55 protein-coding genes and 1 tRNA gene (2 of these 56 running past the window's edge) are annotated in these 55,842 nt (G+C 65.6%); 27 read left to right on the top strand and 29 right to left on the bottom strand.

Annotated elements, in window-relative coordinates:
- Both ABDW61_RS01785 and ABDW61_RS01780 read right to left on the bottom strand, forming a co-directional pair.
- Positions 1–639: the 5' portion of a D-amino acid dehydrogenase gene (locus ABDW61_RS01785; RefSeq protein WP_343635599.1), read on the bottom strand. The gene continues 612 nt to the left of window position 1, outside the view; only the first 639 of its 1,251 coding nucleotides appear in the window; the start codon lies at positions 637–639; its stop codon lies beyond the left edge, outside the window.
- A gap of 398 nt (positions 640–1,037) precedes the next feature.
- The gene (locus ABDW61_RS01780; RefSeq protein ID WP_343635597.1) at positions 1,038–2,231 is read right to left on the bottom strand and encodes an amino acid aminotransferase; all 1,194 of its coding nucleotides are present in this window, start codon (positions 2,229–2,231) and stop codon (positions 1,038–1,040) included.
- Between the two features lie 144 nt (positions 2,232–2,375).
- Between ABDW61_RS01780 and ABDW61_RS01775 the strand changes: the two genes are divergently transcribed.
- On the top strand, positions 2,376–2,777 hold the full coding sequence (locus tag ABDW61_RS01775) for a PaaI family thioesterase (protein ID WP_343635595.1): 402 nt from the start codon (positions 2,376–2,378) through the stop codon (positions 2,775–2,777).
- 79 nt (positions 2,778–2,856) lie between these two features.
- Here the strand turns inward: ABDW61_RS01775 and ABDW61_RS01770 are convergent, their stop codons facing one another.
- Positions 2,857–4,182: a glutamate carboxypeptidase gene (locus tag ABDW61_RS01770; RefSeq protein WP_343635593.1), complete on the bottom strand. Its 1,326-nt coding sequence runs from the start codon at positions 4,180–4,182 to the stop codon at positions 2,857–2,859.
- A gap of 183 nt (positions 4,183–4,365) precedes the next feature.
- On the opposite strand from ABDW61_RS01770, the gene ABDW61_RS01765 reads away from it, so the two are divergent.
- Both ABDW61_RS01765 and ABDW61_RS01760 read left to right on the top strand, forming a co-directional pair.
- A complete protein-coding gene (locus ABDW61_RS01765; RefSeq protein WP_343635591.1) occupies positions 4,366–4,704 on the top strand; it encodes a putative quinol monooxygenase in 339 nt (112 codons plus the stop codon).
- A gap of 62 nt (positions 4,705–4,766) precedes the next feature.
- Positions 4,767–5,354, top strand: a complete 588-nt coding sequence (locus tag ABDW61_RS01760) for a BON domain-containing protein (protein WP_343635589.1) — start codon at positions 4,767–4,769, stop codon at positions 5,352–5,354.
- 1 nt (position 5,355) lies between these two features.
- Here the strand turns inward: ABDW61_RS01760 and ABDW61_RS01755 are convergent, their stop codons facing one another.
- A complete protein-coding gene (locus ABDW61_RS01755; RefSeq protein WP_343635587.1) occupies positions 5,356–5,853 on the bottom strand; it encodes a glutathione peroxidase in 498 nt (165 codons plus the stop codon).
- 68 nt (positions 5,854–5,921) lie between these two features.
- Positions 5,922–6,782, bottom strand: a complete 861-nt coding sequence (locus ABDW61_RS01750) for a DMT family transporter (protein WP_343635585.1) — start codon at positions 6,780–6,782, stop codon at positions 5,922–5,924.
- 252 nt (positions 6,783–7,034) lie between these two features.
- Here ABDW61_RS01750 and ABDW61_RS01745 point away from each other — a divergent pair, with 252 nt between their 5' ends.
- A complete protein-coding gene (locus ABDW61_RS01745; protein WP_343635583.1) occupies positions 7,035–7,976 on the top strand; it encodes a hypothetical protein in 942 nt (313 codons plus the stop codon).
- A 60-nt stretch (positions 7,977–8,036) separates the two neighbouring features.
- Here the strand turns inward: ABDW61_RS01745 and lplT are convergent, their stop codons facing one another.
- Positions 8,037–9,314 carry a lysophospholipid transporter LplT gene (gene lplT / locus ABDW61_RS01740; RefSeq protein WP_343635581.1) on the bottom strand — a complete coding sequence of 426 codons (1,278 nt, stop codon included), beginning with the start codon at positions 9,312–9,314 and terminating at the stop codon, positions 8,037–8,039.
- A 174-nt stretch (positions 9,315–9,488) separates the two neighbouring features.
- On the opposite strand from lplT, the gene alr reads away from it, so the two are divergent.
- From alr to ABDW61_RS01725, 3 genes are read left to right on the top strand one after another with little or no spacing between them, the layout of a single operon-like run.
- The gene (gene alr / locus ABDW61_RS01735) at positions 9,489–10,592 is read left to right on the top strand and encodes an alanine racemase (protein ID WP_343635579.1); all 1,104 of its coding nucleotides are present in this window, start codon (positions 9,489–9,491) and stop codon (positions 10,590–10,592) included.
- Between the two features lie 21 nt (positions 10,593–10,613).
- Positions 10,614–11,021 carry an alternative ribosome rescue aminoacyl-tRNA hydrolase ArfB gene (arfB, locus tag ABDW61_RS01730; protein WP_343635577.1) on the top strand — a complete coding sequence of 136 codons (408 nt, stop codon included), beginning with the start codon at positions 10,614–10,616 and terminating at the stop codon, positions 11,019–11,021.
- A 10-nt stretch (positions 11,022–11,031) separates the two neighbouring features.
- Entirely contained in the window at positions 11,032–11,799 is a 768-nt protein-coding gene (locus ABDW61_RS01725; protein ID WP_343635575.1) for a hypothetical protein, read from the top strand.
- An 87-nt stretch (positions 11,800–11,886) separates the two neighbouring features.
- Here the strand turns inward: ABDW61_RS01725 and ABDW61_RS01720 are convergent, their stop codons facing one another.
- A complete protein-coding gene (locus ABDW61_RS01720; protein ID WP_343635573.1) occupies positions 11,887–12,771 on the bottom strand; it encodes a DMT family transporter in 885 nt (294 codons plus the stop codon).
- 111 nt (positions 12,772–12,882) lie between these two features.
- A complete protein-coding gene (locus ABDW61_RS01715; RefSeq protein ID WP_343635571.1) occupies positions 12,883–13,515 on the bottom strand; it encodes a LysE family transporter in 633 nt (210 codons plus the stop codon).
- A gap of 132 nt (positions 13,516–13,647) precedes the next feature.
- Here ABDW61_RS01715 and ABDW61_RS01710 point away from each other — a divergent pair, with 132 nt between their 5' ends.
- The 8 genes from ABDW61_RS01710 (at position 13,648) to ABDW61_RS01675 (ending at position 20,397) form a co-directional block, all read left to right on the top strand.
- Positions 13,648–15,090: a sodium:solute symporter gene (locus ABDW61_RS01710; protein WP_343635569.1), complete on the top strand. Its 1,443-nt coding sequence runs from the start codon at positions 13,648–13,650 to the stop codon at positions 15,088–15,090.
- Between the two features lie 102 nt (positions 15,091–15,192).
- Entirely contained in the window at positions 15,193–16,551 is a 1,359-nt protein-coding gene (radA, locus tag ABDW61_RS01705; RefSeq protein WP_343635567.1) for a DNA repair protein RadA, read from the top strand.
- Positions 16,552–16,642: 91 nt separating this feature from the next.
- Positions 16,643–17,050, top strand: a complete 408-nt coding sequence (locus ABDW61_RS01700) for a hypothetical protein (protein WP_343635565.1) — start codon at positions 16,643–16,645, stop codon at positions 17,048–17,050.
- A gap of 61 nt (positions 17,051–17,111) precedes the next feature.
- Entirely contained in the window at positions 17,112–18,035 is a 924-nt protein-coding gene (locus tag ABDW61_RS01695; RefSeq protein WP_343635563.1) for a branched-chain amino acid transaminase, read from the top strand.
- A gap of 53 nt (positions 18,036–18,088) precedes the next feature.
- Positions 18,089–18,307: a zinc-finger domain-containing protein gene (locus ABDW61_RS01690; RefSeq protein WP_343635561.1), complete on the top strand. Its 219-nt coding sequence runs from the start codon at positions 18,089–18,091 to the stop codon at positions 18,305–18,307.
- 37 nt (positions 18,308–18,344) lie between these two features.
- Positions 18,345–18,806: a nuclear transport factor 2 family protein gene (locus ABDW61_RS01685; protein WP_343635559.1), complete on the top strand. Its 462-nt coding sequence runs from the start codon at positions 18,345–18,347 to the stop codon at positions 18,804–18,806.
- 11 nt (positions 18,807–18,817) lie between these two features.
- The gene (locus tag ABDW61_RS01680; protein ID WP_343635557.1) at positions 18,818–19,807 is read left to right on the top strand and encodes an alpha/beta fold hydrolase; all 990 of its coding nucleotides are present in this window, start codon (positions 18,818–18,820) and stop codon (positions 19,805–19,807) included.
- A 29-nt stretch (positions 19,808–19,836) separates the two neighbouring features.
- Positions 19,837–20,397, top strand: coding sequence for a DUF2946 family protein (locus ABDW61_RS01675; RefSeq protein WP_343635555.1), 561 nt, complete (start codon positions 19,837–19,839; stop codon positions 20,395–20,397).
- Between the two features lie 84 nt (positions 20,398–20,481).
- On the opposite strand, the gene ABDW61_RS01670 is transcribed toward ABDW61_RS01675, so the two are convergent.
- A complete protein-coding gene (locus ABDW61_RS01670) occupies positions 20,482–21,069 on the bottom strand; it encodes a c-type cytochrome (RefSeq protein ID WP_343635553.1) in 588 nt (195 codons plus the stop codon).
- Positions 21,070–21,340: 271 nt separating this feature from the next.
- Here ABDW61_RS01670 and ABDW61_RS01665 point away from each other — a divergent pair.
- Both ABDW61_RS01665 and ABDW61_RS01660 read left to right on the top strand, forming a co-directional pair.
- A tRNA-Arg gene (locus ABDW61_RS01665) sits at positions 21,341–21,415 on the top strand.
- Positions 21,416–22,120: 705 nt separating this feature from the next.
- On the top strand, positions 22,121–22,459 hold the full coding sequence (locus tag ABDW61_RS01660) for a hypothetical protein (protein WP_343635551.1): 339 nt from the start codon (positions 22,121–22,123) through the stop codon (positions 22,457–22,459).
- A 501-nt stretch (positions 22,460–22,960) separates the two neighbouring features.
- Here ABDW61_RS01660 and ABDW61_RS01655 read toward each other — a convergent pair.
- The 4 genes from ABDW61_RS01655 to repC all read right to left on the bottom strand — a co-directional run bounded on the left by ABDW61_RS01655 (position 22,961) and on the right by repC (position 29,051).
- Complete coding sequence (locus ABDW61_RS01655; protein WP_343635549.1) at positions 22,961–24,187, bottom strand: ATP-binding protein; 1,227 nt, start codon at positions 24,185–24,187, stop codon at positions 22,961–22,963.
- Between the two features lie 83 nt (positions 24,188–24,270).
- Entirely contained in the window at positions 24,271–27,039 is a 2,769-nt protein-coding gene (locus tag ABDW61_RS01650) for a transposase family protein (protein WP_343635547.1), read from the bottom strand.
- Positions 27,033–27,473 (bottom strand): hypothetical protein, encoded by a 441-nt coding sequence (locus tag ABDW61_RS01645; RefSeq protein WP_343635545.1) that lies wholly within the window; start codon positions 27,471–27,473, stop codon positions 27,033–27,035. The genes ABDW61_RS01650 and ABDW61_RS01645 overlap by 7 nt, the downstream gene beginning before the upstream one ends.
- Before the next feature lie 753 nt (positions 27,474–28,226).
- Positions 28,227–29,051, bottom strand: coding sequence for a replication protein C, IncQ-type (gene repC / locus ABDW61_RS01640; RefSeq protein WP_343635543.1), 825 nt, complete (start codon positions 29,049–29,051; stop codon positions 28,227–28,229).
- Between the two features lie 656 nt (positions 29,052–29,707).
- On the opposite strand from repC, the gene ABDW61_RS01635 reads away from it, so the two are divergent.
- Entirely contained in the window at positions 29,708–30,280 is a 573-nt protein-coding gene (locus ABDW61_RS01635; RefSeq protein WP_343635541.1) for an HAD domain-containing protein, read from the top strand.
- A gap of 53 nt (positions 30,281–30,333) precedes the next feature.
- Here the strand turns inward: ABDW61_RS01635 and ABDW61_RS01630 are convergent, their stop codons facing one another.
- From ABDW61_RS01630 to ABDW61_RS01615, 4 genes are all read right to left on the bottom strand, one after another.
- On the bottom strand, positions 30,334–31,851 hold the full coding sequence (locus ABDW61_RS01630; protein ID WP_343635539.1) for a hypothetical protein: 1,518 nt from the start codon (positions 31,849–31,851) through the stop codon (positions 30,334–30,336).
- Between the two features lie 136 nt (positions 31,852–31,987).
- The gene (locus ABDW61_RS01625; RefSeq protein ID WP_343635537.1) at positions 31,988–33,427 is read right to left on the bottom strand and encodes an HNH endonuclease signature motif containing protein; all 1,440 of its coding nucleotides are present in this window, start codon (positions 33,425–33,427) and stop codon (positions 31,988–31,990) included.
- Positions 33,428–33,474: 47 nt separating this feature from the next.
- On the bottom strand, positions 33,475–33,942 hold the full coding sequence (locus ABDW61_RS01620) for a hypothetical protein (protein ID WP_343635535.1): 468 nt from the start codon (positions 33,940–33,942) through the stop codon (positions 33,475–33,477).
- Positions 33,939–34,376 (bottom strand): hypothetical protein, encoded by a 438-nt coding sequence (locus ABDW61_RS01615; RefSeq protein WP_343635533.1) that lies wholly within the window; start codon positions 34,374–34,376, stop codon positions 33,939–33,941. Before ABDW61_RS01615 ends, ABDW61_RS01620 begins: the two co-directional genes overlap by 4 nt.
- A gap of 416 nt (positions 34,377–34,792) precedes the next feature.
- On the opposite strand from ABDW61_RS01615, the gene ABDW61_RS01610 reads away from it, so the two are divergent.
- The 4 genes from ABDW61_RS01610 (at position 34,793) to ABDW61_RS01595 (ending at position 37,470) form a co-directional block, all read left to right on the top strand.
- Positions 34,793–35,206 carry a hypothetical protein gene (locus ABDW61_RS01610; RefSeq protein ID WP_343635531.1) on the top strand — a complete coding sequence of 138 codons (414 nt, stop codon included), beginning with the start codon at positions 34,793–34,795 and terminating at the stop codon, positions 35,204–35,206.
- Positions 35,207–35,301: 95 nt separating this feature from the next.
- Positions 35,302–35,988, top strand: a complete 687-nt coding sequence (locus ABDW61_RS01605) for a helix-turn-helix transcriptional regulator (RefSeq protein WP_343635529.1) — start codon at positions 35,302–35,304, stop codon at positions 35,986–35,988.
- Positions 35,989–36,121: 133 nt separating this feature from the next.
- Positions 36,122–36,982, top strand: a complete 861-nt coding sequence (locus ABDW61_RS01600; RefSeq protein ID WP_343635527.1) for a hypothetical protein — start codon at positions 36,122–36,124, stop codon at positions 36,980–36,982.
- 8 nt (positions 36,983–36,990) lie between these two features.
- Entirely contained in the window at positions 36,991–37,470 is a 480-nt protein-coding gene (locus tag ABDW61_RS01595) for a hypothetical protein (RefSeq protein WP_343635525.1), read from the top strand.
- A 116-nt stretch (positions 37,471–37,586) separates the two neighbouring features.
- On the opposite strand, the gene ABDW61_RS01590 is transcribed toward ABDW61_RS01595, so the two are convergent.
- A complete protein-coding gene (locus ABDW61_RS01590; RefSeq protein ID WP_343635523.1) occupies positions 37,587–39,230 on the bottom strand; it encodes a hypothetical protein in 1,644 nt (547 codons plus the stop codon).
- A 427-nt stretch (positions 39,231–39,657) separates the two neighbouring features.
- Here ABDW61_RS01590 and ABDW61_RS01585 point away from each other — a divergent pair, with 427 nt between their 5' ends.
- Both ABDW61_RS01585 and ABDW61_RS01580 read left to right on the top strand, forming a co-directional pair.
- Positions 39,658–40,068 carry a hypothetical protein gene (locus ABDW61_RS01585; protein ID WP_343635521.1) on the top strand — a complete coding sequence of 137 codons (411 nt, stop codon included), beginning with the start codon at positions 39,658–39,660 and terminating at the stop codon, positions 40,066–40,068.
- Entirely contained in the window at positions 40,065–41,801 is a 1,737-nt protein-coding gene (locus ABDW61_RS01580) for an SIR2 family protein (protein WP_343635519.1), read from the top strand. The genes ABDW61_RS01585 and ABDW61_RS01580 overlap by 4 nt, the downstream gene beginning before the upstream one ends.
- Positions 41,802–41,895: 94 nt before the next feature.
- Here ABDW61_RS01580 and ABDW61_RS01575 read toward each other — a convergent pair whose 3' ends face one another.
- Entirely contained in the window at positions 41,896–42,252 is a 357-nt protein-coding gene (locus ABDW61_RS01575) for an H-NS histone family protein (protein ID WP_343635517.1), read from the bottom strand.
- A 681-nt stretch (positions 42,253–42,933) separates the two neighbouring features.
- On the opposite strand from ABDW61_RS01575, the gene ABDW61_RS01570 reads away from it, so the two are divergent.
- Positions 42,934–43,341 (top strand): hypothetical protein, encoded by a 408-nt coding sequence (locus ABDW61_RS01570; protein ID WP_343635515.1) that lies wholly within the window; start codon positions 42,934–42,936, stop codon positions 43,339–43,341.
- 61 nt (positions 43,342–43,402) lie between these two features.
- Here the strand turns inward: ABDW61_RS01570 and ABDW61_RS01565 are convergent, their stop codons facing one another.
- From ABDW61_RS01565 to ABDW61_RS01535, 7 genes are all read right to left on the bottom strand, one after another.
- Entirely contained in the window at positions 43,403–45,319 is a 1,917-nt protein-coding gene (locus tag ABDW61_RS01565; protein ID WP_343635513.1) for an AAA family ATPase, read from the bottom strand.
- Positions 45,306–45,806 (bottom strand): ABC-three component system middle component 5, encoded by a 501-nt coding sequence (locus ABDW61_RS01560; protein WP_343635511.1) that lies wholly within the window; start codon positions 45,804–45,806, stop codon positions 45,306–45,308. Before ABDW61_RS01560 ends, ABDW61_RS01565 begins: the two co-directional genes overlap by 14 nt.
- Before the next feature lie 3 nt (positions 45,807–45,809).
- Positions 45,810–46,370, bottom strand: coding sequence for an ABC-three component system protein (locus tag ABDW61_RS01555; RefSeq protein ID WP_343635509.1), 561 nt, complete (start codon positions 46,368–46,370; stop codon positions 45,810–45,812).
- Between the two features lie 6 nt (positions 46,371–46,376).
- On the bottom strand, positions 46,377–46,532 hold the full coding sequence (locus ABDW61_RS01550; RefSeq protein ID WP_343635507.1) for a hypothetical protein: 156 nt from the start codon (positions 46,530–46,532) through the stop codon (positions 46,377–46,379).
- An 878-nt stretch (positions 46,533–47,410) separates the two neighbouring features.
- On the bottom strand, positions 47,411–47,929 hold the full coding sequence (locus tag ABDW61_RS01545) for an SgcJ/EcaC family oxidoreductase (RefSeq protein WP_343635505.1): 519 nt from the start codon (positions 47,927–47,929) through the stop codon (positions 47,411–47,413).
- Between the two features lie 178 nt (positions 47,930–48,107).
- Positions 48,108–48,797: a response regulator transcription factor gene (locus ABDW61_RS01540; RefSeq protein WP_343635503.1), complete on the bottom strand. Its 690-nt coding sequence runs from the start codon at positions 48,795–48,797 to the stop codon at positions 48,108–48,110.
- A gap of 42 nt (positions 48,798–48,839) precedes the next feature.
- On the bottom strand, positions 48,840–50,441 hold the full coding sequence (locus tag ABDW61_RS01535) for an ATP-binding protein (RefSeq protein WP_343635501.1): 1,602 nt from the start codon (positions 50,439–50,441) through the stop codon (positions 48,840–48,842).
- Between the two features lie 251 nt (positions 50,442–50,692).
- On the opposite strand from ABDW61_RS01535, the gene ABDW61_RS01530 reads away from it, so the two are divergent.
- Both ABDW61_RS01530 and ABDW61_RS01525 read left to right on the top strand, forming a co-directional pair.
- Positions 50,693–51,271: a hypothetical protein gene (locus ABDW61_RS01530; protein ID WP_343635499.1), complete on the top strand. Its 579-nt coding sequence runs from the start codon at positions 50,693–50,695 to the stop codon at positions 51,269–51,271.
- Between the two features lie 16 nt (positions 51,272–51,287).
- Entirely contained in the window at positions 51,288–51,572 is a 285-nt protein-coding gene (locus ABDW61_RS01525) for a hypothetical protein (RefSeq protein WP_343635497.1), read from the top strand.
- Positions 51,573–51,606: 34 nt separating this feature from the next.
- Here ABDW61_RS01525 and ABDW61_RS01520 read toward each other — a convergent pair whose 3' ends face one another.
- From ABDW61_RS01520 to ABDW61_RS01510, 3 genes are all read right to left on the bottom strand, one after another.
- Positions 51,607–53,160 carry a methyl-accepting chemotaxis protein gene (locus ABDW61_RS01520; protein WP_343635495.1) on the bottom strand — a complete coding sequence of 518 codons (1,554 nt, stop codon included), beginning with the start codon at positions 53,158–53,160 and terminating at the stop codon, positions 51,607–51,609.
- Positions 53,161–53,285: 125 nt separating this feature from the next.
- Entirely contained in the window at positions 53,286–54,854 is a 1,569-nt protein-coding gene (locus ABDW61_RS01515) for a hypothetical protein (protein ID WP_343635493.1), read from the bottom strand.
- A gap of 170 nt (positions 54,855–55,024) precedes the next feature.
- On the bottom strand, positions 55,025–55,842 hold the 3' end of the coding sequence (locus ABDW61_RS01510) for a hypothetical protein (protein WP_343635491.1). Its footprint extends 1,168 nt past the window's final position; the window shows 818 of its 1,986 coding nt (coding positions 1,169–1,986); the start codon falls outside the window, past its right edge; the stop codon is at positions 55,025–55,027.

The following is a 55,842-nucleotide window of genomic DNA, read 5'->3' as shown; positions in this document are numbered from 1 at the left end:
ATGCTGCGCCAGACGCTCGCCGAGCTGGACGCTCAGCGCGTGGCAGTCCGCCACCGACTCGCCCGCGGTGAAGATGCCGCCGGCCAGCCAGTCCGCCCCGCCATCGGCCAGCGACGGCTCCAGCGCCACGCATGCGTCGCGGTCGAGCGCCCGCTCCGGGCCACCGGCCGCCGTGCGCGACGCGACGCGGGCGAACTCGCCGGGCTTGCGGTAGACGACCAGCTTGCCGGGCGTGCGCAGCTCGATGGCATCGAGCCGCGCCTGCCGCTGCAGCTCGCCGAAGCACTGCTGGCTGAAGGCGCCCAGCTCGAGCAGGCGCTCGGTGGTGCGGCGGTTCACCGGTCCCCGGCAATGCGCCAGGAAGGCCGCCAGCCAGCGCCACTGCGCCGCGGTTCCGTCAGGCTTGAAGCGCAGTGGACCCTGCGGATCCAGCAGCCAGCGCAGCGCCTTCAGCGGCACGCCGGCATCGGCGAGCGGCGACACGTAGCGATAGCTGAGCTGGCCGCCATTGGCGCGGCTCGCGCCGGTCGCGAGCTCGGCTTCGCGCTCCACCAGGGTCACCCGATGCCCCGCCTCCGCCAGGGCCCAGGCAGTGGTCACACCCACCACGCCACCCCCGATCACGACAAGCTGCTTCATCCGGACAAATTCATTCTTGAATGGTCCGGCAGGGTACGGATTCGCGGCAGCCTCAGCCAATGAAAGCGAGGCCGCCACCCATAACCCTGTTGAATGCACGCAAACGCGGTGCCAGCGAGACGACCGCGCGCCGCTCCCACAACTCCCTCGCCCCGCTTTGCGGGGAGAGGGTGGGGGTGAGGGGTCGTTCGATGTGCGGCAGCGCGGGGGGGAGACCCCTCTCCCTAACCCTCTCCCCAAAGGGGCGAGGGGATGGCGCGAAGCGGGGGGATGGCGCGGTGGGGCGAGGGATGCCGCGAAGCGAGGGGATGGCGCGAAGCGAGGGGATGGCGCGAAGCGAGGGGATGGCCAGAGGATGGCGCGGAGCGTGCGGGAACTCCGTGCGAAGCCGCGGTCCGTCAGGCCAGCACGGCCGCCATCGCGTTCGCGGTGGCCTCGACGTTGCGGGTGTTCAGGCCCGCGACGCACATCCGGCCCGAGCGCAGGATGTACACGCCGAATTCCTCGCGCAGCCGGTCCACCTGTTCCGGCGTCAGTCCCGTGTAGCTGAACATCCCGCGCTGCGTCAGGAAGTAGTCGAAGTTGCGGCCCGGCACCTTCGCCGTGATCACCTCGAACAGCGCGTTGCGCATCGCCAGGATGCGCTCGCGCATCTCCTCGACCTCGCCCTCCCACAGCGCGCGCAGCGCCGGGTCGCCCAGCACCTTGGCCACGACCTGGCCGCCATGCATCGGCGGGTTCGAGTAGTTGCGGCGGATCGTGAACTTCAGCTGCCCCAGCACGTTGGCCGCCTGCGCCGCGTCCGGACACACCACGGACAGCGCGCCGCAGCGCTCGCCATACAGGCTCATGTTCTTGGAGAAACTGTTCGCGACGAAGAAGCTCAACCCCGCCGCCGCCAGCGCGCGGATCGCGAAGGTGTCCTGCTCCAGGCCGTCGCCGTAGCCCTGGTACGCCAGGTCCAGGAAGGCGATCAGCTCACGCTCCTTCAGCACCGGGATCAGCGCGTCCCACTGCGACTGCGTCAGGTCCACGCCCGTCGGGTTGTGGCAGCAAGCGTGCAGCAGCACCACGCTGCGCGCCGGCGCCTCGGACAGCGCCTGCAGCATCGCGTCGAAGCGCAGGCCGCCGGTCTTCGCGTCGTAGTACGGATAGCTCCGGCACTCCAGCCCGGAACCCTCGAAGACCGCGCGGTGGTTGTCCCAGGTCGGATCGCTCAGGTAGATCGCGCTCTCGGGGAAGTAGCGCTTGATGAAGTCGGCGCCGACCTTCAGGCCGCCCGATGAGCCCACGCCCTGGATGGTCGCGACCCGGCCGCTCTTGAGCGCCTCGCTGTCGGCGCCGAACAGCAGCTTCTGCACCTCGGCGCGGAAGTTGGCGGCGCCCTCCATCGGCAGATAGGGCCGCGCGCCCGCCTGCTCCACCACGGCCAGCTCGGCCTTGCGCACCGAATCCAGCATCGGGATGCGACCGTCGTCGTCGAAGTAGATGCCGATCGACAGGTTGATCTTCTGCGTGCGCGGATCCTTCTGGAAGGCTTCGTTCAGGCTGAGGATGGGATCGCCCGGATAGGCATCGACGTGCTGGAACATGTTGGAACTCCACGGAGGACAGTCAATCGGCTGGCGGCCATTATCGTCAGCCGGCCCCGCCGCCACCGGAACAGCGCCCGCGCCGGCGCACCGGTACAGGCGCGTGGACAATGCGGGCTTCGCATTACCGCCCCACAGAATCACATGATCACCGACTTCAACGCGCGCGGCGCCGCCTGCCTGCCCGGCCACATGGGCATCGAGATCGTCGAGGTGGAGAAGGGCCGCGTCTTCGCGCGGCTGCCGGTGCGCCAGCAGGTGATGGCCCCCAACGGCTACCTGCACGCCGGCAGCGTGGTGACGCTGGCCGACACCTGCTGCGGCTACGGCTGCATCGCCTCGCTGCCCGAGGGCGCCAGCAACTTCACCACCGTCGAGCTCAAGTCCAACCACCTGGGCACCGCGCGTGACGGCGTCATCGAATGCACCGCCGTCGCCGTCCACATGGGCCGCACGACGCAGGTCTGGGACGCCACCGTCACCCACGGCGGCAAGACGATCGCGCTGTTCCGCTGCACGCAGATGGTCCTGTATCCGAAGGCCTGAGCGGTCCCGCGCCACGGACACGGCCTCAACGAAGCAGGCGGCCCGCGAGGCCGCCTGTTTCATGGCGCGGCGCGTCCGCTCAGAGCGCCTTGCCGCTGCCGATCGCCATCAGCAGCCGCGTGACCAGCACCAGCTTGGGCGCGATCGCGTCGACGACGACGTACTCGCTGTCGCTGCTGTGGGCGCCGTAGCCGCGCACGCCCAGGCCCTCGATCACCGGCGCCTTGCCCGACTGCGCCGCATAGGCCGCGTCGGTGCCGCCACCGGTGGGCCGGTCGCGCACGACCAGCTCCAGCTTCTGTTCCTCGGCCAGCGCCTTGACCTTGGCGCCGAGCGCGCGCGACGCGTCGCTCGCTTGCAGCGGCGGGCGGCCGCGGTGGAAGCTCAGCGTCACCTCGGACTCGGGCAGCAGCTTCTTCTGGATGCGCTGGCGCAACTCGGCCTCCATGCCGTCGAAGTCGGCCATGCGATCGGCGCGGGCATCGCCCTGGGCCACCGCGTCGGCCGGAATCGCGTTGCGCACCGAGCCCGCCTTGGCCATCGTCCAGTGCAGCTGCTTGCCGTGCTTCGGATCGGACAGATCGCGCAGCTGCAGGATCTGGAAGGACATCTCCTCCAGCGCGTTGACGCCCTTCTCCGGCGCCGCCCCCGCGTGGGACGAGCGCCCCTTGACCTTCAGGTCCACCGACGCGATCCCGCTGGTGGCTAGCCGCAGCGTGTCCGGCACGGTGGGACCGCCACCGCCTTCGAAGGACAGCACCGCGTCATGCTCGCCGCCCAGCTGCGCGATGGTCGCGTGCGAGCCGGGCGAGCCGATCTCCTCGTCGCCGTTGATCAGCACGGTGATGCCGGCGTAGTCCTTGAAGCCCGTCGCCTGGAGCATCGCCAGCGCGTGCAGGATCGTGGCGACTCCCTGCTTGTCATCGGCGATGCCCAGGCCGTAGGCGCGGTTGCCGTCGACGCGGAACGGCTGCTGCTTCAGACCGCCGCGCTGGTAGACCGTGTCCATGTGCGCGATCAGCAGCAGCCGCTTGCCGCTGGCCGAGCCGCCCTTGAAGCTGGCCTTGACCATCTGGCCGACCTTGGCCGGGCCGTCGCCCGCGTCCGAGGACGGGGCCGAGATCGTCTTGTCGGGATCGATCAGCTGGACCTCGCCGCCCAGGTCGCGCAGCCGCTGCGCGATCACGGCGGCGATGCGGTCCAGGCCCTGGCGGTCGGAGCTGCCCGACTCGATCTCCACCAGTTGCTGCAGCGTCTTCATCAGCGCGGGCTGCTCCTTGGCGGCGAGCGCCTGCAGCTCGGGCAGCGTCTGCGCCTGCGCGCCGAGCGCCGTCATCGCGGCCAGCGCGAGGGCCGCGCGGCGCAGCCGGGGAAAGGAGGCGGTCATGGCCATCGAAGCGGGCATCGTCGAATCTCCAGGTGTTCTTGTCGAAGGGCAGGTCGCTCCGTCCAGGAGCGAAGCGCGCGTCGATCGTATCCACAGCGCGGTTCTCGCGTCCGCGTTGAAAGTGTTTCGCGTGCGAGGGCCTGTCGGGGCAGACCCTGACTGCCTAGCATCTGGACCCTCCCCTTCACCGATGGATCTCCGATGACCCCCGCTTCCTCCGCCACCCCGGCTTCGGCCTCGGCCTCTTCCTCTTTGCTGACGATGACCGCCGTGCTCGTCGCCGCGCCCGGCCAGGGCGACCGCCTGCGCGAGGCGCTCCGCGGCCTGCTCGCGCCGACGCGCCAGGAGCCTGGCTGCCGCGACTACCGGCTGTTCGAGCGGATCGACGAGCCCGGCACCTTCGAAATGCATGAGGCCTTCGACGACGAGGCGGCCTTGGAGGCGCACCGCGCCACGCCGCATTTCCGCGCTTTCGAGGCGCAGGCGCCGACGCTGCTCGGCGCGCCGCTGCGGCTGGTCAAGCTGACCGCCGTGGGCTGAGCGCCGCAGCCTCTCGGGGGTGCCCCTGGCGGACGGACGCGCGTTGAGGCACGCTCGCGCTCATGCGATCGACACTCGCCCCCGTCCTGCCCGCCACGCATGCCCGGCGCCCGGCAGCGGCCTGGCGCCGCAGGCCCGGGAGCATCGCGCTGGTCCTGGGCCTGGGCCTGACAAGCGTCCCGGCGCTCGGCGACGACACCCGCCGCAACGTCTTCGACGATCCCTTCGTCCAGTTGACCTCGGCGATCCCGCCGTCGGTGTGTCCGGCGCCTCCGGGTCCGCTGCTCACCGAGGCGCAAGCCAAGGCCCAGGCGCACGGCCGCATCGAGCGCGGCACCAGTTGCTTCCAGAGCGGCCGTTGCCGTCTGCCCAACGCCTATCTGTACGACAAGGAAATCATGCCGCGCGTGCAGAAGGCCGTCGCCGCCGACGGCCGCTTCGACGCGACGACCAGCGTCTGGGCGCTCGGTCAGCGGCGCTGGATCTGGCTGCAGGGCTGCGTGCGCAGCGCCCAGGACGCGGCGGCTCTGGAAGCGCTGGTGAAGCAGCTCGACGATGTCGAGGCCGTCTTCAATGAGCTGCAGGTCGTGCCGGGCGGTCCGTCTTCCACGGACGGCGGCTCCGCGCCCGCCAGTTCGGTCAAGCCTTGAATCAGGGCGCCAGGGCGGCTTCGATCTCGCCGCGGATCGCCTCCGGGGAGTCGTTCGGCGCGAAGCGCTTGAGCACCTGTCCGTCGCGGCCGACCAGGAACTTGGTGAAGTTCCACTTGATCGCCTGCGTGCCCAGGATGCCGGGCTTCTCGCCCTTGAGCCACTGCCACAGCGGATGCGCCTCGCCGCCGTTGACCTTGACCTTGCCCATCATCGGAAAGCTGACGCCATAGTTGAGCTGGCAGAACGAGGCGATCTCGTCGTTGCTGCCGGGATCCTGGCCGCCGAATTCATTGCTCGGAAAGCCGACGACCACCAGCCCCCGCGCCTGGTAGTCGCGCCACAGCTCCTCCAGGCCCTTGAACTGCGGCGTGAAGCCGCATTCGCTGGCGGTGTTGACGATCAGCAGCACGCGGCCGCGGTACTGGGACAGCGCGACGGGCTCGCCAGCGATGCTGACGGCGTCGAAGTCGAAGGCAGTCTTGCCATTGGCGCTCATGGGGGACCTCCTCGGGGTGTGGGGCGGCATCATGGCCGGACCGGTGCATCCTAGCGCGGCGGGCCCCGTCAGGCGCGGTGGCGCTCCAGGGCCGCGAGCATCGCCGCGGCCAGGATGGCCGCGCCGCCGGCCGCGGTCTTGCCGTCCAAGGCCCCGCCGCCCAGCAGCAGCGCCGAGATGGCCGCCACCGGCACCTCGGTCAGCATGACCACCGCCGTCACGTTGGCCGGCAGCCGCGCCGCCCCGTATTGCAGCGACAGGTTGGAGACGAAAAACAGCAGCGCCATCCCCGCCAGCGGCAGCAGCCACAGCGCGCCCGGCAGCGAAGGCCAAGGGGCCAGGCCGCCGCCGGCCATGGCCGTCGCGGACAGGCTGGCCACCAGCACGCCGCCGCTGAACATCGCCAGCGCCCGCGCCCCGGCGCTGCGGGCGGCCTCGCGGCGCAGCATCACGTTGTTGAAGGCGAAGGTCATCCCGCCGGCCAGGCCCAGCGCGTCGGGCAGGCTCGAAGGCAGCGGCCAGCCACCGCCCGCCGGCGCCAGCACGGCCAGCGCGCCGCCCAGCGCCAGCGCGATCCGCAGCCCGGCCATCGCGGTCAGCGGCTCGCCCAGGATCAGCCGCGCCAGCAGCACCGCCCACAGCGGCATCAGATAGAAAAGCAGCACCACCCGCACCACGTCGCCGGTGGACACGCCCCAGTTGAAGGCGGTATTGGTCATGCCCGCGGCCAGCGTCACGACCCACAGGCCGGGGGAACGCAGCCATTCGGACGCCGCGCCGCGCTGGCTGGCCATCACCACGATCCAGGACAGCGCGTACATGATCACCGTGGTCCAGAGGGGGTGCATGCCGGCCCCCTCGAATTGACGGAACGGCCACCAGGACAGGCCCCAGATGGTGGCATTGAGCATCAGCGCGAGGATCGGCATTCGGAGACGGGGGACAGACGGGGGACAGAGGGGGACAGCGGAGGGACCGCGGGAAGGGACGGGCGGTGGGGCGGGCGCAACAGTCTCGGGGACGGGGCTTGGAGCCGGCCGCCGGACCGGCCAACAATGCCCAGGGTTTGTAGCATGGCGCAAGGACTGACCCTGTCCTCCAATCGGGGCGCCGTGCGCCTGTCATGCACGCGGCCTACCCTGTCGCGTGTGACCCGTCCACCAAACTAGGGAGAGCTTCTCTTGGATCACCTGGCCTGTTTCGCCCCCGAAGATCTGCAGTCCCCCACCGGGCCCGATCTGCAGAGCTATCAATGGCGCCTGTTGGCCCAAGGGGACTCCTGGTTCTCCACCGCCCAGGCCAAGCTCAGCGCGCATGCGAACCTGCTCCAGGAACTGGTGCTGTCCAAGCCCGCCGCCGCCATCAACTGCGCCGGGCAGCGCGAAAGCCTGTCCAAGGTGGTCGAGCTGGAATCCGCACCGGACTTCGTGCGCCTGCTGACCGCGCCGGACGCGCCGGTGTGGGACGGGATCCTGCTGTCCGTGGGCGGCAACGACCTGATCAAGGCCGCTCAGACACCGACCCAGCTCGATGGCCAGGAGGTGCCGCTGCATCTGCGCCTGCTGCGCCGGCAGACGGAATGGGGGGCGCCCTCCGCAGGGGTGGGGCGCTATTTCTCGGAGCCCGGCTGGGCCACGTATGCGGAGTATCTGAAGGCCAACCTGCGGCACCTGCTGACGCTGCGGGACCAGGGGCCGTCGGCAGGCAAGCCGGTGTTCATGCACTGCTATGCGGTGCCGATGCCGCGCCCGGCCGGCGCCGAGGACGCGGGCCATGGGCCCTGGCTGTATCCGGCGCTGAAGGCCTATGCCATTCCGGCCGCCGACTGGGCCGCCGTGAGCCGGCTGATGGTCATGCACCTGGCGCAGTTGCTGAAGTCGCTGATGGCGGACAAGGAGCAGTTCCCGGGGCTGTTCGTGTTCGACTCGACCGCCGTGCCGCTGGCCGCGGCAGCGCCCGGCGCCAGCGGCATCAGCGGCGACTGGCACAACGAGATCCACCTCAACCACAGCGGCTGCCTGAAGATCGGCCGCGCGTGGTCGGAGCACATCGAACAGGTCCTCACGACCGGCGGCCTGGCCGCGGAGACGCCGCCTTCGGGCAAGGGGCGCGCGCGGCGCTGAGCCGTCCGTCGACCGCCATCAGCCAGGGGCCAGGGGCTGCCAGCCAGCGGCCCTCGCCGGTCAGTGCTTGTCGCTGCGCGCGATGGCGAGCAGGCGCTCGAGTTCCTCGGTGTGCTCGCGCTTGTTGTGCTGGTGCCAGCGGCCCACCACCCACATGATCCCCGCGACCAGCAATCCGAAGATCGTGATCGAGCCGAACGCCGAGGTGCCGAAGCGCGTCAGCATCGTGTACAGCGCGCCCAGGCCCAGGATGCAGGCCTGCTCGTTGAAGTTCTGCACCGCGATCGACCGGCCCGCGCCCATCAGGTTGTGCCCGCGATGCTGCAGCAGCGCGTTCATCGGCACCACCAGGTAGCCGCCAATCCCGCCCAGCAGGATCAGGAACGGAATCGCCAGCCACAGGTTGTCGATGAAGTTCAGCACCAGCATCAGCAGGCCCATGCCGATGCCCAGCGGGATGACGCTGGTGGCCTTGTCCAGCCGCACCACCGCCGACGCCACCACCGCCCCCACCGCCGTGCCGATCGCCACCACCCCGGCCAGCGCCGAGGCCTGCGTCGTGCCGTAGCCCAGGGCCGCGGCGGCCCACGCGAACACGATGTAGCGCATGTTGCCCGACACGCCCCAGAACAGCGTCGTCATGCCCAGCGAGATCTGCCCCAGCTTGTCCTGCCACAGCCGCGAATTGCAGGCGGCGAACTCCCGCACCAGGTCGGTCGCGTTGTGCGCGATCGGCTGCAGCGGCGAGTCCGTGCGCGGAATCCTCAGATTGAAGAGCGCCGCGATGAAGTACAGCACCACCATGAACGCGATGGCCGCTTCGGGGGGCGTGTCGATGCCGGTGTCGATGAAGGGAATGTCGATCGCCAGCAGCACCGCCGACGCCTTCTCCCCGATCAGCTGACCGCCGAAGACCGCGCCCAGGATGATGGAGGCGATGGTCAGGCCCTCGATCCAGCCGTTGGCCTTGACCAGCTGCGACGGCGGCAGCAGCTCGGTGAGGATGCCGTACTTGGCCGGCGAATAGGCGGCGGCGCCCAGGCCCACGATCGCGTACGCGATCAGCGGATGGACGCCCACCAGCATGCTCAGGCAGCCCAGCACCTTGATGGTGTTGGAGATGAACATGACCTTGCCCTTGGGCACCGCGTCGGCGAAGGCGCCGACGAAGGGCGCGAGCACGACGTAGAACAGCGCGAACATCGGCACCAGCGCGGCGCGCTGCCATTCGGCGGCCCCGCTCGTGCGGAGCAGTTCCACGGCGGCGACGAACAGCGCGTTATCAGCCAGCGAGCTGAAGAACTGCGCTGACATGATGGTGTAAAAGCCTTTTTTCATCGACCCGGCATACCTGGAACTGCGGTGATCACGCTGGGTCCACGGGATGGGGAAGGCAGCGCTGCGGCGGGTTTATAGCACGCGGGCGTTTTCGTAACAGAGCTTGACGGGACAGCGCCGCGTCGCGCCGCCAGGGGGCGGAGCCCGGGTTCCGGGCGCGGCACAATGCCGCCCATGCCCCGTCCGATCGAAGCCCTCATCCATCAGCCCGCGCTGGCCCACAACATCGCCCGAGCCCGCGAGCTCGCCCCCGACGCGCAGGTGTTCGCCGTGGTCAAGGCCAATGCCTACGGGCATGGCATCGAGCGCGCCTTCGACGCGCTGCGCAGCGCCGACGGCTTCGCGATGCTGGACCTGGACGAGGCCCAGCGGGTGCGCGACCTTGGCTGGCGCGGTCCGATCCTGCTGCTGGAGGGCTGCTTCGAGCCGCGCGACCTGGAGCTGTGCTCGCGGCTCAAGCTCTGGCACGCGGTGCACCACGAGCAGCAGATCGACTGGCTGGCGATGCACAAGACCCATGAGCCGCATCGCGTGTTCCTGAAGCTCAACAGCGGCATGAACCGGCTCGGCTTCACGCCGACCGCATTCCGCAGCGCCTGGACCCGCCTGAACGCGCTGCCGCAGGTGGACGAAATCTCGCTGATGACGCATTTCTCCGACGCCGACGGCCCGCGCGGCATCGCGCACCAGACGGCCGTCTTCAAGGAGGCGACCGCCGACCTGCCGGGCGCGCGCACGCTGAGCAACAGCGCCGCCATCCTGCGCCACAGCCAGGACCCGGCGGTGCGCGCCGACTGGGTGCGCTCGGGGATCATGACCTACGGCAGCTCGCCGGATTTCCCCGAGCACGACATCGCCCATTGGGACCTGAAACCGACGATGACGCTGCGCGCCAAGGTGCTGGCGGTGCAGCACCTGCAGGCCGGGGACAGCGTCGGCTACGGCAGCAGCTTCATCGCGCCGGGGCCGATGCGCATCGGCACGGTGGCCTGCGGCTACGCGGACGGCTATCCCCGCCATGCGCCGCACGGCACGCCCGTGCTGGTCGGCGGCCAGCGGAGCTCGACGGTCGGACGCGTGTCGATGGACATGCTCGCGGTCGACCTGACCGGCCTGCCCGCCGAGGGCGTCGGCAGCGAGGTCACGCTCTGGGGCCAGGGCCCGCATGGCTCGGTGCTGTCGATCGATGAGGTGGCCAGACCCGCCGGCACGATCGGCTACGAGCTGATGTGCGCTTTGGCCCGGCGCGTGCCGGTGCACGTCGAGACGCTGGGCTGAGGCCCGGCCGCCGGCGGCGCCATGCAGCTGGACTGGACGCCGGCCGACTGGGAGCTCGAGATCACCGCGATCCGCGCCAGCGGTCCAGGCGGGCAGAACGTCAACAAGGTCAGCAGCGCGGTGCATCTGCGCTTCAACATCCGGCGTTCGACGCTGCCGGCGGTGATCAAGGAGCGGCTGCTCGCGCTCGCCGACCAGCGCATCACGGCCGAGGGCATCGTGGTGATCAAGGCGCAGGAGTCACGCAGCCAGGAGCAGAACCGGGCTGACGCGATCGCGCGGCTGATCGCGCTGGCGCGGAGCGTGGCGCACACGCCGAAGGCGCGCCGGGCAACGAAGCCGACCCACGGCGCGCAGAAGCGCCGGCTGGAGGCCAAGAGCCAGCGCGGCGACATCAAGGCGGGACGCGGCAAGGTCCGCGTCGAGTGAGGGAGAGGACATGTTCAAGGCGATCCGCATCCTGGTGCTGCTGGGGATCCTGATCACGGTGGCGGGCTCGACGCTGCTGAGCCGCTGGCAGGCGCAATCGTGGAAGCGGCCGCAGGTGGTGACGCTGTATCCGATCAACGCCGCCGGCGATGCCGCGACGGCGGCCTATCTGGAGCGCCTGGACGATGCGGCCTTCGCGCAGCTGGCGCCTTACTTCCAGGAGCAGGCGGGGCGTTATGGGCTGCCGCTGTCGGAGCCGATCCGTATCGTGCTGGGCCGTCGGGTGCTGGCGGCCCCACCTCCGGCGCCCCGCGACGGCGGGCCGCTGGCGGCGATCTCGTGGAGTCTGCGGATGCGCTGGTGGGCCTGGCGCGAGACGCCGCCCAGTTCGCCGGTGCCGGACGTGAAGCTCTTCCTGATCTACCACCCGCCCGACTTCGCCGGCGCGCTGCCGCATTCGATCGGGCTGGAGAAGGGCCGGCTGGGGATGGTGCACCTGTTCGCGTCCCGGGCCCAGCAGGCGCAGAACGAGGTCGTCATCGCGCACGAAGCGCTGCACACCTTCGGCGCGACGGACAAATACGACCCGGCGACGCTGGCGCCCGTCTTTCCCGACGGTTATGCGGAGCCCGACCGCGAGCCGCGCCATCCGCAGGCGGCGGCCGAGCTGATGGCGGGCCGGATTCCGGTCCGGGATGGCGCGCTCCGGATCCCGGCGGGGCTGGGGGAGACGGTCATCGGTCCGCGCACGGCGGCGGAGATCGGCTGGAGGAAGTAGGCAGCGGCGGCCGGAGCCCTCAAGTCCTGATCTCTTCCAGCAGATCGGAAGCCGTCAGCTTGGCGTCAGGAGTGGTGAGCGCCGCGCTCAGCGCTGCGGCCGCGTCGCCGCGTGGATGCTGCCCAGGCACAGCACCATGCCGGCGAGCGCCAGCGCCGTCGGCCGCCAGCCTTCGAAGATCGCCGAGATGCCCAGCGCGATCACCGGGATCACGACGCCGGTCAGCGCCGCGCGGGCCGTCCCCTGGCGCTGCGCCAGCTTGAAGTACAGGACGAACGCCACCACCGAGCCCAGCACCGCCAGGTACAGCAGGCTCAACACGTACGGCGCCGTCCACGCGAAGTTCAGGCCCTGTCCCGTCGCCAGCGACGCCGACAGCAGGAACACCGATCCGTACCCCATGCTCCACGCCAGCACCGGCACCAGCGGCAGTCCGCGGCGGGTCAGCGTCAGCGTCAGCACGTTGCCGATGCAGGCCGCCAGCACCGCCGCCAGACCGATCGCCAGCCCGTAACCCGCCGTCGGGCGCGCGCCCGTCGACGCGATCTCCGGCCAGAAGATCATCACCACGCCAGCCACCGCGCCCACCGACGCCGCCAGGAAGCGGCCCGTCACCCGCTGCGCGAAGAAGATCCGCCCCGACAGCGCGTTGCCGAACACCATCAGGCAGAAAAGCACCGCCACCAGCCCGCTCGGGATGTGGCGTTCGGCCTCGTAGACCGCGAAGTAGTTGCCGCTGTACTGGACGATGCCCGCCGCCAGCATCAGGCCATGCGCCGGCAGCGGCAGCTTCAGCGACAGCTTCTGCCAGCGCGCGAACGCCGCCAGCATCAGCGCCGCCAGCCCGAAGCGCCAGCCCACCGAATTCAGCACCGGCACGCCGGAGGCCAGCTGGTACAGGATGACGTGCCAGGTGCTGGCCCAGATCAGGGTCGGACCCAGGAACAGCCAGCGATCGGAAAGCGTGGGCATGCGCAGGAACTCTGTATCGGTCGCCCCGGCCTCGAGGCACGCAGGAACCGGAGAAAACAAACAGGCCGCCTCGCGGGCGGCCTGCCGGATGAGGAAGAAAAGCCGCCGCGCTCAGTTGGCGGCCTTCTTGAAGGTCGCCAGCAGCGCGCCGGCCGCGACGAACAGCGAGCCGAACACCCGGTTCATCGCCTTCAGATGGGCCTGCGAACGCAGCGCCCGCAGCACGCGCGCGGCCAGCACCGTGTAGCCGGCCATCACGACCGCGTCGGTGAAGGCCAGCGTCGCGCCGATCACCGCGTACTGCGGCGTCAGGCTTTCATGCAGGTTCAGGAACTGCGGCACCACCGCCAGCAGGAAGACGGTGCCCTTGGGGTTCACCGCGTTGATGCCCCAGCCGCGCAGCACCAGGTCACGGCGCGAGATCGGCTTGCCCTCGGCCTGCTCCGCCACCAGCGGCTTGGCCGGCGAGCGCCACTGCTGGATGCCCAGATATACGAGGTAGGCCACGCCCGCCCACTTGACCACCGCGAAGGCCCGCTCCGACGCCGCGATCAGCGCGCCCAGTCCGGCGCCCACGAACAGGATCTGGGTCAGGATGCCCAGGATCAGCCCGATCGTCATGAAGTAGCCGCGCTTGAAGCCGTGATTCAGTCCGGCGCTCATCGCCGCGATGGCACCCGCGCCCGGGGACAGGCTGATGGCCCAGGAGGCCGCGAAAAATCCCAGCCAGACTGACAACTCCATGATCGACTCCTTGAAGGAGCCGAGGTTGTAGCACGCCGTCCCGGCGTCGTCGAAGGTCAGGGTTAACGCGGTTATGTCCTGCGCCGCATTCGGAATGCGGCCGCCGCCGCGGCGCTTCAATAATCGCGCGCCATGTCCGCCCCCGTCCTGCTCGCCGTCGTCGCCGCCTACTTCGCGCTGCTGCTCGCGGTGGCCTGGCGGACCTCGCGCCGCGCCGACAACGACAGCTTCTTCATCGGCAACCGCAGCAGCCATTGGGGCCTGGTCGCCTTCGGGATGATCGGCACCTCGCTGTCCGGGGTGACCTTCATCAGCGTGCCGGGCTCGGTCGGCGCCGGCGCCTTCAGCTATTTCCAGATCATGCTGGGGCAGCTCGCCGGCTACGCGGTCGTCGCCTTCGTGCTGCTGCCGCTGTACTACCGGCTCCGGCTCCGCTCGATCTACCGCTACCTCGGCACGCGCCTGGGCCTGGCCGCCCACCGCACCGGCGCCGGCTTCTTCATCTTGTCCCGCACCCTCGGCGCCACGGCCCGCCTCTACCTGGTCGTGCGCATCCTGCAGGACCTGGTGCTGGCGCAGTTCGACATGCCGTTCTGGCTCAGCGCCTGCCTGGTGCTGGCGATGATCCTGCTCTACACCCTCGAAGGGGGCGTCAAGACCATCGTCTGGACCGACACCCTCCAGACCACCGGCATGCTCGGCGGGCTGGTGATCTGCGTGGTCTTCCTGCTCCATGCGCTGGGCCTGGACCTGGCCGGCGGCTGGCAGGCGATGCGCGCGGCCGGCCTAGCCGAGGTCTTCGTCACCGACCCGATGAGCGCCTCGCACTGGGCCAAGCAGTTGCTCGCCGGCGCCGCCATCGCCATCGCGATGACCGGTCTGGACCAGGAGATGATGCAGAAGAACATCTCGGTCAGACGCCTGGCCGACGCCCGGAAGAACATGATGGTGATGGCCATGCTGATGACCGCCGTCGTGCTGCTGTTCCTGTTCCTGGGCGGCCTGCTGACGATCTACGCGCGCCAGCAGGGCCTCGCCGCGCAGGGCGACCGCCTCTTCCCAGCCGTCGTCATGGATCACCTCCCGGCCTGGGTGCAGCTGATCTTCGTCGTGGCGCTGATCTCGGCGCTCTTCCCCAGCGCCGATGGCGCCATCACCGCGCTGACCTCCAGCACTTGCATCGACCTGATCGGCCTGCAGGAACGCCACTGGGACGAAGCGCGCCAGCGCCGCGTCCGCCAGGCGGTGCACCTGGGCTACGCCGCGCTGTTCCTGCTGCTGACGCTGGGCTTCCGCTGGCTCGACGACCCGAGCATGGTCACCCTCATCCTCAAGCTCGCCGGCTACACCTATGGACCGCTGCTGGGCCTGTTCGCCTTCGGCATCCTGACCACGCGCACGCTGCGCCCCGGCGTGCTGCCCGGGGTCGCGCTGGCCGCGCCCGCGCTGTGCTGGATCGTCGACACCCATCAGGCGGCCCTCTTCGGCGGGTACCGGATGGGCCTGGAACTGCTGCTGGTGAACGCGGCGCTCACCTTCGCGGGGCTGTGGGCCGGGCGGCGGGTTTCCCACTGACCGCCCACAGGCCCTGCACAGCCCTTGCACAGCCGGCGCACAGCGCATTCACAAGCTTCTCAACAGGGTTGTCCACAGCGCGGGCGGCGACAATCCCGCCCCATGGCTGCTCCGAAATCCCATTACGTCTGCTCCGAATGCGGCGCCACCAGCGCCAAGTGGCTGGGCCGCTGCCCCTCCTGCGGCGCCTGGAACACCCTGGTCGAGACCGCCGCCGAGTCCACCGGCGGCAAGAACCGCTATCAGGCGCTGGCCCGCAGCCAGCCGGTCGCGACGCTCTCCGAGATCGAGGCCCGCGACTTCGACCGCACTCCCACCTCGCTGGAGGAGCTGGACCGCGTGCTGGGCGGCGGCATCGTCACCGGCGGCGTGGTGCTGATCGGCGGCGATCCGGGCATCGGCAAATCGACGCTGCTGCTGCAGGCGGTCGAGGCGCTGTCCAAGCAGATGAAGGTGCTGTACGTCACCGGCGAGGAGTCCGGCGCCCAGGTCGCCATGCGCGCGCGCCGGCTGGGCCTGGACGGCTCGCAGGTGCGCGTGCTCGCAGAGATCGGCCTGGAGAAGATCCTCGCCACCCTCGAGGCCGAGCGGCCCGACTTCTGCGTCATCGACTCGATCCAGACGCTCTACTCCGAGCAGCTGTCCTCGGCGCCCGGCTCGGTCGCGCAGGTGCGCGAATGCGCCGCCCAGCTCACCCGCACCGCCAAGGCCAGCGGCTGCGCGATGGTGCTGGTCGGCCACGTGACCAAGGAGGGCGCGCTGGCCGGACCGCGCGTGCTGGAGCACATCGTCGACACCGTCCTGTACTTCGAGGGCGACACCCACAGCAGCTACCGCCTGGTGCGCGCGATCAAGAACCGCTTCGGCGCGGTCAACGAGATCGGCGTCTTCGCCATGACCGAGAAGGGGCTGAAGGGCGTCACCAATCCGAGCGCGATCTTCCTGTCCACGCACGGCGACCCGGTGCCCGGCTCCTGCGTGCTGGTGACGCTGGAGGGCACGCGCCCGATGCTGGTGGAGCTGCAGGCGCTGGTCGACGGCGGCGGGCCGAGCCCGCGCCGGCTGTCCGTCGGCCTGGAGCGCGACCGCCTGGCGATGCTGCTGGCCGTGCTGCACCGCCATGCCGGCGTGGCGACGATGGACCAGGACGTGTTCGTCAACGCCGTCGGCGGCGTGCGCATCAGCGAGCCGGCCGCCGACCTGGCGGTGCTGCTGGCGATCCAGAGCTCGCTGCGCGGCAAGCCGCTGCCCAAGGGCTTCATCGCCTTCGGCGAGGTCGGCCTGGCCGGCGAGGTGCGCCCCGCGCCGCGCGGCCAGGAACGGCTCAAGGAGGCGGCCAAGCTGGGCTTCTCCGTGGCCGTGGTGCCCCAGGCCAACGCGCCGAAGAAGCCGATCGAGGGCCTGAAGGTCCACGCCGTCGCGCGCATCGAGGACGCCATCGAGATCCTGCGCGGGATGTGAGGACAATCGCTCCCTCGGGCGGCGCCGATTCCGCTGCCCGGAACCTCCCGCCGTTCCCGCCCCCATCCTTCCCCCTTCGGAGTTCCCCCGCATGAACCGCCTCGCCGGCATCGTCCTCGCCCTCGCCGCCATCGCCGCCGGGACCTTCTTCTTCGGCTGGAAGGGCGCGATCCTGGGCCTGTCCTGTGTCGTCTTCTTCCTGCTGCTGCAGTTCTCGCAGCTGATGCGCGTGATGCGCACGGCGCAGAACTCGCCGCTGGGCCATGTCGCCAGCGCCGTGATGCTGCAGTCCAAGCTGCAGGCGGGCATGAAGCTGATCGACCTGATCCGCATGTGCCGCTCGCTGGGCGTGAAGGTCGACACCGACACCTACCGCTGGACCGATGCCGGCGGCGACGCCGTCGACGTGGTCATGGCGCGCGGCGTGGTCGCGCGCTGGACGCTGATCCGCGCCCAGCCCGCGCCGGCGCCCTCCCCCGCCGACACCCCGGCCGCATAAAATCCGCGACTTCGCAGCACGGGGCGCCTCCGCGACCCGCCTTGGCCTCAAAGGAAGACCCATGTCTCTGGACGATCGCGACGGCAAGATCTGGATGGACGGCGAGCTGGTGGACTGGCGCGACGCCAAGATCCACGTCCTCACCCACACGCTGCACTACGGCTGCGGCGCCTTCGAGGGCGTGCGGGCCTATCAGACCCCCGCCGGCACGGCCATCTTCCGGCTGCGCGAGCACACCGAGCGCCTGTTCAACAGCGCCAAGATCCTGCGCATGAAGCTGCCGTTCTCGATCGAGCAGGTCGAGGAAGCGCAGAAGGCGGTCGTGCGCGAGAACCAGCTCGCCAGTTGCTACCTGCGCCCGCTGACCTGGATCGGCAGCGAAAAGCTGGGCGTCAGCCCCAAGGGCAACAAGGTCCATCTGATGGTCGCCGCCTGGGCCTGGGGCGCCTACCTCGGCGAGGAAGGCCTCAAGCGCGGCATCCGCGTCAAGACCTCGAGCTACACGCGCCACCACGTCAACATCACGATGACGCAGGCCAAGACGGTGTCCAACTACACCAACTCGATCCTGGCCAACATGGAAGCCACCGAGGACGGCTACGACGAGGCGCTGCTGCTGGATGCCTCGGGCTTCGTCTCCGAGGGCGCGGGCGAGAACCTCTTCATCATCAAGAACGGCGTCGTGTACACGCCGGACCTGTCGGCCGGCGCGCTCAACGGCATCACCCGCAACACCATCTTCGCGATCTGCGAGGACCTGGGCCTGAAGCTGGTCGAGAAGCGCATCACCCGCGACGAGGTCTACATCGCCGACGAGGCCTTCTTCACCGGCACCGCCGCCGAGGTCACGCCGATCCGCGAGCTCGACCGCCTGGAGATCGGCATCGGCAGCCGAGGCCCGATCACCGAGAAGATCCAGGCGGCCTTCTTCGACATCGTGGGCGGCCGCAATCCCAAGTACGCCCACTGGCTGACACCGGTCTGAGCGGACCGGCCCGCAGCCGCCAGCATTTCCAGCAAGCCTTCCAGAACAAGATCATGAGCGCCAACACCACCACGCCCAAGGCCACCGTCGAAGTCACCGCGCAGGACCTGCAAGGTCCTGGCGTCGTCTTCTGCCCCAACCCCAGGATGCCGCTGTGGAGCAACCACCCGCGCGTCTACATCGACCTGAGCCACGCCGGCGAGGGCGCCTGCCCCTACTGCGGCACGCTCTACAAGCTCAAGGCTGGCGAGGCCCTGCCCTCCGGCCACTGAACGCCGGCGCCGCGGCCCGCTGAACAAGGAACTGCCCATGGTGCGCAAGCCTCAGACCGCCCTGTTGCTGGCCTCCCCCGAGGACACCGAAGCGCAGTTCTACGAGGCCTTGCAGGCCGGCGACCTGGAGCGGCTGATGGCCGTCTGGGGCGACGAGGACGAGGTCTGCTGCGTGCATCCGGGCGGACCGCGCGTGGTCGGCGCGGCGGCGATCCGGGCGAGCTTCGAGGAGATCTTCGCGCGCGGATCGGTGCCGGTGCACCCGGAGTGCCAGCGCAAGCTGGTCGCCGGCGAGACCGCGATCCATCAGGTGCTGGAGCGCGTCGAGTTCACCGACGAGGACGGCACGCAGAGCGCCTGGGTGGTCGCCACCAATGTCTACCTGAAGACCGCGCTGGGCTGGCGCCTGGTGGCCCACCACGCGAGCCCGGGCACGTCGCAGGACGTGAAGCAGGAGTTGTCGATCGTGTCCGTCGGCGCCCCGACCACCCTGCACTGAGAGGTCCGTTCATGCAGTACCAGGCGCCTCCCTGGTTGCCCGGAGGCCATGCCCAGACGATCTGGCCCGCGCTGTTCGCGCGGCGCTACGAAGGTCCGCCGCCGCAATTCCGCCGCGAACGCTGGCAGACGCCGGACGGCGACTTCGTCGACGTCGAGCACCTGATCGAACCTTCCACCGCGGCGCCCGAGGGCCCGGCGGCGGAGCGCCCGCTGCTGGTGCTGTTCCATGGCCTGGAAGGCTCGGTCGAGAGCCAGTACGTGCAGGCCTTCGCCGCGGTCGCACGGCAACGCGGCTGGGCCTTCGCGATGCCCTACTTCCGCGGCTGCTCGGGCGAGCTCAACCTGGCGCCGCGCGCGTACCACTCCGGCGATTACGTGGAGATCGGCTGGATGCTCGAGCGACTGCGCGCGTCGCATCGCGGGCCGATGGTGGCCGCGGGCGTCTCGCTGGGCGGCAACGCGCTGCTGCGCTGGGCCCAGGAGGCCGGCGAGGAGGCCGGAAAGACGGTGAAGGCGGTGTGCTCGATCTGCTCGCCGGTGGACCTCACCGCCGCCGGCCATGCGATCGGCAAGGGCTTCAACGGGCTGGTCTACACGCGCATGTTCCTGCGCACGATGATCCCCAAGGCGATGAGCAAGCTCGCGCAGCATCCGGGCCTGTTCGACGGCGAACGGATGCGCCGCGTGCGCAATCTGCATGAGTTCGACAACCTGTTCACCGGCCCGCTGCATGGCTTCCGGGACGTCGACGATTACTGGCTGCGCGCCTCGGCCAAGCCGCACCTGGCGCGGATCCGCGTGCCGGCGCTGGTGCTGAACGCGCGCAACGACCCGTTCGTGCCGGCACGCAGCCTGCCGGAGCAGGGCCATGTCGGCGCGCACGTCACGCTGTGGCAGCCGCGCGAGGGCGGCCATGTCGGCTTCCCGTCGGGCCGGCCTCCGGGCCATGTGCGGACGATGCCGCAGCGGGTCACCGACTGGCTGGCGAAGCGGCTCTGAGCCGCGCGGACGAGCAAACGGGAGACGCGATGGATGCGATCGTCGAAGCGGCGCTGAAGAAGTGGCCCAACGTGCCGCATTGCTACGGCTGGCTGGCGCTGGACGCGCGCGGCGACTGGTACATGCGCGACGAGCGCATCCAGGCCGCAGGCCCGTTCCCGGCCGTGAAGGGCAGCCGCATCGTGCACGACAAGCTGATCGGCTTCATCGACCGCAATTACGGCGTCGACGGCCAGGGCGCCTGGTTCTTCCAGAACGGGCCGCAGCGGGTCTACGTGCAACTCGAGGCGGCGCCCTGGATCTGGCGCCTGCAGCCGGACGGCCGGGTGCTGAGCCATACCGGCCGTGAGGCGCGCGTCGACGGCGCGGTGCTGGACGAGGCGGACCGGCTGTTCCTCGAGACCGACCTGGGCCTGGGCCTGGTGCACACGCAGGACATGGGTCCGGCGGCGGACGCGCTCGAGGCGGGGCGCTGGACGATGTCCAAGGCGACGCACGCCGAACTGGTCGCCCGGCACGGGGTGGTGCTGGCGCCGCTCGATCCGAAGGGCGGCCACGGCGAGGGCGGGGGCGAGGGCGGCAAGCCCTGACCCCGCGCGGGCGCTCGCCGCGCCCGCCGCCGGGCATGAAAAAGCCGACCCTCGGGTCGGCTTTCTTGGTTCGGGGGACTCCGCTTACTGCGAGGCCGCCGAGGCACCGGCCTCGGCGCCGGAGGCCGCGGCGGCAGGCGCCTTCGGCTCGTCGAACTTGGCGCCGCCCTGGTTGGCCATGTAGACCACGGCGCGGGAGATCTCGAAGTCGGAGAAGTCGCCGCCGCCCTGCGGGCCCATGTTGCCCTTGCCCTTCAGCGCCGAATGCACCAGCGCGTCGAAGCCGCTCTTCACGCGCGGGCCCCAGGCGTCGTGGTCGCCGAGCTTGGGGGCGCCCGCGGCGCCGGTGGCGTGGCAGGCCGAGCACTGCGCCTGGAAGACCTGCTCGCCGGTCTTCATCGATGCGGGGTTGGACAGGTCCTTGAGCTCGATGGCGCCCACGCGCTGGATGCGGGCCGCGACAGCCTCTTCTTCCAGGCCGGTGGAGCCGGCGGCGGGCTTGATCTCGCTGGAGACGTAGTTCGCGAGCATCACGATGATCACGATCGGGATCACGAACGCGAAGAAGACCGCGGCGATCAGTTGCTTGGGGGTCTTGATCGGGCCCTCGTGGGCGTCATGACCGTCGGCGTGCGTGTCCTGGGCGTTGGCGTGGTCCTGGGTTCCGCTCATGAATTCCTCGTGGATCGAATCGAATACGGCAGAAGCGAGTCCGTGTCTCCGGGCCCGCCGCATGGCGCCGGGCCCTCCGGAAACCGGACCGGGGAACAGCAAATCGGCGCAGTATAGCCAGCCCCCTGACGCCCCACCCTGGGGCTTTCGTCAAGGTCGAGACCTGTCCCCCGCGCGACCCGCGGCGCCCACGCGGGGCCCAAGCGGCGCCCGATCGCGAGGTGTTTTGGCGACGCGGCTCAGAACGAGGCTAGAATGCGCGCTTCCCATGGCGACCGTGGTGAAGTGGATATCATTGGGCCCTCCGAAGGCCTAGTCGCAAGTTCGATTCTTGCCGGTCGCACCAAGAACACAGAGAAGCCGGTTGTCACGCGTGTTGACAAATTCGGCCTAATCAGGCCGGATTGGCAGAACCAGGCCGGATTTCAGAAACGGCAAAATCAGGCCGGACCAAAAACGGCACAACCAGGCCGGATTGCCGCTAAAGCGCGCTGTGGCTCGTAAAGGTCCTGACCAAGGGGCCACGGCCCTTCCGCAAGCCAGAAGCAGGAACGACAACGGGACCATCTGGTCCCGTTGTGCTTTTTTGTCTGGCTGAAAACCTATGCGGCCCGGTCCTACCTACCCTAAAGGTAGCGACCGAAGTACGTTGTCCAGCGCAATCCCTCGGTTTCCGTCGTGGCCAAACGCCCGCACTCCTGTCATGCGCTGAACAGCCTTCCGGGTTACGGGCCTGCCTTCGGCAATTAGCACCTGCGCGGCCTCGTGGAACTTCCTCTCGTGTTCAGTTCTACGGGCCAAGACTTCCTGGTCCCAGTGAGCGCGGCGTCGTTCTTGAAGGACGCCGTACTCCTGGGGAAACCTTGTTCGCAGCATCTTCACATCAAGGTTGAGCGCCTTGGCCAATGCAATCCCCGCCACCGGTGGATTGCTAGCGGCCGCAGTTGAGATTGCTCGACGGAGCTCCTCGTCCGAGAGTCCGTTACGCCGGTAACGCCGCGGCTTCGCAACCTGCGTCTGGCAACGATTCAGGCGTTGGTAGGAGCCCGACATGGTCGCGACCAGGTCGCACTTCGAAGCTGCACAGAATTTCAGCAGCGCCATCAAGGATGGCAGGCGCCCTTCTTTCAGCCAGCTCCAGACGGTGGACCGGGAAAGTCCTGCTGCCAGCGCAGCATTCACCGGCTTTCCCTCGAAGCACTCGTCCAGGGCTGCCCGAATCCCCAACATGAGCGAAGACCCAGTCATGGCGCTTGCCTGCGTCTGGTTGAGGGCGACCAATTTGCCGACCTGCTCTGCAACCGATACCTCCTCAGGGGTCGCAGCTTCAGCGGCGCAGGATGCCTGGCACTTAAAGCCCACGCTCCCGCAAGAAGAGCAAACTCCTTGAACGGCCGGTCGTGCCCGAAGCGAGAGTCGCTCGTGGTCAGGAGCACCGCAATCATCGGAGCTACGCAGCCGAACTCGGTGTTTCGGACAAGCTTCCACCCCGGCGATCACCCAAAGAAGACGTCCGTAAGGCAGGCCACTCGGCGACGGTTCCGCAACGCACACCGGACAGTACAGTGGCGTCTGTCGTGTGAGGCCTACAGAGCAAAACATGGAGCTGAAGCGTGCAAGGCTGCATGCTTCGACATCCACGGTCGTGCTCGCGGTCAGTGCCTTAGCGACCAGCTGGGCAACTTCACCCGTCCCATGCACGTACCAGCCCTCGCCCAGGTGTCGAGCCGCGGTCGCTTTCTGAAGTGCGGGAGAACTGTTGACCAACTCGTGCAACAGCGACCTCGGCTTCAACCGATGCGCCAACGTCAGGCGTTCGACATAGCTCCGCAGGCTTTCGACGTCCGCGGTCCCGACTCCGCGCGCCTCCAACGGATAGAACAGCGTGCGGTCAGATCGCATATGCCTTCTTCCGCTCGCTAGACGTCATCCGCGCCACGAGCTCATCAAACTTCGCCTCATCCCAGGCGGAGTTGCCGTAAACCGCGTCGCGAACCCTCGTCTCACCGCGCTTAATCTCATCCTCGATGATGCTGCGCAATCCCATGGCCTTCTGCGCCTTCAGCATGAACTTGGGGTCCCACGCCTCACCTGCGTTCCGCATCTGCAGGTTCGCGGCGTCGAGCATGAAGGCCTTCAGCAGGCCTACGCAACCCAGCGATACGACGCAGAGCTCCTTAGCGATGGCTACGAAGTTTGGCTTCTCGCGGCAGGGCCAGTTCTCCTGCAAAGACTTCACCATCTTCTTGAAGGCCTTGAGGTCCTCCGCGTTCTCGGCGTCATAACGCTCCATGTTCAGGAGCGCCGTGCGTCGCGCGATCTGCCCGCTCGTTTCGAGGATGTCGAACAGGTCGAAGCTTCCCACCAGGACAAACTTGGTGCCGGTCGTGTTTGCGAGGGATTTGATGGTGTCCATGACGTCCTCGGGCTTGCCGAAGCGGTTAAGTTGCGCCGCCTCGTCGATCACCACGACCCTGGTCTTCCGCTGCCGGAGGCAAGTCTCAAGAATGTCGCGAAGGTCATCCACCGTAGAGCCGGTACGAGAGTGCATCACCATGCGGCCGTCGACAATGCTGAACGGCACCTTCTTCTCCATACCTGGCTCATGCAGCTGTGCGATGAGCTTTCGGTAGAGGCGGCCGAACAGGTTCCGGGAGTTGCCGTCGCGCCGCGCTTCAACGTACACAAGGTGCACCGCGGATCGGTCCTCTTCCATGAGCGGGTCGAACTCGTCGACCAGACCTTGAAGCATCACCTTGGTAAGAGTCGACTTCCCCACTCCGGTCGCTCCAGTGACGGCGATCACATTGGTCTCCGCGCCAATCATCAACAGGGGGAGCATGTCTGCGACCACTGCTCGCAGCGCGGGATGCGTGATGCGGTAGTTCTTGAACGCCAGTTGGCGCGCCTGCTGCTCCGGATTGAGCTTCGTCATGTACGACTTCGGCTTAGCCTTCGGCTTGCGACGCGCATGACGGTCCTCGGCCTCGTCTTCGTCCTGGTCCTCGTGTTCGTCTTCGTCTTCGATGTCGGCGACGGCGCTGGCCGTCACCTGCTCAAGGGTGTCGTCCAACTCGTCCTGGGTGATGGCGCCCTTGCGCCCGTTGGTCTGGGTCATGATGGGAATGGTCTCGATACTGAGTTTCAAGGCGCCTCGTGCGAGCGAGCCGCAAAGTTGCATGGGTGGAGCAGGTTGTTGGGTTAGAACTGCTCCTCCTCGTAGTCCTCGTCGTCTTCGACGTCCGCTTCCTCGACCGTCGGCTCATCGGTCACGTAGACCGCCAACCGCTTGTCCGCTGGTGCAGGCTTGGTGCTAACAGGCCTCTTGACAGCGCGGACCGGCTTGGACTCGCCACTGTCTTGCTCAACATCGGCCGGCGAGACAGCGGCGCTGCGCTTGGGAACGCCCAGAATGAGCTCTTGAGGTACCGGGTTCGCGGCCTCGGGCATCGCCTCTGCCATGCCCAAGTTGGCGTAGATGCGCTGCTCTTCCGCGTTCTGCTCCCGCAGCCTGTCATCCCACTTCGTGGGGTCTATCCATGACGCGACGCGGTGCTGGACATGCCTGATGGTCTTCCGGTCCCGCTGAGCGGCGTTGCCGGCTTCCATGCGTTCGTGCCGCTTCTGGTACTCCTCCACCTCGCTAAGGTAGCGACCGAACAGAGCCGGCTCTCGCGACTTCGCGATCAACCATTCCCCGCGGAACTCGACGTAAATCACCTGGGCGTTGAACGGCTCCGTCTTCACCCGTGCGTATTCCTTCGGCCGAGCCTTAGCCAGTTCGGGATGCCAGTACCAAGCTCGGTCCACCCAGACGCCCCGACGGCGGTCGAGCTTCCGGGGATGCCGTCGCTTCGGACTTGGCGCGGAGAGGATGCGGAAGAGGCCGTTGTAGGCGATTGCCCGATGTGAGCGCGATCCCAGCTCGAAGTTCAACTTCTGCTCGTACTCGAGAGGAGTCATCCCGTGAACTGGATGGACTCGCTGCATCAGCGTCGTGAAGAAGTAGTTGTTCAGCGATCCATGGAGCGCCTTCAGCGTCCACTCGATGTGCTTGTCCGGCGCGTGCGTAGCCGAGACGCTTCGCGCGTTCTTCTGGAGTTCCTTGCTGGTTCCCATCAGGAGGTCCGTGACCTCCCGCTGTGTAATACCAAGGGCAGACTCCACGACGGCTGAGTCGCGCGGCTTCGATGGCCGTCGCCACCTGATGGTGAACTTGAAGATGTCCGCAAACGCCTCGAGCTCGTGGCTGTGAAATTCCTTCCCGTTGTCCACGACCAAGATGCGCGGGAGCACGCCGTGACGACGAACGTAGTCGCGAAGGCACATCAGCACCGAGTACGTCCGAGCGTTTTTGAAGCTCAAGAAGAAAGCGCGCGGGCAGCTGACCGCGCCATCAGTCATGAGAGTCAGCGTGGGCTTGCCGAGATTCCCGAACTTCAAGCCTCGAAGCATCTGCGGCAGAGGCGTGTGGTCCATGTACGCCACCCCGTGGGGCAGATGTCCGTTCACGGGTTCCCGGTACTCGGCATACCAAGGCAGCTCCGCATCCTGGTAGTCCCTCTTCGTGCCGTAGCGGGACTTGTGGTCCTCCAGCTTGCCGATGCGCTCGAAGAAGGTCGAGCGGCTCATGGATTCGATGCCTGCGGCCGCACATAGCTCCACGTACACGTCGAACGTAGCCTGCTTGGTAGGCGCGTTCTCCTTGTTGTGGAACGAATCCACCGCCTCCTGCATCTTTTCAAGCGACGCGTCCGTCAGCGCCGAATTCCTGTTGCCATCGTGGCTGTCCATCAGCGCTTCGAGCATTGCCTCCTCTGTCTGAAGCCCGGCGATCCTGTCCCTCCACTTCCGAAGGGTTCTTGCGGGCACTCCAGAGGCTTTGGGATTCTTGAGCGCGTGCAGGCGCTTCACCGCAGCGGGGAGCTTCTTGGACTTGAGGAGCGCTTTCTCGTTGAACTCCCGGTTCACGGCATGGGCGCCCGTCGGAACGATTAGGCGGTCCTTCACCATCTGAGTAATCTCAGACAGCATCAACGTGATGAGTTGGCCACCCGCGGTGCGCGCCTGCACGTCCTTGTCACCGACGAGGACGATCCGGTGCATGTTCCCCCCATAGAGAAACTCGGCACCCGGCTCAATGTTCAGCACGCAGTCAGGGAAGGTGTGAAGCGACGCTTGCTGAAGAATGGCGTCCGCCCTGCCGGTAGCTTCATCGGCGTAGATGACCAGGTCTTGGGTCTCGCTGATACGCCGTTCCTTCAAGTCAACGTACACGTCCTGCAGGAGGACCGTCTGCATGACGTCGTCCGCGTTGAAACCATGGTGGTGAAGCAGGTCGAGGTAGTTGACCTTGCGCTCCTCCTGCAGCAAATCGAGCAGCCGCTGGCGTTCAGCATTCGGGACAGGGGCCGCTGTTTCCAGCGTGTAGTCCTCGAGGAGGCCCAGGTTCGCCAACCAGATTCGCGGATGCTCATCGGCAGACCTCAGGTGGTACCGAATGTTCATCGGTCCGAGGAGTGCTTCGGCGTAAGAGTCGTGCCACCGCCCGTCGACCTTGCGGTACCGGTGCGGGTACTGCGCTGCCAGGCGGCGGAGCCGCTTCTCTTCGCGCCATTCCTCGACAACGACTTCGCTTTCGCGAAGCACGAGCAGGTCCGGGACGTGAGGGACACGCGTCACCGCGCCGCTCGGAGCTTCGACCTTCAGCGATAAATTGAACGGTTGCGGCCAATACTCGAGGGTTTCCTTATCGAATTCGCGGAAGTACAAGCCTGGGAACTCCACCGTGTGTGACTCGGCAAGCAGCGCTCGGTCCATCTTTCGGCTGACAAACCGCGTGCGAACCGTACTGGACTGCTGAACGTCGCGCACCGGGCTTTGCTTGCGCGCCGTCGTGATGAGGTCACGGCCGGCCCGACTGATGCCGAGGTTCAGAAAGTAGCGCTCGAGTTCGACGTCAGTCAGCATGGCGCGCGCTCCTCTCGCAGCATCGGCGTCGTGAGACCAGTCGCACCATTACCAGCTTTGGCGAGCACAGCGCTGCCATCGGGCAGGTTCACCAGGTATTGGTGCTGAGCCACCAGCGCGCGAAGACGCCGGTCCGACCATCGCGGGTGCCTTTCGGCCAACATGGCGTAAAGCGCCTCGCGGAGCTTCTCGACCCGTTCAGCTGGAGGACCCTTGTAATGTCTAGCAGCGCGCAGGCTCAGAGCGCCCGTTCGCACATCGGCGGGCGGGTACTCAGAGTCCAGGTCCACCACCACAACGCGCTCGGTGGAGAAGCGCGTATCGCCGGTAGGCATGGCACTTTGCACCCGCAGGGGGGCCCGGCTGCCATCCTCATGCTCAATGTTGACGCGCGGCTCACGGCTGGCCAGCGTCGCCTTGGTTTGACTGTTCACTTCAGCTCCTTGGTTAGGTTCCATGGGCCGTATAGGAAAGCCGGAGCTCGAAAACTGAAGCTCTAAGCTAACCAAATTTCGTAAACGACATTAGCTGTCCAATTGGACAGTTCAAGGCGAAAGCTGAGCCCGTACAGTGATCGCGTTAGCGAATCCTCTACGGGTTAAATGCCCTCGACCTCAGACTCCACGCCCCTCGATGGGGACACCGCCACTGACGCAACCGAGAAGGTTGCTCAGGCAACACCTCCACGTAATCGGAAGACTGCCTGGAATCGGTACGCGCATCGGTTTGTCCAATGGCACATGGACGAGCGCGGTATCGGCTACAAGGAGTTGGCTCTCCTGCTTGAAGACCGGCTTGGGGAGGTATATACCCCTGGCGCCCTCACTTCGAGAATCTCCCGCGGCACGTTTACGTTCGACTTTTTTTTGAAGTTGGCCAGCGCGATGGACATTGACGTGGCGAACCTGACGCAGTTCCGTCTTCCACCGAGAAATCCAAAGTCGAAGTAAGGCGGCGGGTTCCACTCCCTAAAGTACCGCGTGGGCCGGCCGCAGGGCCCAGCAGCAGGTGGGGAACGGATCGTACGTCTGCAGCCTGTCCGTGCAACAGCACCCTGGGGCAAGACGGGTCATCCGGATGCGTACTGGGGGCATGCGTGCTATTCGCGCAACCGCGCGCGAAACTCAGCCGGACATTGGGGGCCGAAACTATTAAGTCTCGGCGCGCGAGAACCTGCATTAACTTAATCAGGGCCCTGGATTCAATCTCGTGATCTTGTACTTAAGTACACCGGAAACTGTTAGCTCACTCATCAGCTGAATAGTCCAGCCAAGCGCTTCAAGCTCGTTCAAGGCCGCATCCAAGCGCTCATTGAGCCGCCGCTGTTGATGGCGTGAGGCGCCAGTCGCAGCGATGTAGCCGGTCAAAGTGTCCCGCCCGTACTCCACGGGCACCCCCAAGTTCGACTGGGTCAACCGATGGTGCAGGAGCCGAGTGGATTGCGCCTTGAGTGCACGGACTTCGCTCATCTGCAGCTTGAGGTGATGCTTCTCTTGGCCCACCGCGGCGACGCCCTCCGCCAAGAGCGGATGCAAGCGCAAGCAAAGGCGCTTCCGCCGGCCACCGGCGAGGCCAGTGACGCCCTCCTGCGGAGATGAGGCATGACCTGGCCCCACGATGACCGACAGCATCGGCAGCATGACCGCGGGGGCCTGATCTTCAGACCAGCTCATCTTTCCCGCCTGTAGGCGAGCGAGACTCGCCTCCAACGAAGCATTCGTTTTGAGTTGACCAGCAGACGCATGTCCCATCACTTGGCCAAGCCTGTTGAAGCTGCACGCCATGTCCATGTGCCCGGTCTTGGGATCGCGGCTGGCCCGATTTGAGTCGTGCAGTGACGTGGCCTCTGCCAGAACTGCTTGCAGCACCCACAGGTCGAGACCAGAAAGCTGCGGCCCTTGATAGCTCGCTACAGCGTTGCCGCCGCTGAACGTTCCCTTGTGCTGAACCGCTGGGACGCTTACGTTGCGCAGTCGTGTCTCGACGGGACGGAAAAGGTTCGGGAGAAGCACGACAACTCGGTGCAGCCTCGCCTCGGTGGGTAGGTCTGCGACGTCCACGCGGGACGCGGTAGAAGCAAGAGACACGGGGCGAATTCAGTGAGCTGGCGTTGAAGGGCAGGCACCTTAACAGGCTCCAGCACAACGCCTCGAATTCGTACCTTTGAGCGCATGAAATTCGTACCTTTGAGCGCACAAATTCATACCTTTGAGCGCAGCTTGGACGCCTTGCCGTGTCGGCCGAAGAGCAAAAACGCATAGGAAACATCGGCGAATATGCCAACTCTGCCGAGTTCAAAGCGCGGACTTCTGAGGTCGTTCTATTTGTCCTAGGATGTTTTTTTGTACTAGGAGCGGGCGTTGATGGGTCACCGCGCGACATGCATGGCGTCCCCCGTGCAGGTGACGCGTTGGCCCACATTGGTCGATGCCAAGCTGCCCAGCATCTCTCTCCATGGGAGCGATGAATGCGGGGCGAGCTGTTGCGTCCCCTCGGGCAGGGCTCAGTTCGCTCAGGAAGGCTCTCAAGTGCCTGCGCCGCAGGCGCCCTGGTCGTCCTGGAGCAGGATGCCGGGCCGGTTCAGGCCCACGGATGGTGGCTCACTTGGTGAGCTATCTCGCTGAGAAGCTTCCCCTTCGCCGTCGCACCTGATGGCACGGGGATCACCATGAACGATTCTGAAGTCGTCGCACCGAGCGACCAACAAGTGATGTATCTCGGCATCAGCGGGGTCTTGCACCCGTCCTTCTCGTTCTACCGATACGTGCATGGTCGCGAGGCCGCCGAAGACGGTCATCGGGAGTACCAGTCGGTTCCAGCGCTGCACGACGCCCTCCAAGGTTGGCCGGCAGTTGCCCTCATGCTCACGTCGACCCAGCCATGGGCTCATGGCCTGCCTGCAGTTCTGGAGAAACTAGGCCCCTTGGCTCAGCGCGTTGTCGGGTTCACGTTTCACGACCTCACCACGCGTGTGCCGCATCGCCGCAACGGTCGGCCCATGGATGAGATGGATTACTGGCGCCTTCACAAGAGTCAGATTGTCCGTAGACACGTGAAATGGTCGAAGCCGCGGGCATGGGTCGCGTTGGACGACGAGGACATTTTGTGGTCGGAGGACGAGCGCGAACACCTTGTTCTCACTCGCGGAACCCTTGGGCTCCACGATCCTGTTGCCATGGACCGGCTGCTGTGGGCGCTCGAGCACAACTTTGGTCCGCCCTCGAGGAGGCCACCCGGCTAGTCACGCTCGCTCAGAGCCAGAACCTCTGCGTCCCTCCCGCCTGCTGCGCACGTTCAGCCCGATGAAGGGGCGCGCCACTCGCGCGGCATGGCCTCCGCGGGGATCACATCGCTCCAGTCTCGCCAGAAGGCAGCTTGGAGGTCGACCCGCTTGATTCCCGGGAACCGCTTTGCGCTGTAGTCTTCCCACATCCAGCCGGCGTACTCACCCTCTTTCTTCCCCTCGAAGAAGGCCTTGATCCCGACGGCTGCGATGGTGCCGCAACAGCTTTCGAACTCCCGGGCCGACATCACTGCGTACGGCATCACCGACGGGAGGTTGACGTCCATGCCCTTCCGCCCTAGTCGGTCGCGGACGCCCTCAGCCAGGACCCCATGCATCTGTGGACCGAGGAAGAACCAGTCTTCGAAGGTCACAACTAGAGGCACGCATGGCAACCCATTCGGGGTCCACTTCGACAAGCCTTGTTGGGCTTCAAGGACGTTCCGATAGTGCTGGACGATGGCATCAGCGATCTTGCCAATGTCGTCGCGCATCACAACGTTCCCAGGCTCGGATTTCGCCAGCTGGGTGAGTCGCTTGGTCTTGCACTCAACGAACAGGTTGGCGTCTTCACCGCTGACGATCCAGTCGGGACCGTCGTGCCGAGCTTTGCCCACGTAGTACGGCACCTCCTCGTGAGACTTGTAGGCCTGGGCGGGAAAAGAAGCGTCGATGACCTCCCCAATGTAGTCCTCGAAGGCTCGCCCGAAGGCATCGCCAAACGCTGGCACGTGAATCAGGTCGTAGTACAGCCCACCGCTGAACCTGCGCAGCAGGAGCGCAGGCACCGGGCAATGGAGCCGGTTGGGATGGCTTGGATCGAGCGCGATGAGTGGCGTGGCTTCAAGCGCGTTCCAGATGAAGTCCCAGCGGGCGTCGATAGCATGATCCGCAGACAACCGCTTCTTCAGCTCGGCTACTGGCAGAGCAAGGCGACCGAAGAAGGACATGGCCTGGTCGCGCGTGATACCGAAGTGCGCGTAGTCCTGGTCGGCATTGATGTCCCACCGCCGGGACAAGTGGCCCGAGAGGGCGAGGCCAAGAAAGAAAAACTCCTTGGCGGTTAGGCCCGTCTTCTGTTGAAGCAGTGGCGCTATCCGCGGTGAACCGAAGGTCTTGAGATGACGGATCAGCGCATTCGCCGTGTTGCGCTGCTGCCAAGGGAACTGCTGATGCGAGATGCGAAGCAACTCGTCGAAGATGTCGTCCGGCTGCAGCAGGCGAAGCTTGCTGCCCTCGTTGCCTGAGCGGCGCAACGGGTTCACCACCTTCGCGATGGCGGTTAGCGAGTTCAGCCGGTTGCGCCCGCCGTCCTGCGCGTGAAGCACCACCTCCCTTGCAATCGAGGGCAGGTCCCAGGGAAAGACCTGACCCTGCACCGTGTAGTCGGGCAGGTCCACACGATTCGGCGGCGGTGCGCCTTCCACGACATGTTGGGACAGCCTCCAGGTGTCGACCAGCGACGCGCTGAGGTCGCACGTCCTCAAGTAGTTGCGAAGAGGCTTGTAGGCGTCGTAGATCGCTGTCATTCCAACATCTTCGACTACTCGACGACGCCTTTCGCGCGAGACATCCCAGCACTAGCGCAGCAGCGGCGCCGATACGCCAGACGCGCGTCGCCCTGGATGGCCGGCGCAACGTTGGACGATCCGCGCGCCGCGTACGTCAGGCCGCGTGCTCTGCAGTTCCCGGCCATTGGGCACCATCTGAGCTCTCGCGCACGAAGACGATGTCTTCCCCGAACACGCCGCGTAGGAACTCCATGAGTTCTCCGCGAATCTCCTCACGTCGCAGACCGTAGTGCGCTTCACGATGGTGGCCAGGGCACAGGCCGGCCACGTTCCATTCGCGGTCGACTCCTCGCTCGGAAAGAGGCACCACGTGGTGCGTCTCCAGGTACTTGCTGCCGTCCGCGGTAGTGAACCCCTCGGCATCACAGAGCTCGCATTGGCCCTGAGCACGCTCCAAGACGCGGGCCCTCACCAGCGCGTCACGCACCACTCCCGATGAAGTGCCGGTCTTGCGCTCAGGGTCGTCGGAGCCAGGTAGATCATGTTGGTCGATGAATCGAAGCTTCGGCGGTTCTGGCGGCTGGTCCTTGGCAGGCTCGCGGAGGCGCCGAAGAACGCAGGCTCCGGTGCCCTTGTCGTACCTGTGCACCGTCCAAGGCAGATCATCCAATCGACGGACGCGGACATGGGAGCTCTCCTCGCCAAGCTGATCGTCGTCGCGCATCTCGCCCTCGTTGAAAACGATGCGCAGCGTCCCCCCAACACCCACGCCCTGCACGAGTTCGTCGAGCTTTCGCGCTCTCCGTGCTTGTTGAGCTGCTCGCTGAACGACGTCGGTGGGGTTCGTCCTGTTCGCCTGCACGCGCTCTAGGTCTGCAGCCGCCTGCCGGAAGTTGGCGTCATATTGCAGCTGGCCTTCAGCTCGTTCAATGGAAGCATGCCAAAGCGATGCCAAAGCTGGCTCCGCACCACCGCCGAACGACCACCGGAAGCGGTAAGCCGGATTGCTACGCGGCTTGGCCACCGGACGACCATCTTTCGTTTGGTACCAGCACTTGACTGAGATGCCGGCCCTATGGACGAGGTCGATCAACGCTTGAGGCTGTGTTGGGCGAAGGCGCTCGTACTCGGCCTCGAGGTTCTGTTGAAGGCGATCCTCTTCAGAAAGGGTGTTCGCATGCGCTCGGATTGCCTCTTCTCGATCCTTTCGAAGGTGTCCACGGCGGATTAGCGCGCACTCGTTCATGAACTTCAGCGCCTCGTCGAAGCTGAATCCGAATGTGGGCCAACTGGCAGACCCTCGATGGAGGTTGGTGGGACGAGGAGCCTCCCTGCGAATAAGCGCCACCCAAGCCAGCACGAACGCCGTGTCGTACTCCTCGGCCAGCGCTTGGGGCGAGATCGCAACCTCCACCTGGTTTCCAACATGAAGGTTGGACCAGTAAACCGTGGCGGGATCGCCAAGTCCGCCACGTCGCCCCCGCAGCCTGACGCCGTGCTCGAGCCCCTCGCTGTTATTGGTGAAGAACCTCAGCTTCGCGTGGTCTGTTAGTTCAGCCCGCTGTGATGAGGTCAGTGAGGTCGCGTTGGTCATCTTTGTCAAACGTTCGTGAGGCCGCACACTGTCCGACTCAAGGGTGCTCACCCGATCATCAAGAACCGCTCGTTCCCCGCATTCAACGCCTCGAGTTCCGGATAAGCCGCAAGAAGCTGCTCCGGCTGGGTGAGGCGCATGTAGCAGCACCTTGCCAGCTCAAGGTCTGGGTTAGCGAGGTGGATCATGAAGCCGAGCTTTCCAAGCTGGTCCTTCAGGTAAAGGACCCGGCAGAGAGCTGCCTCTGTCTCTTCGTCGCAGCGTTCGTCGTACTCGTCCAGAATCTGCTCGACTGTGATGCCGGTGCCTTCAACGGGAAGGGCCAAGATCGCGCGACGCAGACGATCCTTCACCGCAGGCGGGCTGTCTGACTCTTGCCACGTGGCATCACCTAACCGAGGTTTCTTCTGCCACATGGCCCTCTTCGGCGGCGAGGTAGGGGAGGCGGCAGGTGGCCCGCCTTCAATGACGCGGAAGCGGCCCAGAGCGATTGCCTTCTTGTCGTTCGTGGTCATTGGTCGTCCCAACGCACCACCATATGATCGTGCGCGTTCGGATAGAGCGCGGCCAGCTCAGGATGACTCTCCAACAGCCATTCGGGCCGGGCCAGGTTCCAGCGCGCAGGCTCGTGATGCTCTTCGTTGTGCATGAGGCCGAGGTGTTCAAGAGCCATCGCCAGGTCGATCTTGCGAAGCTCTGCTCGGTGGTCGCGGACGTCTGCGTTCAACTTGACCCATTCCGCCAGCGCTTCTTCGACCGACGTCCTGACTTTCGGCAGGCGGATGCGAAGGATCGCCTGGCGTAGTCGATCCTCTTCAGCGTTGGCGTAAGCCGTCGCATAGCCGCGAACCCGCGGCCTATGAGCATCCGGGCTGCCGCCATCCCCGGTGGCGCCTCCCTCAATGACCTGGAACGTGTGCTCGTCCAGTTGGTTGTTCTCGTTTGTCATCCGGGAATGCTATTGGTGGCAAACACAAATGCCGTGTGACCCATTCCACGGACCGCTGCGCTAGGAGTCCTGAGGTGCGAGGGGCGCATGCGGCAGGTTCAACAATCGGCTCGGCCAAAAACGTTGGCGCAAAAGCGACTTGCTTATCGGATGTCGCCTGGGTCTTCCCCCAGGAAGTGCATCGCTATGTGGCGCGCCGAGCCCCATGGCAGCATTCGTCTCAACATCAATCGATGGGGGTCGGAGTGCAGAAGGGGAAAAACTTGAAAGGCGCGTCACGCGGTGGGCCAGTGCGAGCTGTCGATCCGACACCAGGGTCGCGACGATTCACCTGGAAGCGGTTTGCAACGGCCACAGCCGCCATCTGCACAGGCGTTGTCGCCTTTGGCAACGGCTCGATAGATTTCCTGACCAAGATGACGACCGCCGACATCGACGCGCGGATCGTCAAGGCAAGTCTCCAGGACCCTCGGTTCGATCTTGTGCAACTACGCATCAGCAATCCATCCTCGAAGGGAGACAGCTTGAGCGAGCCCGCCTTTGAGTGCGTCACTGAGGACGACCAGAGGGTTGCGCTTCGATATGTCTGGTATGAGCCCCTTGGAGATAGTCCTTTTCCAGGCTTCCCGTCAGGTTCTCGCTTTCCGTTGAACGTGGCCGCCAACTCTACGATTGAGACCTCGGTGCTGGTCTCCAGGGCAGGCGGTTTCCAAGGGCTGCATGATTGCCGGGAGCTGCGGTTCTCCTGGCTGGACACGCACCACAGGCGTCAGCACGGTCCTGCCGTGAAGATACCTCCGATGACTCCGTTCATCGTGTTCATGAGTTAGATCGCAGCAGCATCAGAGCTCTGTCGCCCTGCTGTCGTGTCAGCCAGGCGGTGCCTTCGGCATCCTTCGGTACATCGCAACCACCGGACTCGGACATGCAAGAAACCGCCAATCCACCCCGCCTGCTGACCCCTGAAGAACTCGGCGCCTTCATCAAACTTGCCCGGGATGTGCGCAAGTGGTCCCAGGAGCAGCTTGCTGAGATTGCTGGCCTAAGTACGCGGACTGTCCAGCGGGTCGAGAACGGGAAGCCCTGCGACGCCATAACGCGACGCGCCCTCGCCGCGGCGCTTGAGCTCGATGACATTGACGCCTTGAACAAGCCGGTCAAGGTTCGCACGGCGGAAGAGATTGCCGAGGACGAGGCTGCCTTTGAACGAGAGCACGTGAAGCTCAAGACCTTGCCACTCCAGACCGGCCGGCAGTTGGCCACCCTGGTGGAACAGCACGAGATGGGCCTCACGACGCCCGGCTTCGAGATGAACCGTCCTGCGGAGGAGGTGTTTGCGGTGCTGGCGGACTACATCAACGACTACCGTGATGCCCACGAGCTCTACAGCCATGCCGACAAACTCGACCTCTATGACGAGCTACAACGGTTCATCGACGAGTTGCTGGCCATGCATATCAGCCTTAGCTACGCGCAGCGCAGCGTCACCCTCAAGGTGAACCCCGATCCTGATGCTGAACCGATGAAGGCGTCTGTGTTGTACGTGATGACCTTCCCGCGAGGCAAGGCGCCTGAGTACATCTCGACGCCTCGCAAAGGGCGGATCGGGTGAGCCACCGCGGATGAGCATCCCTTATCCTGCGTAAGTGCAAATACCAGACTACAGGTACCCGGTGGATCAATGCGATGTGCCGGTTGTGCGCCGGCCGGCACTTGAGGCCTACAGAACTTTCCGGCGCGAGTGCTTGGAGCGCCTGCAGGGCGAGGCCGACACGTCGGTGCTGAACCAGGTGCTGAATCTTGGCTGGTACACCGCGGTGTTCCGCACGTTGAACGAAGCTCGGCGGCTGGAACCCTCACGAGGCGTCAACGGCGCGATGTGGGAGCTCATCGCAGCGGGCTACTCAAACATCATCACCCTCGGCATCCGACGGCTGGTCGATACCCATCCAAACGCGGATTCGGTCTGGAACGTCATCGGTCGGATCGAGCGGAGGCCAGAGTTGCTCACCCGGGAGCTCTACGTCTGCCACGATGGCTTGCCTTTCGACAACGAGGCCGTCGCAAAGGCCCACCTGGCCTCGTACACGGCCAACTCGGGTCCTGTGTGGGTGGCCCATACAGGTCCGGAAGCCTTTGACACATCGGCCCGCCTTCACGAGGCTTTCGACGCAGTCTGCGGCTCCCCGACAGCACGTAGGCCCATGGACCGCATCGACATGTCTGTCTTTGCGCGTCTGCGCCAACAGCTGAAGCATCCGACGGTGGAGAAGGTCTGCACGATGGTCGACAAGACCGTTGCGCATGCGGAGCGCCTCTCTGCCGGCGCCTCTGCGGTTCCCATCGCTACCTACAACGACGTGGACGAGGCGCTCGGGATCATCGTGCGTGTGTGCCAGTTCGTCTCGTGGAACCTGCTTGCCGAGGGCGGATTCGGTTCAGTCGTGGCCACCCCGCAGTTCGACGTTCTGGAGCATCTGGACCAACCATGGTGCCGGCCGGAGACCTTGCCGGCGCTCCAGGAACATTGGTACGCCGTTACGCGCTCGATGGACGACTGGGCAACGACCAGCGAGGCCGAAATACTTCCCAAGAAGCCGAGCTGAGGATCGCCATGCACGACCTACTGCGACATCTTCACTTCGCCCCTGAGCTCGCGGTCGAGTTCCAGGCAGTCTTCTCACGCCTGGAGTACGCGCTCAAGGTAAGTGGCTTCGCCTCGGGCGGCGAAGAGAAGGTCAACGCGAACTGGGACCTGTTCGCCAACACGGTCGACGCTGCCTTCCTGGCGCTCGACGACGCCAGCCTGGTCGAGGCGCGCGACTATCTGCTGCAGCACCCGCCTCGCAAGCAGGTGCTTGTGGACAAGGTGGTGCGCTTCGCTGACCAAAGCATCGACCCAAACCAGAGGCAGACCCAGCAAGTGCTTCGCCTGGTGCGCACGGTCCGGAACAACCTCTTCCACGGTGGAAAGTTTCTGCCGGACGGCGAGCAAGAGCCTGGCCGGAATGAACGGCTTGTTCTTGCCAGCCTCCGCGTGCTGCGGGCTTGCTCGACGCTCGACGCCCGGGTGCGCATGAGCTTCGAACATTGAGCCCCGCGGCGGTGCTAGGTTGCTGACGAAGACCGGCGGCCGTCCGGGACCCAGCCCCACACGGCCCGCCACGGTTCCGTTTCCGATAGCGCGCAGACTTGGCAGGTTTAGGCCGGTCAAGGCGCAGGCAAGGCGCGCACGCTGGTGTCGGTCAACTCGGCAGCGGCCTCAGCCGTCACGTCCTCGAAGCCGAGCAAGCCCTGCGGGATGCTGCGCTTGCTGAGGGGGTTGATGTGTGCATCCGGGAACGCCATGGGCGCGCGGAGGAAGTGCTGCTCGACCACCTTACGCAGAGCGAGGTCCTTCAGCGAGCGGACTTCCTGTTCGATGTCGGCGGCGTAGAAAACTTGGATGGAATACACACCCTTCAAGTCTGCCATCGCCTGAGCATCGGAAATCATGGCCTTGGCTTCCACAGTCAAGTCGCCGGTCACCCATAGCTCGAACCGAGGGCTGAGCTTCGACAAGACGTTGTCCCGGCGGGTCTGCGAGTGCACGACAGGGATGCGCTTGTTCAGCCACTTCTCGACCTCGTCGTTGCTGAGCAGGTTGCCCGGCAGGATGCCTTTGCACTCGATGAAGCGGATGTAGCGGTTCTTGACGATAGCCAGGACGTCGACCTCGGCCACGTCCTTGCTGCCCTCGCGGTAAATCTTATTCATCGTGATGTCGCACGGTGGTTCGGTTTGCCGCACGACATCGGCCACGATGTACTCGAACAAGGCGCCGCGTAGGGTGCCGACCGCGCCTTCGGCCTTACCCAAGCGCTCGAACAGCTCGCTGAACTTGACCGGGTCGACGGCCTTGTCCGCGGCTTCGGTGAGCGTCTGCAGCAACAGCAGCAATGCCTTCGCAACCTCGGTTCCGAACAGCGCTTCAGGCGTGGCCGGCATGATGCCGGCCCTCCTGATTTGGTTCAGCGCCTCCTTGGAATAGCGGTTTGCGACGAAGACCTGCAAGCAGCGGCCCACGCCGCGGTACTGCCGTAGCGAGACGCACTTGTGGAGAAACGGACTGATGTCAGCCGTGCCCACCACCTCGGTCAAGAGAACGTCCACCACCAAGAAGCCAGGCTTCGGCCTTGCCGGGTCGGCCCAGTTGGCCAGAGGCCCCAGAAATGACGGCGCGGACAAGTCCCAGCTGAACGGTCCGACCGCAGGAAGGTCGCCAGGTCTCGACAAGCGCAGCTTGAAGGAGTGAAAGCTGCCGAGGCCAAGATTGGCAGCCCACTCTTGAATGGACTCCAGCAGCACCTTCTCAGCGATGAGTCGCGCCCGCACCGCAGGGAAGCGGTCATCAATGTAGGGCTCGCCCCGAGCAAAGGCGACGCACAGTCCGAGGCCAGGCATCTCCACAATCTGCAGCAGCTCGGCGTCCACGAGTCGCTTGACGACTTCCTCGCTGGGTATCTGGCGCTGGCTATTGGACGTGCCCGCAGCGGCTGCGAAGTGGCTGACAGGAACGATCCCGCCTCGTGCAATCAGAGCCCGGATGGCGCGCGCGTAGGCGCCGTTTCCTTCCATCAGAGCCTCAGCGAGGCGATCCCAGAACTTCGGGCTGCCGTACTGGCTCTCAAGGTAGAAGAACTGAGCCCCGCGCGGCAGAACCAGCTTTACAGCGCGGACAGGCGCCAAGCGCCGCTCGATCCTCTTGCGGGCTGTGGCCGGGGTGATGCCCAGGTCGGCTGCCAATGCGGCAGCAAGCGCGCCGCTGGTCATCGGTCCGTCCTTCGCCAACAGGGCTGAAATCTCGGCGCTCATGGGTCCGCCATTGTCGCTGTCACACAGCGCTATTTATAACAGGTACTGATATACATGGGGTGTGCCTGTTTTTTCGCTTTGGCTGAACTTGAGTTCAATTAAATCAATGACTTAGAAGTTCTTCAAAGTCGATCCACCGAAGCCGAGATGTCACACTCGTCTGGCACTACCGCCGCGGACTGAGCGACCTAGCCTGGCCATCCCGTTGTTCCGGTGCAATATGGGTTGCGACCGTTGGCGACGCGCCAGCATGCGTTAGCTAACTGCTTGATTGGAAAGGTTTTCCACCGGATGCGCGGGAATCCGCGCGCATCCGGTGGAAAACGCAGAAGGGGCGGTTATGCGCGACACCAGTGGCCAGCAACCATGACGTAGCTCACGTAGTGAGCCATCCTATCCGTAAGCTTGCCGGAGCTTGGAGGGTTAGATGAACGATAAGCAATTGATGGCATGCATCGCGCAGGCCGCAGACGACCTTGGATTGGACAGCTGGGCGCTGGGTCGGCGCGCGGGTCTGCCTGAAGAGCTCGTTTCGTCGGTGCTTTCGGGGCAGACCCAGGCCGCGGTTGAAACCTTAGTCGCCTTGGCCGCCGCGCTAGGACTAGAGGTTCAACTGGTTCCGGTGCAGCCAGCGCGACGCATCGTCGGCAGCGTCCCCACCATCGTCGACCAAGCTGTTGAGCGGGTAGCTCCTGAGCTGATCGTCCACGTCGACGACGATGGCGTTCCTCGAGATAGGACGCCGGCCGCTGGACCGCCGTATTCCAAGCTCGGTCCGCAATCTGAAGTGGGGCCGGTAGCATCCCCGCACAGCAAAAATACTGGGAGGAAAGCTTGATTGATCCCATCAACTCACTGGCGTTCTCGATGCAAGCAAACAAGGGGGTGTACGCCATCCTTGTGGGCTCGGGCATCTCACGAGCGGCGCAGATTCCGACCGGCTGGGAAGTGACTATCGAGCTAGTTCGCAAGGCCGCGGCCATTCAGCACGCCGACTGCGAACCCGACCCTGCGGCCTGGTACCGCGGTGTCAGCGGCGCAGAACCTGACTACTCCGTCCTGTTGGACGCAGTCGCGAAGACTCCAGCCGAGCGCCAGCAGCTTCTTCGCCCGTACTTTGAACCGACCGAGAAGGAGCGTGACGAGGGAACGAAGCAACCGACCAAAGCTCACCGAGCCATCGCCCGGCTGGTGAAGTCGGGCTATGTGCGCGTCGTCATCACGACCAACTTCGACAGGTTGCTGGAGGTTGCCCTTCAGGACGAAGGCATCCAGCCCACGGTTCTCAGCACCGCGGACCAGATTGCTGGCGCCATGCCCCTGGTTCACACGGCCTGCACGGTCATCAAGGTTCATGGGGACTATCTCGACACGCGCATCCTGAACACCCCGCAGGAACTGGCTCAATACCCGGAAGCCTTCAACGCGCTTCTTGACCGAGTCTTCGACGAGTTCGGGCTCATCGTCTCCGGATGGTCTGCAGACTGGGACGAGGCGTTGCGAGCGGCAATCACGCGCGCACCGAACCGCCGCTTCTCAACCTATTGGTCGAGCCGCGGCGATCCCAGCGACAAGGCCGCAGACCTCATCGCACGTCGCGCAGGCATCTTGATCCGTTCACCAGACGCAGACAGCTTCTTCGAGAGCCTGGCGGAGCAAGTTCAGTCGCTCGAGGACTTCGCCGCGCCCCATCCGCTTTCTTCAGCCGCAGCCGTCAGCGCACTGAAGCGATACCTCTCCGAGCCGAAGCACCGCATTGCTCTGAACGACCTGATTCGTCGAGAGGTCGACCAAGTGGTGGCTGTCTCGAAGGGCGCCGCCTTCCCTCTGAATGGCCAGCCACCAGACGGCGAGGCTCTTCTTGATCGGCTTCGCCGATACGAGGCTGCAAGCGCGACGCTCTCACAGGTCGCATACCACGCTGGGTACTGGTCCGAATCAACTCAGGCGCAAGCTTGGTGTAAAGCCTTGCTGAGGCTGGCCAAGCAACCGGTCGAGGGCGGCTTTGATGTCTGGCTCAACCTTCGTCGCTACCCGGCCGCGCTGCTCGCCTACTCGTTCGGCTTGGGCGCCGTCCAGGCGGACAACTTGGACGCCCTGAGCGTCCTGTTCTCCGGAAGGCTTGCCCAGGGTCACGGCCAAGACAAGCCTGTCGGCCTCACAACGTCCCTCTGGTCACTGGGAGGAGACAAGTTCAAAGCGCTGCCCGGTCGAGGAGACAGGTACACGCCGCTACATGAGCACGTTCTGGAATTGTTCCAGAGGCATCTGGGAACGTCCTTCGACGACCTCGAGGACCTGACGACGCGCTTCAATGAGTTCGAGGTGCTGATGGGGCTGTACATCGGCTCGCGCGTGAACCGACAACGCGACCGCTACTTCGTGCCGCCGGGCTGCTTCTGCTGGCAGCACGAATCCCGTGCAGCGATCTTGAGGAAGCTTGAACAGTCCCTGGCTACCGAGGGTGATAAATCACCATACGTGACCACGGGGCTCGTTGGTCACGACGTCGCCTCGGCTCAGCAGAACATGGCCGACTTTGAAGGTTTCGTGGCAGGCATTCGCTGGTAGCGCGCGAGCGGTACATGAAGATGCGCTGCGCAGCGGGGTCACCGAGCTCATGACCAACTGTGGCCTGCTGAAGCCGAGGCGGCTCGGTTGCAGCTCAGGCCTTGAACTCGTCTTTGCTGCGACCTGCAGCGATGTAGTCCTGCAGCCAGCGAGGAGCGCGTCCTCGGCCAGACCACGTGTTCGTCGGGACGCTGGGGTCGCGGTAGAGCACCGGCGCCGCGGCGCCCTGGTCAGCCTTGCGACCAGTCCCCGCCAGGTAGGGACGAAGGGCTTGCATGCCCTCGTCGGCCGTGAAGCCAGCGGCTTCGAGCTTCTTGACGAACCCGTCCGTCAGCACTTTCAGCTCTTCGGATCGCTTTTCAGCGATCTGCTGGTCCAGCTGCGCGCGCAGCGCGGTGAGTTCGGCGAATGAGAGCCGGGAAACATCGACGGTCAAGATCAGAGCTTTCAACAGAGTTGGATGACCATCGTAGCGGGGCCCTCGCCGTTGCCAAAGAGCCCCCCGAGGGTAGCTTGAGCGCTGCCGCAGACGAATAGCTCACTCCATGAGCTACCCATCTTCTATCGTGTTCTCGACGCTGTCCGAGTTGACTGCGTCGAGAACATACAGAGGAGTGAACCGTGGCCCTTCAAGACCTTACGCAAGAACAGCGCGACCTTGCTGACGTCATCTCCCGAGTCTCGGAGCGGTGCTATCGAGCCGGGTGGATGCAAGGCATTGAATACGAAGTTTGGGAGGCCATGCATGCGCCAGACCTCGGTCGAGGGGCACTGCGCCTGACCGTCGAAGATGGCCCAACAGCTTCATGCAATGTGCGCCAGGTGCGGGGGCTGGATCGTCTTCGATGACGTCAACGAGGAATCATTCATCCCCATTGAAGAGTGGAGAGGCCGGCCTGTCTGAGGTATCAGGCGTGCGGCCCGCGCAGGTGACTCGCCCGGGCGCTCGAGAGGAAATCTGCGCGGTTTGAGCGGAGCTCTCGCTACGCCAATGAGACGGCCCAGAGCCATGGGTCGTGGCCCGCACTACACCGTCTTATGAAGCTGGCACGGGCCGGCCGCCGCCATCTACCGCCTCATCGCCGACACCCCCGAGCGATTCAACCTCGGCCACGCTCGCGCGCTGGTCAAGATGAGTTCTGACGCCAGTCTGGTCTCGATGCTGAACTACGTGCGTCCGCTGCTCGGGCCGGCGGAGCTCATCAAGCTGGCAACCGAACAAATGCTGAAGCTCGACCGACCCGCAGTTGACCTTGATGGGTGGCTCGACATCATGAGCGCCGCTTCGGACGACGACATCTGGGATGTGATGAGCACCGAGGAGAAGCTCATTCACGCAGACTTGGACGAGGAGCTCGAGCTCTACGCAGGGCCCGTCAGGTTCGGCGGCGTGATGACCTGGTGCTTGAGCAAGGAAGAAGCGCTCGTGGCTCTACCAGGGCAGCGCAATGTTGCGACTTGCCGCGTTGAACGCCGTCGATGCCTTCTTCAGCTATGCCCGACTGGGGTGTTCGTCATCCTGGTGGGCAACGCACACTGACCCGCTGCTAGGAGGGCTCCGCCTAGCAACGGGCGGCTCCGACCAACATCCGCCTGACAGTTCAGTGCAGCTCCAGAGACTTTTTCGTCACGGTCGTCGTGGGACCGACCACCAGTGAACTCGTTGCCAGATTCGGTGCGATCTGCGAGGTAGCGAAGATTATCTGGTGGGACGATGGCAGGACATCGCTTAGCTCCACAATTGCATTTTGAAGCGCATGCGAGCGCTCGAGTTCTTGCCCGCCGTCGTCGATGCCGTCAAGAAGCATGAAGCGAGGCAACCGGAAGAAGGGGTGTTCCGCGCTAGCGGCCAGCAATGCCAAATGGAAGCAATGCTTGAGAATCACCATTGAACTCTCAGAGAACTGCCTCTGACCATTTACGGCGACTCGATTCTCACCAAAGTCCCAAGACACGACAGAAGCATTGATGAACTCGTCCTGTCGTGGCAAGTCGTTTCTAAGCAGACGAATGAGGTGATCGAAGATGCTCTTGTTCGCGTCGGCCTTGGAATCCACCGTCGCGTTCTCCCAGCGCAATATGTTTTCGGTCAGTACATTCTTTCGATCTTGAAGCTCCGCCCGTTGTCGCTGCAGTTCCTCAATTATCTCGGCAAGTCGCTGGTTGGCGGCCAGTTGCGAAAGAAGCTGGGTGAGAGAACCAATCTTCGCGCTTAAATCCTCAATGACTTGCTCGGAAGGGGCAGTCCACTCTGCAGCCGCGGTATTGAACTCGTTCTCCGCCGTCGAAAGCTCACGTCGAAGCTTCGGGATTTCAGAACGCAAAAGTTTCAGCTTTTCTACCCGCGCTGACTGAAGCTTCACCGACTCGGACTTCTGCAGCGCGAGTTCATTCTTCATTCTAAGAATCTGCGACGCAACACTAGCCCCATCGCCTTGCCCCTTGCAGAGAGAACATGCGACGTCGCCAGAGATGGGCTCAACCTTGGAAAAACAGCAGGGGCAAAAGTTGAACTGAATCTTTCCAAAGTGAGCTTTAGTAGACTCAGAATCATCCAGCGCATGAATGCGGCGTTCAAGTTCTGCGATGAATTGTGCTGAGTCTTTCTCCTCCAACTCCAGTTCCCCAACGGCCCCTGATTTTGAGGCGAACTGCTGTTGAAGCTCCGTCAATTTCAGTCGCAGCTTACCTAATCGCACCCCTGTAGCGTCAGCGTTGCTAGGCACTTCGCGCCGGTTAGCCTTTGCTTGAACAAGCGCGGCGTGAGCCTGACCGAGTTCTGCCTCGACGGAGGCCTGCTCAGCCTGCAACATCTCCAATGTGTTGGCACCGGCTTGCCCGGAACGGCCGAGCACCACCATAAGATTTCTCAGTTGAGCGACCGCCTTATCCAACTGAGCGTCAACGTTTTTCAACTCAAGCTGCGCGTCGTAGAGCTCGTCGTTGTAAACCCCACAAAGATAATTTCCTACTGTTTCCTTCGTAAGTTGGGTATCGAACGGCTCAGACCTGAATATTTCGTCGTGCGGCGTCCGTTGGTCCACATACATCAAACGCATAATTTGATGCATGGTGATATTTGAAGCACTCTCTCCCCGCAGCTCCGGCAGCCCCATTGCCCTGAACAACACTTGGCTGAAGCTTTCTTTAGAGGCGGAACGTTGATACGGATAGGACTCCCAGTGAGAGTAGCTCGCCGCATCAGCGCTGGGCAAATCTCCCCAGAATATTTGAATGGGGTTTCGACGCTCCTCGTTGACGACCCGTCTGAGTGTGACCGGCACCGAGTTCAACGACAATTCAACAAACACGTCGGTACAGAGAAGCGCCTCATTCTTCCAAGGTACAGATTCTCCGCCGATGCCGTAAAAAATGAAGTCCATGATCGTGGACTTACCTGAGGCGTTCTGCCCAGCGATAATATTCACGCCTTCATGAAATGAAACATCGTATGCGGAAACGGCACCCGCCATGACCCTTACCCTGCGAATCTGAAGATTGGGCTTATATTGGATCATAACGATATTCCATAAGACCGCTGCGATGCTTTAGCCCATCCTCACCCAGAAGGGGAATTTCCATTAGCTTGGTCGCAATAGTATTGAAGAAGGGAGCTTCGCTCGCCCGCAGGCTTCGACAGCGCACCTCAATATCAAAAGGAAGACTCAATGCAGTCCGGGTTACCCTGCCAGCGCTCAGTTCCGACTGAGTGATGAAGCCTGCTCCGGCAAGGCAGCCAAGAGCTCCGTCCTGTGTTGGCTTAAGGCTGAGAAACAGCCGATTCGCGCCAATGGCCTCTCGGTACGGGCTTTCATAGGTTTTTGCCGCTGCTCTAACTTCCGAGAATCCCTTTGGCAGCTTGAACTTCGCAACCACCGAGGGGAAACACAAGGCAAAGTCAAGAATACGCATGCGGTCAACTTCGACCGTCTTGCTCAATTCGAGAATGCTGAGTATGCGGAAGATGCAGTGATACGCATCGAACACTGGGTTGTAGACTAACATCCGTCAGTCCCACCGAATGTGGCAGTTTCCAGCCAAGAAGTAGAGAAACGCCTCGACCATAGTAGGATTCATACCAAGATCGCTTGGCTCAGCGCTACTTACGACCGGATGAAGCACTTCGCCATAAACCGCTGCGTCAATCACCTCGCGTGAAGCACCCTTTGCGATCAGTGGTCGCACGTGATGCTTAAACCGAGAATGAAGCTCTCCGAGCGTATAAGCGAAAATTTCCTGCGCGGTTTGCGAAGTCTGGAAGCGCACTATGCGCTTCATCGCGCGCTCCTTGGCAGCTTCCGCGTCATCCACTAGGTCTGCTCGACCTGACTCGACCAGCTTCTCACGCAACGTGCGGACAATTTGAGCTGCAGGTCGATCAATATAGTGTTGCAAGTCTTCAATGAAATGCTTTTCGGCGTCGCTGATGTTTTCAGCTTCGGCTCTAAACTTTTCGTAGAGGATCGCGATGTGATTCTGGCGAGCAGCAATTATGTTTGTAGTTTTATGAATGCTCCCACCAGCAACATCACCTCCGGCACTTATTCCGTGCTGTGTCGTGAGTTGCATCGCGAGTCACTTCCGAATGTCGCGTCCCGCGACATCACCGCCCGCCTTGATGTTGCTCTGCTTGATGCTGTCGTCCGACTTTCGGGTGCTGTGAATCTTTACAGCTAGGCCGCCTGTCAATGCGCCAACGATGAACGACACGATCTCCGTGATGTATTCCATACGCCTCCCAGCGAATCTTCTCGTTGCCAGAGAATAGCTCAGAGCGTTTGGGAGCGTGTTAAGTTGAAGGTCTGGAATTCCCTCGATTAGGTGGGTAACGCAACTCGGTTCGTAAGTTGGCCTGGCCATCTTGATTTCTCAGGCCGTGCGACACCATGTCTGCTGGGCGACCGGCGGTCCGACCGGGCAACTCTTCACACTCACAGTTCATCCGCCCCTGTCGCTTGATGAAGCCGCCGAACTCTTCAGGTTGTTGGCGTTGCGGCCCCTCCGCCATCGTCGGTCGCTCAGGCAAGTGCTTGCGACACGCATCCCCAATCCCAGACGCATCCCGCCACGCAGTTCGCTTGGGAAAGCAGTCGCTTCCAACGAGGGCCTGGCAGAGAAGCACTACCGCGAACACTCGGGCCCGAGGCGTTGCGCATCTCAGCTGCATGGCGCCCAAGACGGCCTGCTGGAACCGTGACTCAGACCAACTCGTCCATCGCGGCCCAGGAGGGGCGTACCTTGGGGGGCTGTGGGTTCGCCGCAGCTGGGCCATCCGTGTGCGCGTCTGCGCCGGCGGTCTTCTTAGGTTGCTCAATTTTTGAGCAACTCCGGATTTGGCAAGATTTTTTCCTGATTTTCCTTTTTAGATCAATTGCTTAGGAAACCTGTCAAAAATGGCACACGCTGTCCGGACTTGTACAAAAACGGCAAGAGCTGGCTGGACAAATCGGGGGCTCATGCGCTTGGAGGCCTAGGAAAACGGCAAAACCAGGCCGGATTCGCGGCTGCGGCAGGGCGAATTTGTCACGTGTGGCAACCGGCTTCTGTCTTTCCAGCCTCGGCGGCGATGAGGACCTGGGTCCCCACCGGCCGCCGTCAATGGCGGGACGTCACTTCGACTCGGGCATCGCCGAGGAGTGGTGATGGGCGATCAGCCACTGGCCGTTCTTCCATTCGTACACATAGGTGTAGCGCGCCTTGACCACGTTGCCGTTGTCGAAGCGGAAGGTGTAGGTGCCGACGTCCTGCGCGACGTTGCAGCCCAGCTTGATCGTGCGCTTGTCGATGGTGCCTTGCGGGCTGTTCTTCAGGAACTTGACGAAGTAGTCGCGGATCTCGGCGGGCGAGGTGCGCGGCTCGTTGGTGACCGTGGGCAGCAGCACCGCGTCGGCGGCGTAGTTGGCGACGACCTTGTCCGGATCCTTGGTCGCGAGCGACGCGTTCCAGCGGTCGAAGAGCGCGGCGATCTGCGCCCTGTCCGCGGCCGCGCACTGCGCAGGGCCCGCGGCGACGCGGTCCTGCGCGAAGGCCGGCGCGGCGGCGGCAAGGGCGATCGCGGCCAGCGCGCCACCGAGGGCGCGGCGGCCGATGGTGGTGGAGAGTTCGCCGGAGCGGACGGAAGCAGTCATGGTCGGGTTCCAGTTCAATCGTTGACGAAGGCGCCTGAGGGCGCCGCACAAGAGGTGCTTCTTGTGTGTGATCGATTCTGGAAAGCGCGCATGAACCGGCGCGTCGAACGTGATGAACTGCCGATGAGCGCCAGATGAACCGAGGATGAACAGCGCCGCCGGCGTCAGATCAAGCCGGTCAAGCCGGAGCGTCGTCGAGCCGGTAGCCCAGTCCCCGCACCGTCTTGAGCAGGGGCAGGCCGTGCCCCTCGTCGATCTTGGCGCGCAGCCGGCGCACGTAGACGTCGACGATGTTGGTCAGCGGATCGACGTTGACGCCCCAGACGTTGGACAGGATGCGCTCGCGGCTGAAGAGCCGGCCGGGCGCGCTCATCAGCAGCTCCAGGAAAGCGAGTTCCTTGGCGGTCAGCGTCAGCGGCCGCCCGGCGCGGCTGGCCTGCATCCGTTCGCGGTCGAGCACCAGGTCCGCGACCTGGAGCGTGGCCGCCTCGACGCGCTGCTCGCGGCCGCGCCGCTGCAGCGCGACGATGCGGGCCAGCAGCTCCTCGAAGTCGAAAGGCTTGGTCAGGTAGTCGTCGGCGCCCAGGCGCAGGCCGCGGACCTTGTCGCCGGTGCTGTCCATCGCGGTCAGCATCAGGATGGGCACGTGACAGCCCTCGGCGCGCACGGTCTGGCACAGGTCCAGGCCGTTGAGCCCCGGCAGCATCAGGTCGAGGATGACCAGCCCGTGGTCCCCGCCGCGCACGCGCGCGAGGCCGTCGGGGCCGGTCGCGGCGACCTCCACCGTGAAGCCCTCGGCGGTCAGGCCGCGCGAGAGGAAGTCGGCGATGCGGGGATCGTCCTCGATGACGAGCAGGTGTCGGTTCATTGGGGGAGCTCGGAACGACGTGGAGGTCGGGGGGGCGAAGTGTCAGGCGGGCTGGGAGAACGGCAGCAGCAGGCGCACGGTGGTGCCGATGTCGACGCGGCTGTCGATCTCGATGTGGCCGCCATGCGCGTCGAGGATCGCCTTGGCGATGGACAGGCCGATGCCGGTGCCGTCGGCGCGGTGCCGGCGCGCGCGCTGGCCGCGGACGAAGCGCTCGAAGACCTGGCTGATCTCCTCCGGCGCGATGCCGATGCCTTCGTCGCGCACGCTCAGCGCGATGTCGTCGCCGCGCAGGTCCCAGGCCACGCGCACGGTGCCCTGCGGGCGCGAGTAGCGGATCGCGTTGTCGATGACGATGAGCAGCGCCTGGCGCAGGCGGATCGGATCGGCGTGGATCTCCAGGCCGTCGGGAATGGGGGCCGCCTCGATCCGCTGCCGGTGCGTGGCGGCCAGGGTCTGGGCCTGCGCGATCGCCTCCTCCATCAGCGTGGCGAGCGCGACGCGCTGCGGCGCGATGTCGAGCTCATCGGCTTCGGCCCGCGCGACCAGCATCAGGTCGTCGACGAGCCCGGTGAGCTGCTTCACCGCCGAGACGATGCGGCCGAGCGCGAGCCGGTAGTCCTGCGCCGGCAGCGCGGCGGCGCGCAGCGCGATGTCGGCCTCGCCGCGGATCACGGTGGCCGGCGTGCGCAGTTCATGACCCAGGTCGGCGAAGAGCTGCCGCCGGCGCTGGTCCAGCCGCTGCAGCCGCTGATGCGCCTCCTCGAGTTCGTGGGTGCGCGCGCGCACTTGTTCCTCGAGTTGACGGCGCACCGCCTCGGCGGCCTCGCGATGCAGCTGGAGCTCGTGCGCCATCGCGTTGAAGTGCGCGGCGACGCGGCCGAACTCGTCGCTCGACCGGACGGGGATGCGATGTTCGAGCCGTCCGGCCTGCAGCGCCTGGGTGCCTTCGAGCAGCGCGTCGAGCGGCCGCTTGAGCCGCCGGCTCAGGTGCAGGTACAGGCCGGTGGCCAGCACGAAGGTCAGGCCCACCATCACCACCGCTCTCAGGCGCAGGCGGCGGATGCCGTCCTCGGTGGCCGCGCGGGCGATGGGCACGGCGCGGCGCTGGCCCTCGATGGCGCCATTGAGCAGGTCGCGCAGATCGCGGCCGTGGGCCATGTCGAAGACCTGGTTGAGTTCGCGCCAGACCGCGTCGAAGCCGGTGCCGTCGGCATGGGGCTGGAGCTGGCGCAGCTGGCTGCGCAGCTGCGCGATGTGGGCGCCGAGCAGATCGCTGATGTCGACCAGGCGTGTGACCCCGTCGGGGATGGCGCCGCCATCGCGCGCGGAGATCTCCTGCCAGGACTCGAGGTGGCGCCGCGACATCTGCGCCAGCCGCCGGGCGCTGGCGTCCATGGCGTCGAGCAGGCGTTCGCGCGTGGCGTCCTGGGCGCCGGCGCCCATGACCTGCTGGGCGGCCCAGTTGCGCAGGCGCTGCTTGTTGGCGGACAGGTCGAGCAGCTCGGAGAGCAGGTCGCTGGTCAGGCGGCTGTGGGCGGCATAGCTGTCGACGCGGATGGCGCCCCAATGGACGAAGGCCGCCTGCGCGCAGACCAGCGCCAGCATGGCGGCCAGGGCCAGCGTCAGGCGGAGTCGGTACATGCGGCGCGATTCTAGAAAGCCTGGCCGCGACACCGGCGCTGTTCATCTGCGGTTCATGTCGGCGCGCCCAGGGGGACCACCGCGGAGCCCTCCGTTGGGGGAGAGAAATCGCAGATTCGCTCATTCGAATGCCGTCATTTGTGCGATTGATGCGCGAAGCCAAATGCCTAGAGTGCCTCAGCTCTGCGCTCGACGATGGGGCCGCAACGGGACATCGCACGCGAGCTTGCTATCGCCATGGAGGTCGGGAAATGGACTTGCTGAGGGAGAACTGGATCCGGTTTGTCTACGGATTGGCGAGCGTCTGCATCGTGGCGGCCGCCTACCACTATCGCGTCGAAGTCCTCTCGGACAAGGACAGCTTTGACCGGTTCAGTTACATCGGCGGCGTCGCCACCTTCATCGGATTGCTGATCACCGTGTCGGAGGTGCTGCATGCGATCGGCATTTCGAAGGGCATCCGCGCCGAAGCGCGCGCCTTGCTGGCCCAAGCCCGGAAGATCGACCTCGCGGCACTTCTCAGCGAGTGCCTGATGCTGGTCGACAGGATCAACGATGACCTGATGGACAACCGCCGCGAGACCGCCTTGCAATGTGTTCATCAGACACGCAGGGCCTACCTGCGAGCGATGCTCTCAGGACCTGATGCGGACGCGCTGTCCGTGGAGCTCGCCGAACTGGAGGCCTGTTTGCGGGACGCCTTTCGCTCCTGCGAGCGAAGTGCCGCTTTGTCCAGGCGCACCACCTCCGACATACAGCAGCGCACCCTGAAGGTGAAGCGCGACCTCGAAAAACTCATCTCCGGAAGGACGGCCTCCGATGTTTCCTGAAAAGATTCGACGCTTCGTGTCCCAACTCACCCAGCGGACGGAGTCCGGCGAGCTGGTCTGGCGATACGACTACTACGACGCCGTCTTCTGCACCGGGCCCGACTTCTCCGCCAAGCTCCTGTACGCCATGAACGCGCGCGACTCCTGCACGCAATTCACATTCTTCTATCGGGACGCGGAGGACAACGACTACGAATTCATCGCGCAGAGCGATGCCCGTGACCCGACCGACTACCAGCTCGCAGGTCAGCTCTTCGATACGGCCCGCGCGAGCGGGCTCGCGCTCCCTTACTCCTACTGAATGGGCGCGGCTGCCCAAAGGGGAAACGCCGGCTTCAAGCCAACCTGAACACCGCGATCGCCGCCGACAGCCGCTGCGACTGGTCCTTGAGGCTCTCCGCCGCGGAGGCGGCCTGCTCGACCAGCGCGGCGTTCTGCTGCGTCATCTGGTCCAGGTGCCCCACCGCCGCGTTGACCTGGTTGATGCCGTCGCTCTGCTCCTGCGACGCCGCCCGGATCTCGGCAATGATGTCCGTCACCCGCTGCACGCTGGTGACGATGTCCGTCATCGTCGTGCCGGCATCGCTCACCAGCCGCGAGCCCGATTCCACCCGGTCCACGCTCGTCGCGATCAGCCCCTTGATCTCCTTGGCCGCCGCCGCGCTGCGCTGCGCCAGCGAGCGCACCTCCCCCGCCACCACGGCGAAACCGCGCCCCTGCTCCCCCGCCCGCGCGGCTTCGACCGCCGCGTTCAGCGCCAGGATGTTGGTCTGGAAGGCGATCCCGTCGATCACGCCGATGATGTCCGCGATGCGCCGCGAGCTGTCGCTGATCTCGCCCATCGTCGCCACCACCTGGCCCATCACCGTGCCGCCGCGCTGCGCGGTCTCCGCCGCCGAACTCGCCAGCTGGTTCGCCGTCAGCGCCGCGTCCGCGGTCTGGCGCACCGTGCCGGTGAGCTGCGTCAGCGAGGCCGCCGCCTGCTGCAGGTTGGACGCCGTCTGCTCGGTCCGGGCCGACAGGTCCATGTTGCCGCTGGCGATCTCCGCGCTGGCCGTGCCGATGCTGTCCGTGGAGCCGCGCACCTCGCCGATGAGCTGCAGCAGCGCGCCCTGCATCGTGTCCAGCGAGCGCAGCAGCTGCCCCGTCTCGTCGTTGCCGCCGCCCTGGATGCGCGCCGTCAGGTCGAAGCGCGCGATCGCATCGGCCACCTCCGCGGCCTGGCCCAGCGGCCGGGTGATCGAGCGCGTCAGCCACAGCGCCAGCGCGCCGCCCGCCACCAGCGCCACGAGACCGAAGACCACCAGCGCGACGCGCGCGCGCTGATTGGTCTCCGCGAGCGACTTCATCACCGCGTCCAGCTGGTCGCGCTGCTGCTGCACGACCTGGCGGATGCCCTCCTTGTAGTCCTGCGCCGCGGCCTGGAAGCGCTCGTCGAAGATCTGCCTGGCGCGCGCCATGTCGCCCTGCTTCTTCGCTTCGGTGATGCTGTCGCGCAGCGTCAGGTAGTTCTTGCGCAGCGCCGCGATCCGATCGAACTGCGCGCGCTCTTCGGGCGTGGTCAGCAGCTTGTCGAGCTTCTCCTGCAGCTCGGTGGAGATCTTCGTCGACTCGGCGGCAGCCGGCGCGAAGAAGGTCGCGAGGGCCGGGTCCGCGCTGACGGCGATGGCGGTCGTGCGCGTGACGCCGTTGAACACGTTGCGGAACCAGTCGGAGGCGACGCGCTCGGTGACGATGGCGTCGTCGTACATCGCGGCGGTGCGCGCCGCGACGCGGCTCAAGCCCCAGTACCCCAGCGCCGATCCGATCAGCGCGATCACCAGCACCCCAGCCTGCACGAGCGCCAGGCGCCGTCCGATGGACCCTCGGGCGGACAGATTGGACTTCATGGTTGTGTCTCCTCGGGCGCGGGCCCGAAGGGAGATCGAGCCCCAGCGCGTCCGAGGATGTTGTCACGGCCTCCGGCTCGCCGCCAGCACCGCCCCCTCGGAAGCGGTGCCCGCGGCGGCCCGCCTCACTGCTGCGGCTGGCGGGCGCGTTCGCGCTCCTTCTCCTCCTCGCGGCGTTCGTCCGGCTTGCGCTCGTCGGGGCGGTGGCCGGGGTGCGCCTGGGCGGCGCTGGCGGCAGGACGGCGCGGGGGCGCGGCACCCTCGCGGCCTTGCTGAGCCTGACGTTCCTCGCGCTGATGCTGGGCCTCGCGTTCGTCGCGCGGGTCGCGGCCATGCGGGCGCTCGGCCGCCGCGGCGCGAGCCCGCTCCTGCGCAGCCTGTTCGCGGGCTTGCTGGTCACGGGCCTGCTGATCCCGCGCTTGCTGATCCCGGAACTGTTGCTGGCGCGCCTGCTCGCGCGCTTGCTGCTCATGCGCCTGCTGATCGCGCAGCTGCTGCTCACGGGCTTGCTGCTCATGCATCTGTTGCTCATGCATCTGCTGCTCGTGCATCCGCTGATCTCGCGCCTGCTGATCTCGCGCCTGCTGGTCGCGCGTCTGTTGATCGCGCACCTGTTGATCACGCATTTGTTGATCACGCGCCTGCTGCTCTCGGGCCTGTTCCCGCGCCATGTCCGGTGCTGGCCGCTGCGGCGGTGTCATCGCGGGCTGAGGCGGTCCGCCCTGGACGCGAGTCATCTGCGCCGCCGGCAAGGCGGCGGGGTGTCCCGGCGTGTAGGCGGGAATCGGCGTCGCGCTCGCGGGCACGGGTGCCTGGGCATGGACGACGGCCGGCATCGCCGCGGCCAGGTGCGCCGCCGCCGGCACGTTGCCCTGGAAGGGCTTGCCGTTCGCGGTCGCCCCGGCGGGCGCGACGATCGTCACGTTGGTGATGTTCGTGACGTTGTTGGTCACGTTGTTGGTGACGTTGTGGACGTTGGCGACGTTCGTCGTGTTGTGCACGTCGACGTTGTTGATGGTCGTGTTGTGCGAATCAACGTTGTTGATCGTCGTGTTGTTGTGCTGGATGCGCATGCCGATGTTGGTGACCGGCGGCGCGCTGACGACCACCGCGGGCGGCGTGCCGATCGGCGCCGGCACGATCAGGCCGGCGCGCGATCCGGGCGGCGGCGGCACGAACACGCCCATCGGGCCGACCGGCCGGGCGCCGCCGCCGATGGCGATCTCGACCGACAGGTGCAGGCTCGGGGGCGGCGGCACGAAGGCCACGCCATGCGCGGCCCAGAAGCCGGACACGAACACGACCGCCCCGTCGCGGTGCTCGTAATAGGGTTGGACCCAGACGTAGTCCGGCCGCGGCGGCGAGCTCCAGCGGCCCGCGCACCATACCCAGCGGCCTTGCCAGCCCCAGTAGCCGCCGGTCCAGACGGCGCCCGGATAGGGCTGCGGCGGCGGCACCTCGACCAGCATCGGCGGCGGCGCGACGTCGACGAACACGGGTTCGGGCTGAACCAGCGGCGGCTCGACATAGACGCTGACGACCGGTGCGGGCGGCGGCGGGGGCGGGACCCAGACCGGCGCGCTGCGGTATTCGACATCGGCGTTGACGACGGTGTGGCGCGGCTGGGCGCAGCCCGTGAGCAGCGCGGCAAGGGCGGCCGCGGCGAGCGCGGTCATGCGGAGGGTGTGAGGCATGGGCTTCGTGAAAGAGATGGCCATGTCTTGCCAACGGTCCCGCCGGGTCTGCGTTGACCCGTTTTCCGGCCCACCCGTATCGGGCTGTAAGGGGAATCAAGAACGGGTGAAAGGCCGATGAAATCGGCGTTCCCGCCTGCCGCCGCGCTCACGCGGCCCTCACGCCATCTTCAGATCCGAGGCACGAAGCGCAGCTCGGGAATCGGCTTGAGCGACCCGACGTCCAGCGTCCGCGCCTGCCCGGCCTGCTTCAGCGGCGTCGCCGCGCCGATGGCGAAGAGGCCGGTGAGAAAGCGCGTCGCTTCGTCCCGCATCGCCGAGGAGCGCTCATAGCGCGTGTCGTCGTCGAGCAGCATCAGCCAGTCGGCCGCGGCGGCCGTGCCAGTTGCCGGCGCGAGCGCCGCCGTCGCCGGCTGCATCACGCCCAGGAAAGTCGTGAGCCGCGCGCGGCGATGGCTTTCCCAGCCCGCGCCGGCCTGCGCGCCGGCCGGATGGAAGCGCGCGATCAGGCGCTGCGCCGCCATCGCGCCGGCATCGGCGAGCGTCGAGATCGTGCCCGCCGCCATCGACAGGTTCAATCCGCCCTCGTCCGGCTTCAAGCTGATCTGGACGATGCGATCGCGGAAGGCGGGCGTGGGGAACTGGATCTCGTCGCGCCAGTTCTGCATCGTGCCGACGATGCTGCGCAGGAATCCGGCGAGTCCGGCCAGCGGCGTCTTCTCGCTGGCGGCGGCGCCGCGCTGCTCCCAGCCGGCGACGAGGTCGGGCTCGGGCCAGTAGCGCAGGCGGCCGCCGCGGTCGTCCTCGGCCAGATAGAGGCGGCCGCCGTCGTTGCCGGGCGCATCGCGCCGGATGGCGTGGTCGGGATGCGGCGGCTTCAGGTTGACGGCGAAGGTCGGATGACGCGGCAGCATCGCGTCGAACATGTGCAGCGGCATGTTGCTGCCGATGCCGCCGTCGGAGAACCAGATGCGCGTTGCGCGCAGGC

Origin of the sequence: Roseateles sp. (assembly GCF_039595595.1) — a bacterium.
GTDB lineage: Bacteria > Pseudomonadota > Gammaproteobacteria > Burkholderiales > Burkholderiaceae_C > Roseateles.
The sequence above is the reverse complement of the archived record's forward strand: the minus strand, read 5'-3'. Positions and strand labels throughout refer to the sequence as shown.

Bases quoted from the DNA above. Each gene is read 5' to 3' on its own strand.
- ABDW61_RS01615 (WP_343635533.1), bottom strand. From the start codon at position 34,376: ATGACAAACGAGAACAACCAACTGGACGAGCACACGTTCCAGGTCATT.
- ABDW61_RS01755 (WP_343635587.1), bottom strand. From the start codon at position 5,853: ATGAGCGCCAATGGCAAGACTGCCTTCGACTTCGACGCCGTCAGCATC.
- ABDW61_RS01520 (WP_343635495.1), bottom strand. From the start codon at position 53,160: ATGAAGTCCAATCTGTCCGCCCGAGGGTCCATCGGACGGCGCCTGGCG.
- ABDW61_RS01565 (WP_343635513.1), bottom strand. From the start codon at position 45,319: ATGATCCAATATAAGCCCAATCTTCAGATTCGCAGGGTAAGGGTCATG.
- ABDW61_RS01710 (WP_343635569.1), top strand. From the start codon at position 13,648: ATGTCCGCCCCCGTCCTGCTCGCCGTCGTCGCCGCCTACTTCGCGCTG.
- ABDW61_RS01775 (WP_343635595.1), top strand. From the start codon at position 2,376: ATGATCACCGACTTCAACGCGCGCGGCGCCGCCTGCCTGCCCGGCCAC.
- arfB (WP_343635577.1), top strand. From the start codon at position 10,614: ATGCAGCTGGACTGGACGCCGGCCGACTGGGAGCTCGAGATCACCGCG.
- ABDW61_RS01585 (WP_343635521.1), top strand. From the start codon at position 39,658: ATGAACGATAAGCAATTGATGGCATGCATCGCGCAGGCCGCAGACGAC.
- ABDW61_RS01690 (WP_343635561.1), top strand. From the start codon at position 18,089: ATGAGCGCCAACACCACCACGCCCAAGGCCACCGTCGAAGTCACCGCG.
- ABDW61_RS01725 (WP_343635575.1), top strand. From the start codon at position 11,032: ATGTTCAAGGCGATCCGCATCCTGGTGCTGCTGGGGATCCTGATCACG.
- ABDW61_RS01590 (WP_343635523.1), bottom strand. From the start codon at position 39,230: ATGAGCGCCGAGATTTCAGCCCTGTTGGCGAAGGACGGACCGATGACC.
- alr (WP_343635579.1), top strand. From the start codon at position 9,489: ATGCCCCGTCCGATCGAAGCCCTCATCCATCAGCCCGCGCTGGCCCAC.
- ABDW61_RS01530 (WP_343635499.1), top strand. From the start codon at position 50,693: ATGGACTTGCTGAGGGAGAACTGGATCCGGTTTGTCTACGGATTGGCG.
- ABDW61_RS01715 (WP_343635571.1), bottom strand. From the start codon at position 13,515: ATGGAGTTGTCAGTCTGGCTGGGATTTTTCGCGGCCTCCTGGGCCATC.
- ABDW61_RS01675 (WP_343635555.1), top strand. From the start codon at position 19,837: ATGGATGCGATCGTCGAAGCGGCGCTGAAGAAGTGGCCCAACGTGCCG.
- lplT (WP_343635581.1), bottom strand. From the start codon at position 9,314: ATGAAAAAAGGCTTTTACACCATCATGTCAGCGCAGTTCTTCAGCTCG.
- ABDW61_RS01515 (WP_343635493.1), bottom strand. From the start codon at position 54,854: ATGCCTCACACCCTCCGCATGACCGCGCTCGCCGCGGCCGCCCTTGCC.
- ABDW61_RS01635 (WP_343635541.1), top strand. From the start codon at position 29,708: ATGAACGATTCTGAAGTCGTCGCACCGAGCGACCAACAAGTGATGTAT.
- ABDW61_RS01685 (WP_343635559.1), top strand. From the start codon at position 18,345: ATGGTGCGCAAGCCTCAGACCGCCCTGTTGCTGGCCTCCCCCGAGGAC.
- ABDW61_RS01750 (WP_343635585.1), bottom strand. From the start codon at position 6,782: ATGCCGATCCTCGCGCTGATGCTCAATGCCACCATCTGGGGCCTGTCC.
- ABDW61_RS01765 (WP_343635591.1), top strand. From the start codon at position 4,366: ATGACCCCCGCTTCCTCCGCCACCCCGGCTTCGGCCTCGGCCTCTTCC.
- ABDW61_RS01660 (WP_343635551.1), top strand. From the start codon at position 22,121: ATGGTCGCGACCAGGTCGCACTTCGAAGCTGCACAGAATTTCAGCAGC.
- ABDW61_RS01620 (WP_343635535.1), bottom strand. From the start codon at position 33,942: ATGACCACGAACGACAAGAAGGCAATCGCTCTGGGCCGCTTCCGCGTC.
- ABDW61_RS01655 (WP_343635549.1), bottom strand. From the start codon at position 24,187: ATGACCCAGACCAACGGGCGCAAGGGCGCCATCACCCAGGACGAGTTG.
- ABDW61_RS01630 (WP_343635539.1), bottom strand. From the start codon at position 31,851: ATGACAGCGATCTACGACGCCTACAAGCCTCTTCGCAACTACTTGAGG.
- ABDW61_RS01535 (WP_343635501.1), bottom strand. From the start codon at position 50,441: ATGTACCGACTCCGCCTGACGCTGGCCCTGGCCGCCATGCTGGCGCTG.
- ABDW61_RS01670 (WP_343635553.1), bottom strand. From the start codon at position 21,069: ATGAGCGGAACCCAGGACCACGCCAACGCCCAGGACACGCACGCCGAC.
- ABDW61_RS01760 (WP_343635589.1), top strand. From the start codon at position 4,767: ATGCGATCGACACTCGCCCCCGTCCTGCCCGCCACGCATGCCCGGCGC.
- ABDW61_RS01595 (WP_343635525.1), top strand. From the start codon at position 36,991: ATGCACGACCTACTGCGACATCTTCACTTCGCCCCTGAGCTCGCGGTC.
- ABDW61_RS01650 (WP_343635547.1), bottom strand. From the start codon at position 27,039: ATGCTGACTGACGTCGAACTCGAGCGCTACTTTCTGAACCTCGGCATC.
- radA (WP_343635567.1), top strand. From the start codon at position 15,193: ATGGCTGCTCCGAAATCCCATTACGTCTGCTCCGAATGCGGCGCCACC.
- ABDW61_RS01780 (WP_343635597.1), bottom strand. From the start codon at position 2,231: ATGTTCCAGCACGTCGATGCCTATCCGGGCGATCCCATCCTCAGCCTG.
- ABDW61_RS01680 (WP_343635557.1), top strand. From the start codon at position 18,818: ATGCAGTACCAGGCGCCTCCCTGGTTGCCCGGAGGCCATGCCCAGACG.
- ABDW61_RS01550 (WP_343635507.1), bottom strand. From the start codon at position 46,532: ATGGAATACATCACGGAGATCGTGTCGTTCATCGTTGGCGCATTGACA.
- ABDW61_RS01540 (WP_343635503.1), bottom strand. From the start codon at position 48,797: ATGAACCGACACCTGCTCGTCATCGAGGACGATCCCCGCATCGCCGAC.
- ABDW61_RS01610 (WP_343635531.1), top strand. From the start codon at position 34,793: ATGACGACCGCCGACATCGACGCGCGGATCGTCAAGGCAAGTCTCCAG.
- ABDW61_RS01555 (WP_343635509.1), bottom strand. From the start codon at position 46,370: ATGCAACTCACGACACAGCACGGAATAAGTGCCGGAGGTGATGTTGCT.
- ABDW61_RS01545 (WP_343635505.1), bottom strand. From the start codon at position 47,929: ATGACTGCTTCCGTCCGCTCCGGCGAACTCTCCACCACCATCGGCCGC.
- ABDW61_RS01695 (WP_343635563.1), top strand. From the start codon at position 17,112: ATGTCTCTGGACGATCGCGACGGCAAGATCTGGATGGACGGCGAGCTG.
- ABDW61_RS01625 (WP_343635537.1), bottom strand. From the start codon at position 33,427: ATGACCAACGCGACCTCACTGACCTCATCACAGCGGGCTGAACTAACA.
- ABDW61_RS01605 (WP_343635529.1), top strand. From the start codon at position 35,302: ATGCAAGAAACCGCCAATCCACCCCGCCTGCTGACCCCTGAAGAACTC.
- ABDW61_RS01560 (WP_343635511.1), bottom strand. From the start codon at position 45,806: ATGTTAGTCTACAACCCAGTGTTCGATGCGTATCACTGCATCTTCCGC.
- ABDW61_RS01720 (WP_343635573.1), bottom strand. From the start codon at position 12,771: ATGCCCACGCTTTCCGATCGCTGGCTGTTCCTGGGTCCGACCCTGATC.
- ABDW61_RS01700 (WP_343635565.1), top strand. From the start codon at position 16,643: ATGAACCGCCTCGCCGGCATCGTCCTCGCCCTCGCCGCCATCGCCGCC.
- ABDW61_RS01770 (WP_343635593.1), bottom strand. From the start codon at position 4,182: ATGCCCGCTTCGATGGCCATGACCGCCTCCTTTCCCCGGCTGCGCCGC.
- ABDW61_RS01570 (WP_343635515.1), top strand. From the start codon at position 42,934: ATGAGTTCTGACGCCAGTCTGGTCTCGATGCTGAACTACGTGCGTCCG.